We start from the raw sequence: 57,671 nt of genomic DNA on the forward strand, positions 1-57,671 counted from the left end.
GTCTGGTCGAGAACCGGAAGCGCGGACTGGACGCCGGACTGCGGGATCTGTCGAACGTCGTGGCCGAGGCACCGCCCGAAGTCGTAGCAAGTCCCCACATGTTGCTGGATTTCCTGGTAGATCGGATGCTGGCCGGGTATGAGCAGGATGACGACGTGACCGTGCTCGCGGTCCACGTACCTCCAGCCACGAAGAGTGACTGAATGAAACAGTCATAACGGTTGCTTTCGGGTATCGGTCCCCCTCATCCGTACGCACTACTGTCTCGGTCGGCCTAGGGTGGGAAGGCAACCGGCCGGAGGTGGCCGTATGGACCGCCGTGGCGTGTCACAATGGCATGTCGCGGTCCGCGCGGCCTCACCATCGGAAAAGAAGCAACCATCTGGGTCCATTCTCGCCATGCGTTCGTTCGAGAGGTGTTCGTGTCGCCTGCAAGTTCGACTCGCTCGAAGCCGTCGGAGCTGAACGAGCCAGTGATTCAGCAGCTCCTCGAGCGTGGGCGCTCGCAGGGTTTCCTCGAGTCCGAGGATGTCCGCAGGGCCTTCGAGGAAGCGGACATCCCGCTGTCGCACGCCGCTGGATTCCTGCGCAGCCTCAGCAAGGAGGGTGTGACCGTCGTGGTCACCGCGGCCGATGCCGCCGCGGCGCCCAAGCGGTCTCGTGGCCAAGCAAAGCGCCGCACCTCCGCCCCGGTCAAGAAGACCACCAAGTCCGCCGCAGCCAAGGAGGCGCAGCCGGAGACCGTCACCGCCGTGGTGACCGACTCGGCTGACCCGGCCCCCGCGCCCGCGCCGAAGCGGCCCGCCGCGAAGAAGGCCGCTCCGGCCAAGAAGACCGCGGCGCCCGCGACCAAGCCGAAGCCCGCGGCTCCCGCCGCCGGGCCCGACTCCAAGCCCGTCAAAGCGGAGCCGAAGCCCAAGTCGTCCGACATCGACGACGAGGAGGACATCGACCTCGAGGGCGACGTCGAGATCGAGGACTTCGACCTCGAGGTGGAGGACGTCGAGATCGAGGCCGACTCCGAAACGGACACCGACGCCGACACCGAGGGTGACGGCGCGGAGAAGGCGGCGACCGCCGCCCAGTCCGAGGACGAGGTCCTCATCCTCACCGACGATGACGACGACGCTCCGGTGGCCCAGGTCGCGGCCGCCGGCGCCACCGCCGACCCGGTCAAGGACTATCTCAAGCAGATCGGCAAGGTCCCCCTGCTCAACGCCGAGCAGGAGGTGGAACTCGCCAAGCGCATCGAGGCGGGCCTGTTCGCCGAGGAGCAGCTCGCCACCGACGGCGAGCAGCTTCCGGTCGACGTCCGCGCCGAGCTGGAGTGGATCGCCGAGGACGGCCGCCGTGCGAAGAACCACCTGCTGGAGGCCAACCTCCGTCTCGTGGTCTCGCTGGCCAAGCGCTACACCGGGCGCGGCATGCTCTTCCTGGACCTGATCCAGGAGGGCAACCTCGGCCTCATCCGCGCGGTCGAGAAGTTCGACTACACCAAGGGCTACAAGTTCTCCACGTACGCCACCTGGTGGATCCGGCAGGCGATCACGCGCGCCATGGCGGACCAGGCGCGGACCATCCGCATCCCGGTCCACATGGTCGAAGTGATCAACAAGCTGGCCCGGGTCCAGCGGCAGATGCTGCAGGACCTCGGTCGCGAGCCCACGCCCGAGGAGCTGGCCCGCGAGCTTGACATGACCCCTGAGAAGGTCATCGAGGTGCAGAAGTACGGGCGCGAGCCGATCTCCCTGCACACCCCCCTGGGTGAGGAGGGTGACAGCGAGTTCGGCGACCTCATCGAGGACTCCGAGGCCATCGTGCCGGCCGACGCCGTCAGCTTCACGCTGCTCCAGGAGCAGCTCCACTCCGTTCTGGACACGCTGTCCGAGCGGGAGGCGGGTGTGGTGTCGATGCGCTTCGGCCTCACGGACGGCCAGCCGAAGACCCTCGACGAGATCGGCAAGGTCTACGGCGTGACCCGCGAGCGGATCCGCCAGATCGAGTCGAAGACCATGTCCAAGCTGCGTCACCCGTCGCGGTCCCAGGTGCTCCGCGACTACCTGGACTAGGACGCCGCCCGCAGCGCGGGCACCGGCGGAACTGGACCCCGGTCGCGTTCCGGCGCGGCCACGTGAGCGGCCCCGCTCTCCTCACCGGAGGGCGGGGCCGTTCCGCGTCCGTCGTTCTCCCCGATGGCACGATGTCTCCGGCTCCGCACGCCAACCCCGCGTTTCGACCCCTGCGTTTGAGCCCCGCAGTCCGGCTCCGCGACGAGCCTCGGACTCCTGGGCGTTTTCGGCACCGACCGCTGTCGCGCGACGCCCTGATCCCGCCGGTGGCCGGGCCGCCACTTCGGTGTCGATCTACCGGCCCTCCGGTGCGTACGGGAAGGGCGGGCGCGAATCGGCTGTCCGGATGAGGCCTCGGCGGCTTCTCCGGGCATGCGAACGGCTGAATGTGATCACGAATCGATCACGATGTCCACGGTCCACGGCTTGCCCGGACGGGGAGCCGGATGCAGTTCCGCGCGGTGGCCGAGCCCGGTGAGGACCTCGGCCAGCTCCCTCGGATCGCCCGGCTCGCCGGGGTCCTCGACCAGCGATCGGGCCACCGCGCCCCTGGTGGCCTTGGCCATGTGGCTCACCACCGTGCGTTTGCCGGCGCTCTCCTTCAGCACCCGTACGGCCACCGCGCGCTCGCCGGCCGGCCAGGCCTGCGCGTACGGCGCGGAGCGCATGTCCACGATCAGGCCGGGCAGCGGGCCGAGGGCCGCGGCGAGGAACGGGCGCCAGAACGCGGCGAGGCCGCCCATCGGCGGGAGCGCCCGGGCCATCGAGAGCCGGTACGGCGGGACCAGGTCGGTCAGCCGGAGCGCGCCCCACAGTCCGGAGAAGACGACGACGCGCCGCTCCGCCCGCTCTCTCGCCTCAGGGGCCAGCGTGGCGAGGCCGAGGTTGTCGTAGAGCACACCGGTGTACAGCTCGGCGGCGGTGAGGGTGGGCGCGTCGTGCAGGTCGCGGTTCCTGCCGATCTCGTCGAGCTGCCCTTCGGACAGGCCGAGCACGGCCCGGGCGTCAGGGGTGTGACAGAGCGTGACGAGCGCGTCGAGCACCTTCTCCCGGGGGGAGGTCAGCTCGGGGAAGCCGAGGGTGTCGAGGTCGAGCACGGGTCCGTCGCCCCGGGACGCCTTTCCTTCGGAGGGCGGCAGCAGGATCAGCACGTCCTCAGCCTAGCGACGGCGGAGGCCGGTCCCGTGGGCGCCTGTGGACAACCGGCGACGGCCGGGTCCAGGCGGCGGGATGGACGGTCGGCGGCGGTCGGATGGCCTCGCGGTGAGGGCCGATGGGACCCCTGGGCAGCGGCGGGGGGATGGAAGCCCGGTGAGGACGGGGCGGCGGCGGGGCCTGCGATAAGGTCTCGCCCATGTCCGAATTCGACCTTCTCGTGGACCAGGCGTGGCCGGCCCCGCACCGGGTGGCCGCCGGCGACTGGGTCTATCGGCACGCGGGCGGGGTGACCAAGCGGGCCAACTCGGTCCTGGCGCTGGGCGACCGTACCGACCTGGGGAAGGCGATCGACGAGGCGGAGGCGTTCTACGCGGATCTCGGCCGGTCGTGCGTGTTCTCCATCGGCGCGGGGGCCACGCCCGGGCTCGACGCGGAGTTGGAGTCCCGTGGCTACCGGCTGGTCGATCCCACTCTGGTGATGTCCCGGCCGTCGGTATCGGTGGAAGGGGCGGCGGACCCGGCGATCGCGTCCGAGCCCTCTCCAGAGTGGCTGGACACCTGGTGGCGGGTGGACGGGGGCAGGCATCCGGAGGGCCAGGACATCCCCGCCAAGGAGTGGGCGGCGCGGATCTTGACCGGCGTGCCCGCGGTGTACGCGTCGCTGGGCGCGGAGGCGGTGGGCCGGGCCGTGCTCCAGGGGGAATGGCTCGGGATCTACTGCATGGCCGTGGTGCCCGAGGCCCGGCGGCGCGGGCTGGGCGCGTCGGTGCTGCGCGGCCTGCTCGGCTGGGGCGCCGAGGTGGGCGCGAGCCGTGCCTATCTCGTCGTCACGGAGGCGAACCGAGGGGCCCGCGCGCTGTATGAGCGGGAGGGCTTCACGGTGGCCGCGCGGTACCACTACCGCGTCCGCTGATGGGAAAGGGAACGGCCGATCGGTGAGGGCGGGGCCGCGCGGCTTTGCTTCCCGGCACGAGTACGACTGGCACGGGCCGACCGCCGTACGGCGAGAACGTCAGGAAGACGTCACAGAACGGCGGAAAGCCGGAGCGCCGGGTGTTCGGACGGGCCCGAGCAGCTCGGCGGGCTGATGATCGGAGACGGGGAAGAGGGGAAGAAACGGTGGCGACGCGCGGGGAGCGGTCCGCGTGGACCGCTCCCGGCATCGCCGTCTATCGGGTCAGCGCTCGCTCGTGGCGGACGCGGGGGATTCACTCAGTCGGGCCGACTCGTCCTGGATCTCGGCACCCTTGTCACGCAGCACGCTGGCGTGCTGGCGTCCGTGGTGAGCGCAGAAGAGCAACTCCCCTCCCACGGGCAGGGTCGCGCGGATGTAGGCCTGGGCGCCGCATCGGTCGCAGCGGTCCAGGGCGGTCAGCGGCTTGGCGGGGGCGAGAGCTCCAGTCACGTATCGCCTTTCGGGTCACCCCACGAGGTGTGGGGACGTTGGCGTCAGTCACTTGGGACAACATCTAACCGGATGCGGACGTTCCCAATCGCCTCGCCACTACGCCCAGAGCGGAATGATCTGAAAAGTGGCGCGGATCACATCGGAAGTGCGGGAGATCGTCCAGGGCCTGGCAAGCTTAGTACCCGTAAAAACCTGATGGACGGTAGGCTGCGTACGCCTGTTCGATTGATAAATGGGAGTTGGTGTGACGGCGGTTAGCGCGGAGACGGGTTATACGGCTCGTCATCTCTCGGTGCTGGAGGGTCTCGAGGCCGTCCGCAAGCGTCCGGGGATGTACATCGGGTCCACCGACACCCGCGGCCTGATGCACTGCCTCTGGGAGATCGTGGACAACGGCGTCGACGAGGCGCTGGCCGGCTTCTGCACCCGCATCGAGGTGGAGTTGCACGCCGACGGCTCGATCGAGGTCCGCGACAACGGCCGTGGCATCCCCGTCGACATCGAGCCCAAGAGTGGTCTCGCCGGGGTCGAGCTCGTCTACACCAAGCTCCACGCGGGCGGCAAGTTCGGCGGCGGCAGCTACGGCGCGTCCGGCGGTCTGCACGGCGTGGGCGCGTCGGTCGTCAACGCGCTCTCCTCGCGGCTCGACGTCGAGGTCGACCGCGGCGGCCGCACTCACATGATCAGCTTCAAGCGCGGCAACCCCGGTGTGTTCTCCGGAGCCGGTCCCGACGCCGCGTTCGAACCCCGATCGGGGCTGCGCAAGACCCGCCGGCGCTCGCAGGAGGGCGAGAGCGTCACCGGCACCCGCGTCCGCTGGTGGTCCGACAAGCAGATCTTCCTGCCCGACGCCGAGCTGTCCATCGACGAGATCCACGTACGGCTCCGCCAGACGGCCTTCCTGGTCCCCGGGCTCACCCTGGTGCTCCGGGACGGCCGGGGTGAGGAGCCGGTCGAGGAGACATACCTCTTCGAGGGCGGCATCGGCGAGTTCGCCGACTTCCTGTCCCGCGACGAGGCCGTGTGCGACGTGCTGCGGCTGCAGGGCGTGGGTCACTTCCGCGAAACCGTCCCCGTGCTCGACGAGCTCGGCCACATGACCCCCACCGACGTCGAGCGCGAGCTGTCCGTGGACGTCGCGCTCCGTTGGGGCAAGGGCTACGAGACGACGGTGCGCTCCTTCGTCAACGTGATCGCCACTCCCAAGGGCGGCACCCACGTCGCCGGGTTCGAGCGGGCCCTGGTCCGCACGATCAACGAGCAGCTCCGCGAGACGCGGCTGCTCAAGAACGGCGACGACCCGGTCACCAAGGAGGACATCCTCGAGGGCCTGACGGCCGTGGTCACCGTACGGGTGCCCGAGCCGCAGTTCGAGGGGCAGACGAAGGAGATCCTCGGCACCTCCGCCGCCACCCGGATCGTGTCCCATGTCGTCTCGCGCGACCTCAAGGAGCTGTTCGCCACGCCCAAGCGGGCGCAGAAGCAGCAGCTCCGCGCGGTGCTGGAGAAGATCGTCGCAGCCGCCAAGGCGCGCATCGCCGCCCGCGAGCACCGGGACAACCAGCGCCGCAAGTCCGCGCTGGAGAACTCGGCGCTCCCGGCGAAGCTGGTCGACTGCCGCAGCGACGACGTCGACCGCAGCGAGCTGTTCATCGTCGAGGGAGACTCCGCGCTCGGCACGGCCAAGCTGGCCCGCGACTCGGAGTTCCAGGCGCTGCTGCCCATCCGAGGAAAGATCCTCAACGTGCAGAAGGCGTCCGTCGCCGACATGTTGAAGAACGCCGAGTGTGCGGCGATCATCCAGGTGGTCGGCGCGGGGTCGGGCCGTTCGTTCGACATCGACGCCGCCCGCTACGGCAAGGTCATCCTGATGGCGGACGCCGACGTCGACGGCGCGCACATCCGGTGCCTGCTCCTGACGCTGTTCCACCGCTACATGAAGCCCATGGTGGAGGCCGGGCGGGTGTTCGCCGCCGTGCCGCCGCTGCACCGGATCGAGGTCACCAACCCGGGCCGGGGGCAGGACAAGTACGTCTACACCTACTCCGACGCCGAGCTGCACAAGGTCCTGCGTGACCTGGAGCGGCGGGGCAAGCGGTGGAAGGACCCGGTGCAGCGCTACAAGGGCCTCGGTGAGATGGACGCCGACCAGCTCGCCGAGACGACCATGGACCCCCGCCACCGGGTGCTGCGCCGGGTGCGGATCGAGGACGTCGAGGCGGGGGAGCGGATCTTCGACCTGCTCATGGGCAGCGACGTCGCGCCGCGCCGTGAGTTCATCGTGGGCAGCGCGGCCGAGGTCGACCGCAACCACATCGACGCCTAGGTCTGTCCGACAAATCACGCCCGGCTGCGGGTGGCATTTGTCGGACACTCCCTGGCAGGGCGTTTCAGACCCGACCCGGCCCCCGGGCTCGCGGCCGGGGGTGTGCGCGACCTGCCCATGATCGCGAGCGGGGCCGTCATCGTGTGCGGGCCGTTGCGAAGGCTACGTTGAACGGAATAATGGCCGTATGCCCAGGGGAACCTCGGAAGTCAGCGAGCCGATGTACTTCGTGCTCGCCGCGCTGCGCGGCGGTCCGCTGCACGGTCACGCGATCAGCAAGTCGATCCAGGAGCTGTCCGGGGGCCGGGTCCGGCCTTCGGTCGGCACCCTCTACGGGATCCTGGAACGGCTCAACGAGCGAGGCATGATCGCCGTGGACCGCGAGGAGACGGTCAACGGCCGCAACCGGCGCTATTTCCGGCTCACCGACGACGGGCAGGAGCTGGTCGAGGCCGAGGCCAGGCGCATGTACGAGGCCGCCTCCCTCGTGCTGAGGCCGACCACCGCATGACGGTGCTGGAGCGGCGCTATCGCATGCTGCTCATCGCCTATCCGAGGGCATACCGTGCCGCACACGGCGACGAGATCATCGATGTGCTGCTGGCGTCCGCGGAGCCCGGGCGGGCGGTCCCGGCGGGCAGGGAGGCGCTGGGACTGCTCGTCGGCGGCGTCCGTTCGCGCATCGCCCATCTGGCGACGGGAAGCCCGTGGGCGGACGGGGTGCACCTCGGCGTCACGGCCGTGTCCGCGGCGAACCTGGCCGCGCTGCTGCCGTACGTGGGCGTGCTGCCGTGGTGGACGCTGCTGTCGGCGCTCGCGATGCTGGCCGTCCTGCGTGGCCGGCTGTGGACGGCGTTCGCACTGACCGCCCTCACCGGGGCCAAGGCGGTGGCCGTCGCCGGCGGTTGGGTGTTGTTCGACCTGACCCTGGTTCCGGTCGCGCCGACGTTCCTGACCAGGGACTCCCTGTTCGAGCGTGGCGGTCCGTTCACGGTGGCCCTCGGGTACGCGGTCGTGCTGTTCGGCCTGCTGGTGCTCGTCTGGCGGGGTGGGCCGACGCGGGCCAGGTCCTGGTGGTGGTGGCCGGTGGTGCCGGCGATCGCGTGGGCGGGACCGGCGTGGATGCCCGACGGGGCGTCGTACGCGCTCAGCCTGAGCAGAGTGGCCGTCGAGGTGGCCGTGTTCGCGTTGGCCGTGGTCGGCGCCTATCTGGCCCGGGATCCGCGATGGTCGCTCGCCTCGGGCATCTACCTGCTGGTCGCGTCGGGTGAGCTGGGCTCGCATGCCGACACTTTGACCAGGCAGCATGTGGCCTACTGGGGCGTTCTGGTGCTGCTGACGCTGGGGGCGGCCATCGTGCCGTACCGGCCGCGTCGTCATTGTCTGGATTGACCACACTTCGTTTAACAGAGTATGGTCGCCGCCATGCCTGAAAGATCAACCATGGCCTCGGCCCTGCTGTGCCTCGGCGTGCTGGTCGTTCTCGGCGGCTGCGGGGGCGCGGCCGAGAGCTCCCAGCCGACGCCGAACGCGGCGGCCAAGGACAAGAGGCACCGGCTCGAAGCGGTGAAGGCCGACTGCATGAAGCAGAAGGGCTTCAAGTACGTCGCCTACGTGCCGCCCGAGAGGCCGGAGAGTGACGAGGAGCTCAAGCGCGCTTCCGGCGACTACCAGGCGATGCGGAAATATAGCGCCAAGTACGGGTTCGGGGTGTTCGCGGAGTTCGCCTACCCCGAGGAGAGGAAACGTCAGGCGGGCGAAGGCAAGGAGGCGGAGAAGGACCCCAACTTCGCGATTCAGGGCAAGCTCTCCGAAGCGCAGGCCGGTGCCTACCGGAAGGCGTCCGACGCCTGCGTGAAGGTGGCGGCCAAGCAGGTCCTCGGCAAGGACGTGAAGTCGGACACGGACTTCTACGACGCGATCAACAAGGCGCTGGAGCGCGCCAGGACCGCCACGCTCGACAGCGACCCCAAGCTGGTCGAGCTGGCCGCGGGCATGGCCGCCTGCCTGAGGGGCAAGGGCTACCCGATCGGCACGACCACACCGTCCGCCATGTCCGGGCGTGGCTTCAAGGTGTTCCTCGACCAGTCGGACAGCCTGAGTAGGAAGCAGCGGGACGATGTGCCGGACGTGGCGCCCCCGGTCAAGGACGGCGAGGCAAGGATGGTCTACCCGCCGCAGCTGAGCGTCGCGGAGGCCAGGCCGTACCTGGACAAGGAGATCAAGGCCGCCCTGGACGACCTCGAGTGCGGCAAGGACTTCTACCCGGTGTACTCGCCGAAGGAGAAGGCCGTCGCCCAGCAGGTCAACGACGAATTCGGTATGTGACCCCCCATGAAGTCGCCGCGAAAGCCGCTCATCGGCGCCGTCGCGGCCGTTGTGATCATCGCCGCCGTCGGCTGGGTGCTCGGCACCCGCCTGCGCTCCCCGGCCGACGAGGCGGCCCGCCGGGCCGCGCCCGAAGCCTCACTGATCACGGCGGCCGTCGAGCGCCGCAAACTCGTCAGCACCGTCGTCGTCAGCGGCACCCTCCAGTACGGCTCGCCGCTTCCCGTCTCCCTCGCCGGCGTCGTCGGCGGCACCTCCGACCTGCAACGCGTCACCCGCGCCCCACGCCGGGGCAAGGTCGTCGAAGGCACGGTGCTGATGGAGGTCAACGGCCGCCCCGTCTTCGCGTTGCGCGGCACCGTGCCGATGCACCGCACGATCGCCCCGGGCAGCCGGGGCGACGACGTCAAGCAGTTGCAGCGAGCGCTCCGCAGGCTCGGGTTCGGCGGGCCCGTCTCGGGAGCGTTCGACCAGGCGACCATCGCCGCGGTCACCCGGATGTACCGGAAACGCGGGTACGAGGCACAGCAGCCCACGCTGGCCGATCGGCAGTCGTACGACACGTTGCGCAGGGCCGTGCAGGCCGCCGAGGAAACCCTGGCGACCGAGAAGCAGGCGCTCGACCAGGGACGGGACGTGCTGCCGCTGAAGGTCAGACTCGCCAACGCCAGGGCCGATCTGAAGTCGGCCGAAAGCGCGCTGGAGGAGGCGAAGGCGCAGGAGACGGCCCCCGAGGACGAGACGCGGCTGGCGGCGGCGGACGCCGCGGTACGGGCGGCCGAGGAGCGGCTGCTGGCGGCCGAGCAGGAGCTGGCCGCCGCCCGGAACCAGGCGACCGCCGATCCCGGGGCCGGTCCCTCGCCGCGGCCGGCGACCGACACCCGCCTGCTGGAGATGAAGGTCGCGAACGCCAGGGCGGATCTGGAGGATGCGCGCCTGGAGCGCGGCCGGGTCCTGGAAGAGGCCGGGCGGGCCCGCGACAAGAGGCTGCAGGAGCTGCGCAGGGGCGTACGGACCGCGCGGGAGGCCGTGCTCACGGCGGAGCAGACGTTGCGCCAGGCCCGCCGGCTCTCCCCGGCCAAGCTCAAGATCGCCAATGCCGGGAAGGACCTTGCCGCGGCCAGGTCGATGCTCGCCGAGTTCGCGCGGACCTACGGCCCGTCCATCCCGCCGGGCGAGATTGTTTTCCTGCCGAAGTTGCCGGCCCGCGTGCAGAAGGTCGCGGCCAGGGCCGGGCAGACGGTCGAGAACGATGTCGCCACGGTGACCGGCTCGACGTTCATGGTCACCGGCTCGGTCGACGCCGCGGAGTCCGATCTGCTGCGCGAGGGGATGACCGCCACGATCGAGCTCGACACGGGCAAGAAGTACCCCGCGACGGTCACCGCGGTCGGCGAGAAGGCCAAGGTCCCCGGCGAGGTGGAAGGGGCGCAGGGCACGCGGCCGGTCCTGCTCACCCCGACCTCCATGAAGGGGCTCAAGGGACTGTCCGGCGCCCCGGTCACGGTCAGGGTGACGGTCGGCGCGACCGAGGAGCCGGTGCTCGTGGTGCCGGTGGCCGCGGTCGTCACCGCGGCCGACGGGAAGGTCCGCGTCCAGGTGGAGTACGCCACCGACAAGACCAGGGAGGTCGAGGTCCGTACGGGGCTGACCGCCGACGGCGCCGTGGAGGTCACCGGCGCGCTCAACGAGGGAGACCGGGTGGTGGTCGGCGGTGCCTGAGCCGGTCATCGAGCTGGACCGGGTCCGCAAGGACTTCCCCTCGCGACCGCCGGTCCGCGCGCTCGCCGACGTGTCGCTGCGCGTGGACCGGGGCGACTACCTGGCCGTCGTCGGGCCGTCGGGCTCCGGAAAGTCCACCCTGCTCAACGTGCTCGGCCTGCTGGACCGGCCCACCTCGGGCAGCTACCGGCTCGACGGAACCGAGACGACCGAGCTCGCGGACGGGGCCAGGACCAGGCTGCGCGGCGGCCGGATCGGCTTCGTCTTCCAGTCCTTCCACCTGCTCGCCCACCGCAGCGTGGTGGAGAACGTCATGCTCGCCGAGATCTATGGCGAGCAGGCGCGCAAGGGCAGGCGGGAGCGGGCCCTGGCGGCGCTGGAGAGAGTCGGCCTCGGCCACCGGGTGGGCTTCCTGCCCGACCGGCTGTCCGGGGGAGAACGCCAGCGCGCGGCCATCGCCAGGGCCCTCATGGGGGAGCCGTCGCTGCTGCTGTGCGACGAGCCGACCGGCAACCTCGACAGCCGCAACACCGAGGCGGTGCTCGACCTGTTCGACGAGCTACGCGGGCACGGCCTCACGATCCTGGTCATCACACACGAGCAGGAGGTCAGCGAGCGGGCCGCGCGCCGGGTGCGGATCACCGACGGCGTGCTGGTGGAGGAGGCGTAGATGGACGTACGCGACCTGGTCGGCGAGGCGTTCGCCGGGATGCTCGCCAGGCCGGTCCGCTCCGCGCTCACCACGCTCGGCACCGTGCTGGGCATCACCACGCTGGTGATCACGCTGGGCGTGGCCGCCACTGCCGGCAACCAGATCGTCGGCCGGTTCGACGAGCTGGTGGCCACGGCCATCACCGTGGAGGTGCCGGAGTCCGAGAACACGCCGCTGGTGGCGTGGGACGCGATCGACCGGCTGACCCGGCTGCGCGGCGTGGTCTCCGCCGCCGCCGTGGCCGAGAGCAAGGACAGCGTGAACCTGTCCGTACGCTCCAACGACCTCGTGGACCCCACCAGGGTCACCGCGCAGACGCTGACCGTGCTGGCCGCCACGCCCGGCCTGCCCGAGGCGGCCCGCGGCCGGATCACGCGGGGCAGGTTCTTCGACGTGGGCCACATCGAGCGCGCGGACCGGGTGGCGGTGCTCGGGGACCAGGCGGCCAAGATGCTCGGCGTCACCCGGTTGGACCGGGCACCCGCGATCTTCATCGGGAGGCACGCGTACACGGTGATCGGCATACTGGGCGACCTGCGCCGCGAACGCGACCTGAGCAGCGCGGTGATCGTGCCGCCCAGCGTGGGCAGGCGGTTCGGGCTGCGCGACGTGACCAGGGTCCTCGTCAACACCAGCCTGGGCGCGGCCGACCTCGTCGCCGGGCAGGCGCCCACCGCGCTCAGCCCCGGCAACGGCGACGCGCTGCAGGTGATCGCCCCGCCCAGCCCGACCAGAGCCCGCGACCAGGCGCAGGACGACGTCGACGCGCTCTTCCTGATCCTCGGCCTGGTCTCGCTCGTGGTCGGCGCGGTCGGCATCGCGAACGTCACACTGGTCACCGTGATGGAGCGGGTGGCCGAGATCGGCCTGCGCCGCTCGCTCGGCGCGGCACGCCGGCACATCGCCGCCCAGTTCCTGCTGGAGTCCACGCTGACCGGGCTGGCCGGCGGCGTGATCGGCGCCAGCGTGGGGGTGGTCGGCATCGTGGCCATCTCGGCCGCGAAGCAGTGGACCCCGCTCCTCGACGTGCGGCTGGCCGTCGCGGCGCCGGTGGCCGGAGCCGTGGTGGGCCTGCTCGCGGGCCTCTACCCGGCGCTGCGCGCGGCCAGGATGGAACCGGTCGACGCCCTGCGATAGAGCACGTTCGGACTCTCCTCGGACGGCGCCGCCCGACCGCGCGTCGCGGGCTACTTCGACTCGAGTTCGAGTGTGGCGATCCGGGAGCGCGCCTCCTGCATGGCCTCCCGGTAGCGCTCGTCCCAGTGCGGGTCGTCGTCGGGGATGGCCCGCACGGTCTGCCTGGCCAGCTCCACCGGCCCGTCCCGGCCCTGGGTCACCTTCCTGATGGCCACGAGGGTCCAGCCGTTCTCCATCTCCGTGTGGGGCTCCCAGCGCGACTCCTGGGCCGCCGCGCCGCCGGGCCGGGCCCGTACGGCGCCGCGGATCAGGATGACGAGCAGGAAGACCAGAGCGGCGATGACGATCAGGACCGCCGGCAACGCCAGGACCCGCATCGGGATGTGCCTCCCCTCCGCCCGCTCATCGTCGGCGAGCGCTCGGCATGGAGATGATCAGCGGGTGGGCAGGGCCACCCCTCCGGAGTTTCCGGGGGCGTACACCGTGATGCCCTGCGGCAGGGCCTTCAGCTTCTCGATATCGGCGCAGGTCGGGCACTTGTTGTAGCCGTCCTGCCGCGCCTTGTTGGCGTCGGCCTCGGCCCGGGCCTGGGCGACCTTGGCCTGCGCCTCGGTGACCTTGGCGAAGGCGGCCTGCGCCTGGTCGACCGCGTCCTGGACCTGCTTCGGGAGCGTGACCCGCGAGAGGTTGAAGTGGATGTTGGTGAGGTACTCGGCTCCCAGGGTGCTCTTGAGGTCCTCGGAGAGGCTGGTGTTCACCGCGTTCTGGATCTTGGCGATGTTGGCGTTGTTGCCGAGCTGCTGCAGGCCGGTCTGCTGGCCGCTCGTGTTCTGCACGAGCGAGCACGACGAGACCAGCTCCGCGCAGCGGAAGCTGTTGACCTGGGAGCGCAGGTCGTTGTCGATCACGGGACGGATGATCTGGTCGAGGAAGGCGGACCAGCCCTCGTCGCTCTCCCAGGGGTAGTACATCCCGCCGCCCGCGCTGCGGAACTTGCGGGTGCCGAACTTGTCGTCGAACGACTTGAGCGTCTCGTGGTCGAGGTTCAGGTTGAAGTAGAGCGTGCCCTCGATGCCCATGTTGACGCCGTCGCTACTGGGCACGGTCACGACGTCGACGCCGGACCGCTCGCCGCCGCCGCTGGAGGTGATCGTGTAGTAGCGCTGCTGGGCGGGATAGCGGTGGATCTGGGACCACCATCCGATCCAGGTCACGCTCGAGCCCGGCTCGATGATCTGGCGTACCCGGTTGTCGTCGAGCAGGCCGCCGTTGCGGACGACCGCCACCTCGCCGCCTCCGGTGCGCTCGAAGCCGCCGAACGCGCCGATCACTGTTGGTACAGCGGCGATGATGGCCACGATGACCGCCAGGATCGCCCACTTACGGAAGCGCATGGGGGGACTCCTCACGAAACGACTGATCGCTCCGCGATGAACGTAGCAGAGCGATGACAGTTCCGGCCCCTCACGTACACACATGGACCGATCGCCGCGCATCCGGACGGGACGGTTGGGGCCCCGCGACGGGCGGCGGCGTCGCGGGGGCGGCTCAGGCCGGCAGGGGGATGTGCAGCGGCGGGAGATCGGGAGCGACCGGGTCGGCGAAGGCGTCGGTCAGCATCACCGAGACCGTGTACACGTGCCAGAAGGCGTCCATCCGCGACTCCGGCAGCCGGGCCACGCCGGCCTCGTCGACGACGCGCGCGAGCCCGTCGGCCGCCAACGCGCCACGCGGGCCCACGATGCCCCCGGACATCCGGTCGGTCAGTTCCGGTGAGGGCGTCGTCCGCCAGTTCCAGGGCTTGCTCGCCGGGTCGAACGCCCTCGGCGCGGCGGCTTTCGGCGCGCCGGTCTCGGATGGGCGGGCGCGCCTCGGCCACCGGAGCCGGAGCCGGTCCACCAGCGTGCGGTCGGAGGACTCGGCGGTGAACCGCCACGGGGTGCCCTCCACCGGGATGTCACGCAGCCGAGGCGCGAAAGCGCAGATCACGTCGTGGATGACCGCCTCGGAACGCCGCCACAGCGGATCGATGCTCAGGGCGGTCCGGACGACCAGGTTGTCGAGGAACGGCGGGATGGGGTTCTGGGCGCGCAGCAACGACGCGCGGGACGCCGCGTGCCAGCGGCCCACGCGATACGTCAGGTACAGATGGTCGAGCACACTCGCCCCGTCATCGCGGCAGCGCTCCTGCCACGGGGACGCCAGGGCGCGGGCGTGTTCCCTGGCCTCCTCGGTCAGCAGGTCGGCGTTCTTGCCGAACAGGCCGTTCACCCGGCGCCTGATCGCCTTCGGGTCCGGGTCGGCCTGGTTCTGCAGGAAGCCTCCCCGCAGGATCTCCCCGCCGTGGCCCGACATCCGGGGCGTGGGGTCGTACGACCCGCCGCCGGGGATGTTCTCGTACGCCGAGAGCATGCCCTCGCAGGCGAACAGCACGTTGTGGCCGCGGACGCGAGGATGCGGGACGACCAGCTCCGTCCCGCTCTCGGACCGTTTCGGCCGGGCGACGCGGTGCTCGACGCCGAGCGCCTCGGCGACGCGCGCGGCGAGTACCACGTCGGGGCTGTCGTCGTGTCCCGAGGTCGCCGTCACGAACGGGATTCCGGCCTTGTGCAGCAGCGCGGCGAGGAGGCGGCTGTCGCGGCCCCCGGTCAGCGACAGCCGTACCGGCTCAGGGGTGTTCCGCAGGGGGCGTACGGCGGCGAGCAGCGCGTCGGCGAGCTCGTCGATCTGGGCGCGCATCCCGCGCCTGGACGTCGGCGTCTCGCGTGGGTCGGGAAGCGGGGTCACGGTGATGGCGCGGCGGCCGCCGGTGACGCTGATCTCGGCGGCGGGCGGCAACGCGGTGACCCCGAGAAACGGCGTTTCGTCGGAGAGGAAGTACCCGGCCCGCACCATGGACTCCATCGCGGGCAGATCCCAGACGATCTCGGGTCGGCGCGATCCCGTCTCGGCCGCCCTGGCGGCGAGGTGGACGAGCAGCGCGCGGCTGCCGGCGACGTGGACGTCCGGGGTCTCGGCGTAGAAGACGGGGCAGGCCCGGGTGAGCCCGGTGGCCGCGCCCATCTCCCCTTCGCCGGCCCGGAAGACCGAGAACACGCCGCCGGTGCGGGTGGCGGCCTCCGCCAGCCGCGGAGCGGCCAGCAGCCGGTCCACCTCGCCCGGATCCGCCAGTTGCCCGGTGAGGCCCGCCACCCGGCCACCGGTGGAGCGCACGATCGGCAGCCCGTGCCCCTCCGGCTCGTTCGACCAGGACAGCAGCGCGGTGTCACCGGCGGCCGACCGCCATTCGTGTGCGGTCACGGCCTCGGCCGGGACCGGGAAGGCGCGGATGATCGCCTCGCGCGCCGCGTCGAGCACCACGGGAGGCAGCGGGGCACCCGCGCGCTTGGCCGTGACCACTAGATGAACGCGCAACACGACCTCCCCGTCAGGTCGATCCGCCCCGTGACCCGCCTGTCGCGGCCGAGGGCTGTCGCTCCGCGTGTCGTTCCGGCGGGAGGGTGGGCAGCGTTCGGTGGCACAGTCATGCGGTGGGTGTCCCTTCGATGGCTTACCCACTACTTCGCCGATGCCCCGATTCGTATTCACAGGCGTGACGCGGGACGGCGTGAAGAGCGATCGGCTCTACGCCGAAGTACAGGGTGTGATCGCACCGAAGGGACTCGACCGACGGCAGTTGGGGCCGTCGGCTACGGGATGTCCGCCTCGTTGTACGGGGTGACGACGACGCGCCATGGCGCTCCCGGAGGAAGAGGGCCGTGGCGCGTCGGATCCCGCTCAGAACGCGGGCGCGGCTGGAGAGCCTGTCGAGGACGGGGGTGTGGCGGGCCTGGTCAGGAGGCGGGCGCCTGGCCGTCCTCCCCGTCCTGATCGGCGGGGGCCGAGCCGTCGCCCGGGGTCGGCGTCAGGTCCGTGCTGCCCAGCGCGCCGCCGATCGCGGCGACCGTGTGCGTGAGCCGGACGCCGGATCCGTCGCGGCGGCCCAGTTCCTCGGGCAGCGGGACCGGCTTGCCCACCGAGGACACCGCCTTCACCGGAGCCGGACCGGCCCAGGCGAGCAGGAGCACGTCCTCGCCCTTGAGGAAGCGCTGCGCCCGTACGCCGCCGGTGGCCCGGCCCTTGGGCGGGAACTCGGCGTAGTCGGAGACCTTGCCGCCTCCAATCTGGGTGCCGGGCAGGGCGGTCGAGGAGCCCGCGATCGTGACGACGCGGGCCTCCTGGGTGGGATCGACCACGCCGAACCAGATCACGCGCGCGCCCTCGTCCAGGCGGATGCCCGCCATGCCGCCCGCCGGACGGCCCTGCGGGCGCACGGAGGAGGCGGGGTAGCGCAGCATCTGCGCGTCGGAGGTGATGAAGACCAGATCGTGCTCGGGGGAGGTCAGCTCGACCGCGCCGACGACCATGTCGCCGTCGCGGAGGCCGATGACCTCGAACTCGTCCCGGTTGGCGGGGTATTCGGGGACGACCCGCTTGACCACGCCCTGGGCGGTGCCGAGCGCGAGACCGGGGCCGTCGGGGTCGAGCGAGCCCAGCCCGACGACGGTTTCGCCCGGGTTCAGCGTCACGAAGTCGGAGACCGGATGCCCACCCGCCAGCGTCGGCGGGTTGGCCGAGGGCGGCAGCGTCGGCAGGTCCACCACGGGGACCCGGATCAGCCGTCCCAGCGAGGTGACCAGGCCCACCTCGGTCCTGACCGTGCTGCGGACCACGGAGACCAGCACATCGTGCGCGGCGCGCTCGCCCTCCGCGGCGAGCGGCGTGGCGTCGGACGTGCGGGCCAGGAGCCCGGTCGAGGACATCAGGATCAGGCACGGGTCGTCGGCCACCTCCAACGGCACCGCCGCGGTGAGCGCCGCTCCCGACGACTCCAGCAGCACGGTGCGGCGCGGTGTGCCGTACGTCTTGGCGACCTCGGCGAGCTCCTTGGAGACGACCTGGCGGAGCCGGTCCTCCGAGGAGAGGATCTCGGTGAGCGAGGCGATCTCCGCGGACAGCGTCTCCTTCTCGCGGTCGAGCTCCAGCTTGTCGTACCGGGTGAGGCGGCGCAGCGGGGTGTCCAGGATGTAGTTCGCCTGGATCTCGCTCAGCTCGAAGGTCTCCATCAGCCCGGCGCGCGCCTGGGCGGTGTCGTCCGAGGAACGGACGATGCGGATGACCTCGTCGATGTTGAGCAGCGCGACGAGGAGGCCGTCCACCAGGTGGAGCCGCTCCTCGCGCTTGCGGCGGCGGTGGGCCGAGCGGCGGCGCACCACGTCGAGGCGGTGGTCGACGTACACCTGCAGCAGCTCGCGCAGGCCGAGGGTGCGAGGCTGACCGTCCACCAGCGCCACGTTGTTGATGCCGAAGGTCTCCTCCATCGGCGTCAGCCGGTAGAGCTCCTCCAGCACGGCCTCGGGGTGGAAGCCGTTCTTGACCTCGATGACCAGCCGCAGGCCCTTGTGGCGGTCGGTGAGGTCCTTCAGGTCGGCGATGCCGTTGAGCTTCTTGGCGGTCACCAGCTCCTTGACCTTGGTGACCACGCGCTCGGGGCCGACGTTGAACGGCAGCTCGGTGATCACGATGCCCTTGCGGCGCGGTGTGACCTGCTCGATCGTCGCCTTGGCCCGCATCTTGAAGGTGCCGCGGCCCTTCTCGTACGCGTCCCTGACGCCGGAGAGGCCGATGATGGTGCCGCCGGTCGGCAGGTCGGGCCCGGGGACGAAGCGCATCAGCTCTTCGAGCGTGGCGTTCGGCCGCTTGATCAGGTGCCGGGCCGCCGCGATGACCTCGCTGAGGTTGTGCGGCGCCATGTTGGTCGCCATGCCGACCGCGATGCCGGAGGCGCCGTTGACCAGCAGGTTGGGGAACGCCGCGGGCAGGACGGTCGGCTCGGTCTCCTGGCCGTCGTAGTTGGGCTTGAAGTCGACGGTGTCCTCGTCGATCGACTGCACCATGAGCAGTGCCGAGGCGGCGAGCCGGGCCTCGGTGTACCGCATGGCGGCGGGCATGTCGTCGGGGGAGCCGAAGTTGCCGTGCCCGTCCACCAGGGGCAGCCGCATCGAGAACGGCTGCGCCAGGCGCACCAGCGCGTCGTAGATGGCGGTGTCGCCGTGCGGGTGGAGCTTGCCCATCACGTCACCGACGACGCGCGAGGACTTGACGTGGCCGCGATCGGGACGCAGTCCCATCTCGCTCATCGAGTAGAGGATGCGGCGCTGCACCGGCTTCAACCCGTCACGGGCGTCCGGGAGCGCGCGCTGGTAGATCACCGAGTACGCGTACTCCAGGTAGCTGGCGCGCATCTCCTCGGACACGTCGATATCGACGATCCGCTCTTCGAAGTCCTCGTCCGGCGGGGGTGTGGTCGTGCGTCGGGCCATATCGAACATTGTGCCGATGACAGGGAGTGGTCGCGACTCAGCGGTGATTCCCGCCCCGTCTGGTCCGACTTTAGTGACTTTCGACGCATTTGCCAGATATGTCTGGTGTTCCTGCTGGTACGACGCGGCAGGGTGCGATGCCCGGTGCACCGCCCCTCTGCCGCGATGGGGCCGGTCGGGCATCCCTGTCACCGTCAGTGGTCACCGCCGCGGCGGCGGACCGTTTCAGTGTGGCCGGGCCGCCACCGCGAGGGACGCCACGTCGTTTTCCGGCGGGTGCGAGCCGTCTCAGCGGACGCCGGGCAGCGGGCGCATCGCGCCCGGCCAAGCGCCGGGTGTGCAGCCGTCGTCCTCGTCGCCCGGCACGTTCAACCGGGTGTCGTAGATCCGGAAGCCGCGGGCCTGGTAGTTCGCCAGCGCCGCCGGGCCGTCGAGGGAGCAGGTGTGCAGCCAGACGCGCCGGGTGGGAGGGAGGCCGGGCCAGCGGTCGGCCATGTCCCAGGCCCGTGCCGTACCGGTCGTGAGGAGGTGACCGCCCAGCCCGTGCCCGATCGCGAACGGCAGCAGCCCGAAGCTGGAGATCTCCACCACGCCGCCGTCGTGGGAGACCAGCTCCACGTAGCCGGCCGGCGTTCCGTCGCGCCAGGCGACCCAGGTCTCGGTGCCCGGCCGGTCCAGCAGGGACATCCACTGCTGCCAGGTCCACGGCAGGCGCTCGGTCCACTGCCAGTCGCCGCCGACCGCGGTGTACAGGAACCGGTTGAACTCGGGGGAGGGGATCGCCGCGCGCACGATGTCCACGGGCAGTCGCGGCTCCCGCGCCGGCCGCAGATCTCCGGGGTCGGTCTGCTCCAGGTACCAGGTGGTCACGTCCATATCGGGATTCATCCAACCATGCCCGCTGAACTGGGGCGGCGGGGGATACCCAGTCGATGTGCGGGCGGAGTTGTCCGCTTGCCTGCACCTGGCCGGCCATGTCGCGTCGGCTCGGATACATGGCTGATGACAGCCACCTTGTCTAGTTGTATCTCACAAGCTGCTGAACGTCTCGTATTGCACCGACTGATGCAAAACGGGTAGCGTGCTCGTATGGCGAGGCCGAGATCATTCGACGAGGACCAGGTTCTCGACACCGCGATGTGCACGTTCTGGGCGAACGGCTACGAGTCGACCTCGACCAGAGACCTGTGCCAGGCGCTCGGCCTGGACCGCAGCAGCGTGTACAACGCCTTCACCAACAAGCGCGAGCTGTTCAAGCGCGCGCTGACCCGCTACATGGACACCACCACCGCCGACCAGGTGCGCATCCTTGACAATCACGAACTGCCGGCGATCGAGCGGATCCGCGCACTGTTCGCCAAGATCCTCCAGACGGAGGCGGCGAACAGGCGCGACGGCCACGGCCTCGGCTGCCTGACCGTCAACACCACGATGGAGCTCGCCGGCCGCGACCCGGAGATCGGCCTGATGCTCGCCCGCGACACCGAGCGCCGAATCATCAGTCTGAGTGCGGCCATCAGGTGCGGGCAGCGCGATGGCGACATCGGCTCCACCCGCGATCCCGCCGAGCTCGCCAGGTTCGTCAACGCCGTGATCGCCGGGATGCGGGTGGCCGCTCAGGGGGGCGCCGACGACGCCACCATCGCGGCCATCGCGGCCACGGCCATGGACGCCCTGGCTTGACCTCTGCTTTTTCGTGCCCGTGCTTTTTCGTGCCCGAATTCTGCACCGATTGATGTAAAAAGGAGCCCTCTTGCCCAGAGCCGTCTACGTCCTGGCCATCGGCATCTTCGCCATGGTCACCAGCGAGTTCGCCGTCGGTGGCCTGATGCCCGAGATGGCAGGGGGGCTTGGCGTGACCATCTCCCAAATCGGCTATCTGATCACCGCCTTCGCGGTGGCCATGTCGGCGGGCGGGCCGCTGATGACGGTCGCCCTGGTACGGATACGCCCGAAACCCGCACTCATGCTGTTGTTCGCGATCTTCCTGGTGGGCAATGTGCTCGCGGCGGTCGCGCCCTCTTACCCGATCATGATGCTCGCGCGCGTCATCACCGGAGTCGCCTCCCAGGCGTTCTTCGGAGTCGCCATCTCGGTGGCGGTCCATCTGAGCCGCCCGGAGGTACGCGGCCGCGCTCTCGCCATCGTCCTGAACGGATTGATGCTCGGCACCCTGCTCGGGCTGCCGCTGTCCACGTTGATCGGCGGGCAGCTCGGCTGGCGTGCCGCCTTCTGGGCCGTCGGCGCCCTGACCGTCATCGCCGCGCTCGCCACGATGATGGGGGTTCCCAGGCTCGGGCGTGCTGACGGCGGCAACGGCGATTTCCGGCAGGAGATGGCGGTCTTCCGGAACGGCAGGCTGTGGCTGGCGTTGTCGACCAGCACCCTCATCATCGGCGCCACTTTTTCCGCTTTCAGCTATCTCAGCCCGATCCTCACCCAGGTCACCGGGTTCCCCTCGAGGGCCGTTCCCCTGCTGCTCGTCGCGTACGGCGCAGCCACCGTGATCGGGAACTACGTCGTCGGACGCCTGGCCGACAAGCACACCATCAGCGTCCTGCTGTCCGGGCTGATCCTCAACATGATCTTCTTGGCCGGTTTCGCGCTGTTCGCCCACCTCAGCGTCCTCGCGGTGATCGCCATGCTGGGCGTCGGGCTGGTTGGAGTGACCATGAACCCGGCGATGGCCGTACGCGTCCAGCGCGTCGGTAACCCGGGGGCGCTGGTCAACACTGTCCACGCCTCCTTCATCACTTTCGGGGTGATCATCGGCTCCTCGGTCGGTGGGCTGGCCATTGACGGCTTCGGTCTGCGGGCTCCCCTTTGGCTGGGTGCCGGGCTGGCCGTACTTGGGATCGCGTCCCTCCTGCCCGAGCTCAGCCGTACCAGAGCGCAGTCGCCGGCGGCGAGGCTCGCTCAGGAGCGCGTCGAAGCCGCCACCCCCTGCTGACGCGCCGCACGCGCGAAGGAAGGTGAGGGCCGGATCGGTGCCTTCGATCTCACCGATCCAGCCCTCCGCCGAACCGGGGCGGCGGGGCATACCCAGCCGATGCGCGGCGGAGTTGTCCACAGGTGCCGGGGACGGGGCGCGAACAGTCGGAGGGAACTGGTAGCAAGGACCCGTGACAGCAGAAGTGGCAGGGGAAGAGCGGGCGCTGCGCGACGAGGCCGAGGCGCGCTTGCGGGCGCTGGCCGGAGAGGGCGCGCGGCTGCGCGACGACCAGTGGGCGGCGATCAAGGCGCTGGTGATGGACCGGCGGCGTGCCCTGGTCGTGCAGCGCACCGGCTGGGGCAAGTCGGCGGTCTATTTCGTGGCGACCGCGCTGCTGCGCGAGCTGGGCGAGGGGCCGACGGTGATCGTCTCCCCGCTGCTGGCCCTCATGCGCAACCAGATCGCGGCCGCCGAGCGCGCCGGCATCCACGCCGCCACGATCAACTCGGCCAACCCCGAGGAGTGGGAGAAGATCTACGCCCAGGTCGCCGAGGGCATGATCGACGTGCTTCTCGTCAGCCCCGAGCGGCTGAACAACCCCGACTTCCGCGACCAGGTGCTGCCCGAGCTGGCCGAGAGCGCCGGGCTGCTGGTGATCGACGAGGCCCACTGCATCTCCGACTGGGGGCACGACTTCCGGCCCGACTACCGTCGCCTGCGCACGATGCTGACCGAGCTGCCGCCCGGCATCCCCGTCCTCGCCACCACCGCGACCGCCAACGCGCGGGTGACCAGGGACGTCGCCGAGCAGCTCGCGGCGAGCCCCGAGTGGGATGATCCCGCCGCCCCGCTCGTCCTGCGCGGCCCCCTTGAGCGCGAGAGCCTGCACCTGTCCGTCGTGCGGCTCCGCGGGTCCGGGGAGCGCCTGGCGTGGCTGGCCAGGACGCTGCACGAGCTTCCGGGGTCGGGCATCGTCTATACGCTGACCGTGGCCGCCGCCCAGGAGATCGCCGCCTACCTGCGCGAGCAGGGGCACCCGGTGGCCGCGTACTCGGGGCAGACCGAGCCGGCCGAGCGCCTGGCCGCCGAGGAGGACCTGCTCGCCAACCGCATCAAGGCGCTGGTCGCCACCTCCGCCCTGGGCATGGGCTTCGACAAGCCGGACCTCGGCTTCGTCGTCCACGTCGGCGCTCCGGCCTCGCCCGTGGCGTACTACCAGCAGGTCGGCCGCGCGGGCCGCGGCGTTGAGCGGGCGGAGGTGATCCTGCTCCCGGGCGCGGAGGACCGGGAGATCTGGTCCTATTTCGCCTCGCTCGCGTTCCCGCCCGAGCCGGTGGTCCGCACGACGCTAGCGGCGCTCTCGGAGGAGGGCACGCTCTCGACGGCCGCCCTCGAGACGCGCGTCGACCTCAGCCGGAGCCGGCTGGAGATGATGCTCAAGGTCCTCGACGTGGACGGCGCGGTCCGCCGGGTGAAGGGCGGTTGGGAGGCGACCGGGGAGCCCTGGACGTACGACGCCGAGCGTTATCGCCGGGTCGCCGCCGAGCGCGCGGCCGAGCAGGAGGCCATGCTCGGGTACATCGCGACCACCGAGTGCCGGGAGCGGTTCCTGCGCGGGCACCTCGACGACGACGAGGCACGCCCGTGCGGCCGGTGTGACAACTGCACCGGTGTCCACCGCTCGGCGGAGGTCGCGGCCGAGGATGTCCAGGTCGCGCACGACCGCCTGGCCCGCCCCGGGGTGGACCTGGAGGCGCGCCGCCAGTGGCCGACCGGCCTCGCCGACCTGAAGGGCCGGATCAAGCCCGAACTGTCGGCCGAGACGGGCCGCGTGCTCGGCCGGCTCACCGACATCGGCTGGGGCACCCGGCTGCGCGAGCTGTTCGCCGGGCCGGACGGGCCGGTGCCCGACGACGTGTTCGGCGCGGTGGTGGGCGTGCTCAAGTCGTGGGACTGGCAGGCGCGGCCGGTGGCGGTGGTCAGCCTCCCGTCCGCGTCCCGCCCCCAGCTCGTGCGGAACCTGGCCGAGCGGATCGCCGGCATCGGCCGTCTGGACTACCTGGGAGAGCTGGGCTACCGCGGCGGACCGCCGGGACGGCAGTTCAACAGCGCCCAGCGCGTCTCCGCGGTCCGCGGCACTCTCGCGATGCCGCGCGATCTCGCCGAGCGGATCGCCGCCGCGGGCGGCCCGGTCCTGCTGGTGGACGACCGGGTGGACACCGGCTGGACCATGACGCTCGCCGCGGCCCAGATCCGGCACGCGGGCGCGCCCGGCGTCCTTCCGCTCGCCCTCGCCGTGACGTCCTAGCGTCCGGCTGGGAGCGCCTTCAGATGCTCCCTCGCCTCGTGGAGCGGTACTGGGAGGGCCCCAAGCCGGGCGCCGGGAGCGCGGCCCACGCCCTGCCCAGTCGCTCCGCCGCGAGCCACAGCTCGGCCGGCTCGGCGACGCACGAGATCCGCAGGTGATCGGCGTACGAGCCGTCGATGCTCGTCCTGCTTCCGGGCAGGACGAGCACGCCGTGCGCGAGGGCGAGCCGGGCGATGAGCTGCTCGGGTGCCCGCACCCAGCCCACCTGCAGGCCGGACCAGAACAGCTTGCCGAGCGATGTGAGGTCGGCAGGCCCAGGTGACGGCTCATCCGGCGTGCGGGCTTTCCGCGTGACTGCCCGCTGCTCACCAGCAAGATCTCGATCTACGGCTGGAGCGACAGGAGCGCCATTCACGGATCTATTACTGGCGCTAATGGCGCGTTTAGGGAATCGATCTTGTTCCGCCCTTGAGGGGGTGGTGGACTGACTTTGTGAAAAATGCCGGAACTCACCCACTCCAAACAGCAAGCAGCATCAAATATCCCTGGCTGCCGGTCATCGCGGTGGCGCTGAGCACGTTCACGGTTGTGTCTTCTGAAATGATGCCGGTCGGCTTGCTGACCCCGATCGCGGATACGCTTTCCGTCTCCGACGGAGTCACCGGCCTTTCCCTCACGATCACGGGGATCATCGCCGCGGCCGTATCTCCCTTCGTTCCGGCGCTCATCGGACTTCGTGATCGCAAGAAGGTGCTCGTGGCCTTCATGATTCTGCTTTCACTGGCCAACGCGCTGACCGCGATCGCGCCCAGTTTCCTGATGCTGGCTTCCGCTCGGATACTCCTCGGCATTTCGATGGGCATGGTATGGGCGCTTGCCGCGGGATTGGGCCCAAGAATTGTCGATGGGTCACGAATCGCGCTCGCCACCGCGCTCATATTCTCGGGAGTATCGATCGCTTCGGTCATCGGCGTGCCGTTGGGGACATACATCGCGGCGTTCCTGGGCTGGCGTGCCGCGTTCTGGGCACTCGCGCTCCTGGGCGTGGTCGCCACGGCGGTCCTCATCGGCACGCTTCCGGCGCTCCCGGTTCATGAGCGGAGCAGGCTCGACGGAATCCTCGACGTGCTCAGAAACCGCGGTGTCGCCGCGGGGCTGGCGATCACGGCACTCGTCGTGTTCGGTCACTTCACCGGCTACACGTATGTCCGCCCGATTCTCGAAATCGATGCGGGCATGAGCGCGGGCCTGATCGCGGCCTGCCTGCTGGTCTACGGTCTGGCCGGCGTCGCCGGCAACTTCACCCTCGGTCCCTTGGCGGGCGGATACACGAAGGGGATCGTGGCGAGTGTGCTGGCGGGCGTGGCGCTCGCCGCGGTACTGCTGCCGTTCGCGACCGCACGCACAGTCACGACGCTGATCGTGCTGATCGTCTGGGGCGTCTCGTATGGCGCGGTCTCGGTGTCGACGCAGACCTGGGTCCGCAAAGCCGACCCTGTGCGCATCGAGGCATCGGCCGCGCTGTGGGCCGGCGTGTTCAACGCGAGCATCGCTCTGGGTGCGTTCGCAGGCGGGATCGTCATCGACAACGCGGGAAATCACGCCGTTATGTTCTCGGCGTCGCTGATCACGCTGGCCGGGTTGATCGTCGCGATCACATCACGACCGCACCGACCGGCTCCAGGCCGTCGGCGCGAGGAACTGGTCACTACTGAGTGCTCGGGACGAGCTCGCGATGTCGGTGGTCAGGGCGCGTGATGATCAGCGACAACGGATTCTCACCTCAGGTTCTTCACCAGAAGTTCGGCGAACCTGTCGGCCAGGCCGTGCTGCTTCCGCTCGCTTCGCAGGACGAGCAGCGTCGTCGGCTCCAGGTCCGGAGCAGGTAGGTAGCGGATATCCGGCCGTGGGACGTACCTCGTGCTCGCTTCGCACAACAGCAGGCCGAGACGTGAGCTGGCCACGGTCGAGAGCGCCTCCTGGATCGTTCCGGCACCGGCTGAATAGGTCAGCTCATGCCCGCCGCGTGTCTTCTTCGGCGCGTTCACCTGACGCCAGTAGTCGGGTGCGGGGCCGAGCGGCTCGATCAACTCCAGATCGGACAACTCGCTGCCGGAGACATGCGACCCACGAGCCAAGCGGTGCGTGCCGGAGACGGCAAGAAACATCGGTTGCCGCGAAAATTCCAGCATAGGATGGAGGCCTTTTTCGCGACAGGGTGCGAGAACGATGGCAACGTCGATCTCTCCCCGAATCAGGTGAGTGAACGGGTCCCCCCAGGAGAGTTCGACAAGTTGTGTGGCACCCTCCGGAAGTCCTGCGATCGCTCTGGCGACCGGTTCGTACACGGCGCATTGGAAACCCACTCGCATGGGTCGATCCGTCGCCAGCGCGCTGGCGCGGGCGGCGTCGAAACCTTCGTGAAGCCGGCGGAACGCCGGCACGACCTCATCCGCCAACGCCCGTCCCACGGCAGTCAGCTCGACACGGCGGCTCGTACGTTCGAATACCGGAGCGCCCACCCGGATTTCCAGGCGCTTTATCAATTGGGAGACGCGCCCTTGAGAAATTCCGAGAGTTTCAGCCGTGCGGCCGAAATGAAGTTGGTGAGCCAGCACGGAAAAGCACTCAAGTGCCTGGAGGGGAAGCTCCGGGATTGTCGGTCCTGGACCGGTGTGACTCACTTCGGCAGTCTATGTCAACGCTGTGCCCACATCCGGAGCGATCACGTCGGCGCTCTGCCGGACAACGGTCGCACCGCCTCCGTCCACGCCGCCGCAGCGGCCGGCCTCGGCCCCCCGCCGCGCCGGGAGGCTCGCGCTACGCCGTGCGGAGGCTCGCGCTACGCCCGGCGGCTCGTGCCACGCCGCCCGCGGACGCGCTGATCAAGGACGGCGCCCGAAGGGCGGCGATCTAGAGGCGGGGGCGGGCGCCGAGGTAGGAGATGCACTTGGCGGCCAGCGCGTTGCCCGCCGCCAGGGCCTCGGCGGGCGGCTTGCCGGCCAGCCACGGGGGCAGGAAGCCGGCGGCGAACGCGTCGCCGGCGCCGGTGCCCTCCACGATCCGGTCGATCGTCTCGGCGGGCGCCCGCACCGGCTCGGACCGGTTGTTGGTGTACCAGAGGGCGCCGTCCTTGTTGAGCTTTATCACGACCTGGGGGAACCAGGCGGTGAGCACCTTCGCCGCGGCCGCGGCGTCGTCCCGGCCGGTCAGCACCTTGGCCTGGTCGGCGTTGGCGAGCAGCAGCTTGGCGCCGTGGGTCCACTCCAGGAACGGCTCGGCGCCGGTGCGCTCCACGGGCGCGGCCGAGGCGCAGTCCACGGAGATGGACATGCCGGCCCGGCGGGCCAGGTCGAGCGCGGCCATCCCGGCATCGCGCGAGCCCTCGTTGATGAGCGTGTAGCCGGACACGTGCAGGTGGGCACCCGCGCTGAACAGGTCGCGCGGCAGATCCTCGGGCGCGAGGGCGGCGTTGGCCCCGGGATCGGACAGCATGGTCCGCTCACCCTTGTGCGTGACGAGCACCACGCAGGTGCCGGTCGGGCGCTCGGGGTCCATCACGAGCCGGGCGTCCACGCCGTAGCCCATCAGCTCCATGTCGCGATTACGGCCGGTGATGTCGGCGCCGCGGCGGCCGATGAAGGCCACCTCGTTGCCTTCGACCGCGAGCCAGGACGCGATGTTCGCCCCGGAACCGCCGCCGTGCATCGTCACGACCGCCGGGGTGTCACTCGCCCTCGCGAGGGGGAAGCGGGCGCGCGCGAGCGCGTCGGTCATGAGATCGCCCACCACGACGACCCGCGTCATGATGTCACCACCTTGCCAGCTGCTCGTTGAGGTGAGTCCGCCGGAGGGGGTCGGCGTCCTCGCCGGGCTTTAGGGCTATGCCGAGAAACTTAACAGCTTCTGGCCACGTCGTGGGGGTCGGGCCCTTCTTCAGGGGGAGTCGATGCACAAGCGTTGCCCTGCAGGGTGGTGGAGCGCCGGGACTACCCTCGAATCTGTGGAATCCCGCTACCCCGCCCATTGGGAGGCGGACGTCGTGCTCTCGGACGGCGGAACGGCGCATCTGCGCCCGATCCGGCCGGACGACGCGGATCTGATGCGCGCGTTCTATTCGCGTCTCTCCGAGGAGTCGATCTACTTCCGCTACTTCGGCCCCCGGCCCACCCTGAGCGACCGCGAGATCGCCTGGTTCACCAACGTCGACTACGACAACCGGGTCGCGCTCATCGCCACGATCGGCACCGAGATGGTCGCGGTCGTGCGCTACGACCGGGTGCAGCCGGCCGACCATGCCGAGGTGGCGTTCCTCGTGGAGGACGCGCACCAGGGCAGGGGCATGGCGTCCGTGCTGCTCGAACATCTGCGCGCGGCCGCCAGGGAGCGTGGGATCCGCACGTTCATCGCCGACGTGCTGCCGGCCAACCACCGGATGATGGCGATGTTCCGCCAGGCCGGCTACACCGCGCAGAGCCACTTCGAGGACGGCGTCGTACGCATGACGCTGGACCTGGCCACCACCGACAGCGCCGTGCAGGTGACGGCGGCCCGCGAGCACCGGGCCGAGGCGCGCTCCATCGAGCGGCTGCTGAAGCCGGAGTCCGTCGCGGTGATCGGCGCCAGCCGCGAGCCGGGCGGCATCGGCCAGACCGTGCTGCGCAACCTGCTCGCCGCCGACTTCACCGGCCCCGTCTACCCCGTGCACCGCGAGGTGAGGGCGGTCGCCGGGGTACGCGCGTACCGGAGCGTGTCGGCGATCGACGGCGAGGTGGACCTCGCGGTGCTCGCGATCCCCGCCGAGGGCGTGCTCGACGTGGTGAAGGAGTGCGCGGAGAAAGGGGTGAAGGGCCTGGTCGTGGTCTCCTCCGGCTTCGGGGAGACCGGGCCGGAGGGGCGCGCCCGCCAGGACGAGCTGGTCCGCATCGCCCGCGCGTACGGCTTGCGCGTGGTGGGCCCCAACTGCCTCGGCATCGCGAACACCGACCCCGCGATCCGCCTCAACGCCACCCTCGCCGCGACGCTGCCGGGACGGGGCAGGGTCGGGTTCTTCAGCCAGTCGGGCGCGCTCGGCACGGCCCTGCTGCAGCGGGTGGCCCAGCGCGGCATGGGCATCTCGACGTTCGTCTCGGCGGGCAACCGCGCCGACGTGTCGGGCAACGACCTCCTGCAGTACTGGGAGGAGGACCCGGCGACCGACGTGATCCTGCTCTACCTGGAATCCCTGGGCAACCCGCGCAAGTTCTTCCGGCTGACCCGGCGGATCTCCCGCACCAAGCCGCTCGTCGTCGTCAAGAGCCAGGGGGTGCCCACCGGGCACGCGGCCCGGGTGCTCCGACTGCCCGACACCGCGCTGAGCGCGCTGTTCCAGCAGGCCGGGGTGATCCGGGTGGACGACCTGGCCCAGCTCTTCGACGTCGCGCAACTGCTGGCCCACCAGCCGCTGCCCGCCGGCCCCCGGGTGGGCGTGGTGAGCAATTCCGACGCGCTCGCGCTGCTGGCCGTCGACGCCTGCCGCGCCCGGGGCCTGGAACCGGTCCCGGCGGTCAACCTCGGGGCGCGCGCCGGGGGCGCCGAGTTCGCCGCCGCCCTCTCCGGCGTGCTCCCCGACGTGGACGCGGCGGTCGTGATCTACATGCCGCCGATCCCCGGTGGCCACGCCGAGGTCGCCGCCGAACTGGTCCGGGTCGCCGGGGAGTCCGGCAAGCCGGTGCTGGCCACCTTCCAGGGCGAGCTGGGCATGCCCGTCGAGCTGCGCGTTCCCGGGGAGGGCCCGTCCAGGGGCTCCATCCCGTCCTATCCCGCGCCCGAGGAGGCCGTACGCGCGCTGGCGCACGCCGTCCGCTACGCACACTGGCGCGAGCAGCCGGTCGGCACGCCGCCGGTGGTCGCCGGCGTGGACACCGCGCGGGCCAGGCGGCTGATCGCCGACGCGCTGGCCTCCGGCGCCGAACAGGTCGAGATCGACGCGACGGAGCTGCTCGCCTGCTACGGCATCGAGGTGTGGCCCGCCGAGCCGGTCGCCTCGGCCGACGAGGCGGTGGCCGCGGCCGACCGGATCGGCTGGCCCGTGGCGTTGAAGCCGGTGGCGCGGCCCGTGACGGCGGCCGCCGACCCCGACGCGCCCCGCCGGTCCGGCATCGTACGGCTCGGCCTGGGCGAGCCGGGCAGCCTCCGCCAGGCGTACGCCGACCTCGCCGCGACGCTCGGTCCGGGCGCGACGATCGCGGTGCAGCACATGGCGCCGCAGCCGTCGGCCGCCACGGTCGTCGGCGTGCTGCAGGACCGGGACGCCGGGGCGGTGGTGTCCTTCGGGCTGGGCGACATGGCGGCCCGGCTGCTCGGCGACCGTGCCTACCGGCTGGCCCCGCTCACCGCGGAGGACGCCGCCGCGCTCGTGCGCTCGGTGCGGGCCGCGCCGCTGCTCCTCGGCGAGTACGGCTACCCGCCGGTGGCCGTGGACGCGCTGGAGGACCTGCTGGTCAGGGTGGGTCTCCTCGCCGACGCGCTGCCCGAGGTCCGCCGGATGGACCTGGACGAGGTGCTGGTGGGGGAGTCGGCGGTCGTCGTCCTGGGGGCCAGAGCCGTGCTGCGGCCCGAGGTCGGCCCCCGGCTCGACGTCGGACCGCGCCGTCTGCGGTGAGGAGGCCGGTTTCGCGTGAGTGTGAAACCGGTGTCCCTTACAGGGCAGGATGGACCCCATGAGGGAAACCCGAGTCTCCGCCGCCGGAATGCGTGAGGCGATCGAGCGCAGCGGCTACTACCCCGATCTGGTCGCCGACGCGGTCGACTCCGCCCTTGGCAAGGAACAGGTCACGGCATACGTCGTGCATCACGAGGCCACCTTCGACCCGGCGATGGAGGTGCGCAGGCACGTCACCGTCCTGGTGCTCTCGCCGACCCGGCTGCTCGTCTGCCACACGGACGAGCACCCGCCCGCCGAGGGCATGCCCGCCTCGCACGCCTCCACCACCACCGAGGCCGTACGGCTCAGCCGCATCCAGTCGGTCGCGGTCACCCGGGTGGTGCCCGACCCGGCCTCGTACGTGCCCGGCGTTCCCCCCACCGAGGCCACGCTGACGATCGGCTGGGGGGCGATCTCGCACGTGGATCTCGAGCCGGCGACCTGCGGCGACGAGAACTGCGAGGCCGACCACGGCTACACGGGCGCCATCACCGCCGACGACCTGTCGCTGCGGGTGAGCGAGGCGGCCGACGGCCCGGAGGCGGTCGCGCACGTGCTCGAATTCGCCAAGGCCCTCTCTGAGGCCACCGCCCACGCCGCCGGCTGATCCCGTCCCTGGAGGTGACGTGACCGAGTCCCGCTCCGGGCGCTCCGCCGTGCCGTACGTCCCGGAGTACGGCGGCGCCTCGCTGTCCGACCTTCCGGGGTCCGTGCTGGCCGCGCTGGGGGCCGGTGCGGAGAACACGCTGCGGCTCGACCCCGCCGAGCGGGTGTGCCTGTTCCTCGTGGACGGCCTGGGCGCCGACCTGTTGCGCGTCCATCCGGACGCCGCGCCGTTCCTGTCCGGGCAGCTGGGGCGGACGCTCACCGCCGGATTCCCCTCCTCGACGCCGACGAGCCTCGCCACCCTCGGCACGGGGTCGCCCCCCGGCGAGCACGGGATGGTCGGCATCCTCATGGCGGTCCCGGGGGAGGGGCGGTTGTTCAACTGCCTGCGCTGGACCGCCCCCGGCCACGCCGTCGACCCCGACTGGTGGCAGCCGGCCGAGACGGTCTACCAGCGGCTGGCCGCGGCGGGCGTGGACCCCGTCTACGTCGCGCCCGGGGCGTTCCGGGGGACCGGCCTCACCCGCGCCGTCTACCGGGGCGTACGGCACGTCGCGGCGGAGAGCGTGGACGACCGCGTCGAGGGCGTGCGGGAGGCGCTGCGCGGCCGGTCGTTCGTCACCGTCTACTACGGCGGCGTGGACGCGGCCGGCCACGAGACCGGCTGGGGCAGCACCCAGTGGCTGGAGGAGCTGGCCCTCGTCGACCGGATGGCCCAGCGGATCGCCGAGTCGCTGCCGCGCGGCTCGGTCATGTACGTCACCGCCGACCACGGCATGATCAACGCCGTCGAGAAGGTGGACGTGGACCTGCGACCCGAGCTGCGCGAGGGGGTGGCGCTCCTCGGCGGCGAGGCGCGGGTCCGCCACCTCTACACGGCGGAGGGGGCGGCCCCGGCGGTCCTGGAGACGTGGGCCGAGGCGCTGCGCGGCCGGGCCTGGGTGGTCTCCAGGGAAGAGGCCGTGGACTCCGGGTGGTTCGGCCCGGCCGTACGCAGGGAGTGGCTGGGCCGGATCGGCGACGTCGTGGCGGTGCCGTACGACGACTCCGCGATCGTCGCCTCCCAGGCCGAGCCCGTCGAAGCCGCCATGATCGGTTATCACGGCTCCCTGACGGCGGCCGAACAGAACGTCCCATTGTTGGAGGTAAGTGCCAGATGAGCACGCTTGTCACGCCCGAAGAGCTCGCGGGTCTCGATGGAGCCGCGATCCTCGATGTCCGCTGGCGGCTCGGTGGTGGACCGTCCGACCACGAGTCCTATGTGGAGGGCCACATCCCGGGCGCGGTCTTCTGCGCTCTCGACCTCGACCTCGCCGCCGCGCCCGGCGCCGGCGGGCGGCACCCGCTGCCCGAGGCCGCCGACTTCCAGGCGGCGATGCGCCGCCTCGGCGTGGACGGCTCCCGCCCGGTGGTCGTGTACGACGAGGCCGACGCCACGGCGGCGGCTCGGGCGTGGTGGACGCTGCGCTACTACGGCCACCAGGACGTGCGCGTTCTCGACGGCGGCATCCGGGCCTGGCGGCACGCCGGGCTCCCGATCGAGGAGGGGGCCGGGGCGGACCCGGCGCCCGGCGACTTCACCGCCGTCCCCGGAGGCATGCCGACGCTGGACGCCGGTCAGGCCGCCGACCTCGCCGTGAACGGCGTCCTGCTCGACGCCCGCGCCGGCGAGCGCTACCGCGGCGAGGTGGAGCCGATCGACCCGGTGGCCGGGCACGTCCCCGGCGCGGTCAGCGCGCCCACCTTCGAGAACGTCGAGCCCGGCGGCCGGTTCCACAACCGCGAGTTCCTGCGCGAACGGTTCAACACGCTCGGCGTGGTGGACGGCGTGCCGGTCGGGGCCTACTGCGGGTCGGGCGTCACCGCCGCGCACGAGGTGCTCGCGCTGGAGCTGGCCGGCATCCACGCCGCGCTCTACGTCGGCTCCTGGTCCCACTGGGTGACCGACCCCTCCCGCCCGGTGGCCACCGGCTGATCGGAGGAGGACGGCCCGCGGCGGTCGGCGTCAGCGGGCCGCCAGCCGGAGATCTCCCGCGCCGAAGCACACGAAACCCGGCACATCGGTCGCGGCGGCCGCCAACGCGAGCGCCTCGGCCGGCGTGCGCCCCTCCCTGAGGAGGGGGTGGAACACCCCCATCAGCGCCGGGGCCTCCTCGTCGCGTACCGGCACCACGCCGGCGATCACGCACCGGACGCCCCGGTCGAGGAAAGCGCCGGCCAGCCCGAGGACGGCTCCGTCCGCCGGGGCGTGCGCCATGCCCGCCTCGCACGCCGAGAGGATCACCAGCCTCGGCATCCGGTCCAGCCGGGCCAGGTCGTAGGCCATCAGCGGCCCGTCGTCGAGCGTGATCCGCGACAGCAGCGGGCCGCGCGGCGAGAAGGTCCCGTGCGCGGCGACATGCAGCACGTCGGCGCGGCCGAGGGCGGCGAGCACCGCGGCCCTCGTCGCGTCCACCCGGATCGCGCCCGGATGCGCCCGGACGACGGCGTCCGCCTCGACCGTCGCGTGCTCCAGCCCCGGCCCGGCCACCGCCACGACCACGGGATCCCGCACCGGAGGCGCCTGCGGCCCGGCGAGCCAGGAGGACGGGCTCGCGGCCACGGACACGGGACGGCCCCGCAGGGACGGGAGCAGCGGCCAGGGCAGGGTGTGCAGGGCGCCGGTCGGCACGATCGTCACCGGCCCGGCGGGCACGCCGAGCGGCTTGAGCAGGGCGTCGTCGAGCGCCGCGAGATCGCGGTCGAGGCCGCTCTCGGCGGGGACGTCGCGCAGGTTGCGCCGGCGCAGCGCGTAGCGCACCCGGACCGTGGCCTCGGCCGCCGCCGGATAGGAGCCGAGCCGTCGCAGGACGCTCCGGCCGGACGTCACCAGCACGCCCGTGAGGTCCGCGCCGCTGCGCACCAACTCGATCAACGCCCCCTCGGACGCCGGTCCCGGTTCGACGGGGAGACACGGCTCCGGAGCCACCCGTACGAGCGCCCGCCGGCGTTCGGAGCAGACGAGCACGGTCCACGGGTCGCCGCTTTCCAGCGCGAGCCGCACGCAGAAGCGGGCGAGATCCTCGGCGGACCGGACGGCGTACGCGCGCGCCTCGACGGGAGCGGCGGCCTCGCCGTCCGCCGTGGCGGCCGGGTGCGGCGCGAGCGCCGCCGCCACGCCCGCGCGGGCCGCGTTCAGCGCTCCGGCGAGGTCCCCGTCCAGGTGCCGCAGCACGGCCAGCGCGTGCTGCCGGACCACGACCGGGGCGGCGGAGCCGGCCAGGAGCGTCAGCCGGTCGCGCGCCGTGGACAGGTCACCCATCGCCATGGCCGCCTCGGCCGCGGTCAGGCGGAGCGCGGCCGCGTCGGACGCCGCGCCGCCGCCGTCGAGGTCGCCCGCGCAGGCCAGCATCTCGGCGAGCAGCTCGGGGCTCGGCCCGTCCAGCGCGAGCCGGGCGCGCAGCGCCACCTCGGTCGCGAGCGGCACCCGGGCGGTCCGCCCCTGCCGTACCAGTTCGGACCGCGCCGCCTCGGCCGAGGCGCGGGCGTCCGCGGCCGCCCCTGTGAGCAGCTCGACCTGGGACAGCAGCAGCCGGGCGTCCGCGAGCCCGGCCTGCGCTCCGGACCCGGCGAGATCCGGGACGGCCCGCTCCAGCAGCGTGCGGGCCTCCCCGAGCAGCCGCGCCCCGACCAGCGCGTGCGCGAAGTCGGTGCGCATCGCGGCCAGCCGCTCGGGATAGCCGAACAGCGTGGCCTCCGCGGCCCGATAACTCTCGAACGCCCCCGAGATGTCGCCGCGCCGCGCGGCCACGAACGGCAGGTTGCCCTCGGCGAGCATGGCGAGGTGGTCGAGCCCCGCGTCCCTGGCGATCCGCGCGCACGCCGACAGGTCCGCCTCGGCCCGCGCGTACTCCTCCAGATAGGTACGCGCGACGCCCCGGTTCAGCAGCCCGCCCGCGTGGAACCGCGGGTCGGCGGCCAGCCCGCCGAGCGCGTCGTCGCAGTGCCGTACGGCGTCGCCGAAGCGGCCGAGCAGGATGAGCGCGGCGGAGCGCTGGACGCCGAGCCGGGCCAGATCGACGCCGGCGAGGTCGCGCTCGGCGAGGTCGGCCAGCCGCAGCCCGCGCTCGGGGTCGCCGAGCTCGGCCGTGATGGTCACCAGCGACATCCGCGCCTGCGCCACCCGGTTCGGGAAGTCCGCGCCGACGGTCACGGCTCGTTCGAGCCGCTCGACGGCGAGGTCGATGTCGCCCAGCTCGCGGGCCGCGAGGGCCGCCGCGCGCAGGGCCACCGGGACCGCCTCGGCGTACCGCCGGGCGCCGGACGCCTGCGCTTCGGCCTCGGCCAGGACGGCGCGGGCCTCCGCCTCGGCGAGCTCGGGATCGGTGGCCGACAGCCAGACCGCGCGCTCGGCCCGGGCCAGCGGGGTCGCCTCATCGCCGTCCAGGCTGACACCGACCGGCGCGCCGGAGCTCACGGCGGTCAATCGCGGACGTGGAGCCAGCGCGTGGCCACCGGAGCACGATCTGGCCGATGGCAGACCACGCTGACCCAGCCGGGAGGCAGACCGGCCACCGCGAAGTGGCCCGTCTCGGACGGGACGCGGCTGCTGCCCGCGCCCGGGGTGCGGACCTCGATCCTGGCGTCGGGGCCGGGAGCGGGGGAGACCTGCCCGGCCACGTCGAGGCGGTCATCGGCGACGGTCACCTCGACGTCGAGGATGAGGCCGTCCGCGGCGAACCGGTGCATCACGGGCCGTCCCTCCGAGCGGGCACCCACGCCCGGCCCGACCTCGGCCGGGCTCGCCACCACGGCGCCGGGCAGCCGCAGCGCGAAGGCGGCCCGCGCGGCGGCGGACACACGGCCCGGCACCGGATCGGCCCCGGCGGCCATCCGCAGCGCCGCCAGCAGATACGTGGGCAGGTGGTCGTCGTCGGTCACCGTTCCTCCTCGATCAGCGCCCTCAGCCGGGACACGCACCGGGAGCGGGTCGGCCCGATGCTCCCCATCGGGAGACCGAGGCGCATGGAGATCTGGGCGTACTTCGCGTCGGGGTTCAGCGCGTACAGGCGGAGCAGCGAGCGGCACGGCTCGGCCAGCCCGTCCAGTCGCAGCCAGAGCCGACGGCCGAACTCGGCGTCCACCACGGACGCGGCGGGGTCGGGGACGGGCACGTCGGGGAGCGCGTCCGCCGCCGGGCGCTCTCCCCGGGACCGCCGGGCGAGCCGGACCGCCTCGTGCCGGGTCGTCGTGATCAGCCAGGCACCGATCCGCTCGGGGTCGCGGATGCCGTCCAGGCTCTCGACCATCCGCAGCCACGCGCCCTGGACGGCGTCGGCCGCGTCGGCCGGGCCGAGCCCGCACGCGCGGGCCACCGCCCACATCCGGCCGTCGAAGCGGGTGACGAGCTCCTCCCAGGCCGCCTGGTCCAGGCCCGGGAACGTCTTCTCAGAGTGCATGTCCGTCACCCCACGCGTCGGAGAGGATGCGAAGCGCGATCACCCTACCGGGCTCGGCCGCGCCCGGCGGGGCCTTTCACCCGACCGGTCCGGCCGCCCTCTCCTCGTCGCGGCCCCGCGGCACCGTCACGCCGAGGCCGGGCACGCGCCGGCTGTCCAGGAGCGCGTGCCGTACGGCGCGGGCGGGCGGCATCTCCCGGCACAGCCGCGCCACCGCTCCCGTGACGACCGCGGCCGCGAACGACGTGCCGCTCCACGTCGCGTAGCCGTGGAAGGCCCCGTGCTCCAGGAAGCTGCTCGTCAGCTCCACACCCTGGGCACAGGCGCCGACCCAGGGCCCGTGCGCCGAGAAGGAGGCCCGTGCCGCGCCGTCGAGCGCGCCGACGGCGACCACGTCCGGCAGCGCCGCGGGCCAGAACGGGCGGGAGGAGGCGGTGTTCCCCGCGCACGCGACCACCGCCGGGAAGGGGCGCAACGCCTCGGTCAGCCCGAGCGGCGGCTCGTCGTCCACGGTGTAACCGCCCATGGAGAGGTTGAGGACGTCGATCCGCTCGCCGCCGAGTCGCTCCAGCGCGCGCAGCAGCGTCGCCTGATCGCTCACCCCGTGGCTGTCGAGGACCCGTACGGCACGCAACCGGACGCCCGGGGACTCCCGCAGGATCAGCCCGGCCACGAACGTGCCGTGCCCGGCCTGCTCGTCGAGCACACCGTCGCGGTCGGCGTCGGGGATCTCCGCGACCTCGTCGGAGTACCACTCGGCGAGCCACGGGTGCGGGGCCAGCCCGGTGTCCAGCACGCCGACCGTGACGCCCCACGGCTCCTCCCGCGCGTACGGCACCGGCCGTGCGGGGACCGGCCGGCCGCCGGGGCCGCCGAACAGCAGCGGCTGGCCGAGGAGGACGTGGTTGGGCGAGGCGTGGTGTCCCCGGTCGCGCAGCTCGGCCGCGAGGTCGAGGACGTCGGCGTCGGGCGACAGCCGCAGGTGGTGGACCGGCCCGGCCGGGACGGCGGCGACCGTCCATCGGGAGACCGCGCTCAGCGACGAGGTGATCAGCTCTCCGGGGCGGATGAGGGCGGGGCGGCCGGGCTCGGGTTCGACGATCCGGACCCCGGGGAGGCCGCCGGCGGGTGGGCGCATGGGGGGTGGCCCTTCGCGTCGGAAATCTTACTGAGTGCAGTCTTCCCTATACGGATCGTTGTCAAGCCCTAATCCGTATGACCCCCCTCTGGTGCCTGGCTGCGACGGACGGTAGTCTCTCCTTCAGTCACTTGTGATCATCCCAGTGTGAGGCCGTTGGGGAAGGCGCACCTCATGCGATTTGGGAGGTCCGGTGGCAGCTGCTCGTGGCGTGCTGTACGTCCACTCGGCTCAGCCTGCGTTGTGCCCGCATATCGAGTGGGCCGTCGCAGGCGTTCTTGGCGTGCCCGTCGATCTGACGTGGACCGCCCAGCCTGCCGCGCCCGGGGCCGTTCGTGCCCAGGCGGAGTGGGAGGGGCGTCCGGGGACGGCGGCGGCGATCTCGTCGTCGCTCATGGCCTGGCAGCGCATCCGATTCGAGATCACCGAGGACGCCTCGCCCGGCGTGGACGGCTCCCGCTACGCGTACACGCCGACGCTCGGCGCCTTCACGGCCGTCGTCGGCGCGAACGGCGACATCCTGATCCCCGAGGACCGGTTGCGCACCGCCATGCTCATGGCGTCGCTGGGCCGGGTCGTCCTGGAGGACGAGCTGGACCGCCTCCTCGGCAAGCAGTGGGGCGAGGAGCTGGAGTCCTTCCGGTACGCCGGTGAGGGCGCCCCCGTCCGCTGGCTGCACGCGGCCGTCTGACGGCGCCGCGCCTGCCCCGTTCGGTGTGCCGTACACCGGGCGGTCGCGGCTGACCGCGGGCCGAGCGCCACCGGCCCATGCCGCACGAGGGGTCTTCCGACATGAGAACAGGCGCCGGTCCAGTTGCTGGACCGGCGCCTGTGTCGTCGCCGTCGACCCGGCCGCCGTACCGCGGAGGCCGGGTCAGGGTCAGAGCGGGATGTTGCCGTGCGCGCCGCGCGCCGGGGTGGCCTGGGCCAGGACCTTGGCGATCGTGCCCCGGGTCTTCGCCGGCTCGATCACCTCGTCGACGACCCCGAGGTCGATGGCGCGGGCGACGCCGCCCGACATCTTCTCGTGCTCCTCGGCGAGCTTGGCCTCCAGCGCCGGGCGCTCCTCCTCCGGCACGGCGGCGAGCTCGCGTCGCTTGAGGATCCGGACCGCGGCCACCGCGCCCGTCACGCCCACGTCCATGGTGGGCCACGCGAAGACACGGGTCGCGCCGAGCGCGCGCGAGTTCATCGCGATGTACGCGCCGCCGTACGACTTGCGGGTGACCAGCGTCACCCGGGGCACCGACGCCTCCGCGAAGGCGTGCAGCAGCTTGGCGCCGCGGCGCACGACGCCGTCGTGCTCCTGGCCCACGCCCGGGAGGTAGCCGGGCGTGTCGACCAGGACCACCAGCGGGACCCCGAGGGCGTCGCACATCCGGACGAACCGGGCGGCCTTCTCGGCCGAGGTGGAGTCGAGGCAGCCGCCGAGCCGCATCGGGTTGTTGGCGACGACGCCGACCGTGCGCCCGCCGAGACGGCCGAGCATGGTCACCATGTTGGGCGCCCACTTGGGGTGCAGCTCGACGCCCGGCTCGTCCAGGAGACCGTTCACGAGCGGGTGCACGTCGTAGGCGCGGCGCGGGCTGTCCGGCAGCAGGTCGCTGAAGTCGACCTCGTCGACGTCGCGCACCCGGCCCTGGTGGCCGAGCAGCGACGCGATCTGGCGGGCCTTGAGCAGCGCCTCGGCCTCGGTCTTGGTCACCACATGGGCGACGCCGCTGCGCTTGCTGTGCGGCTCGGGGCCGCCCAGCGAGGCCATGTCGATCTCTTCGCCGGTGACGCTGCGCACGACGTCCGGCCCGGTCACGAAGATCCGGCCGCTGTCGGAGAGGATCACGATGTCGGTGAGGGCCGGGCCGTAGGCCGCGCCGCCCGCCGCCGCCCCGACGACGACCGAGATCTGCGGGACGACGCCCGACGCCTTGGTCATGGCGGCGAACACGCGGCCCACCGCGTGCAGCGACTCGACGCCCTCGGCCAGGCGGGCCCCGCCGGAGTGCCAGACACCGATCACCGGGACGCGCTCGCGGACGGCCACGTCGTACGCGTGGACGATGTGCTCGCAGCCGTCACTGCCCATCGCGCCGCCCTGGACCCGGGCGTCGCTGCAGAACGCGACGACGGGGACGCCCTCGACGCGGCCGGTGACGGCCAGGACGCCGCTCTTGTCCTCGGGGCTGATCAGCCGGATCGAGCCCTCGTCCAGCAGGTGGCCGAGCCGTACCCGGGGATCGCGGGGATCGGCGGCCTCCTCGTCCGAGGCCGGGGTCACCACCCTGTTGTCAAGCACAGTCATCTGGGGCTCCTAGTCACACAGTGGTGAAGGCCACGGCGACGTTGTGTCCGCCGAACCCGAACGAGTTGTTGATGGCGGCGAGCTGGCCACCGTCGAGCTTCCGGGGCTCGCCGCGCACGAGGTCCACCTCGATGCCGTCGGCGGGGTCGTCGAGGTTGGCGATGGCCGGCACGATGCGCTCGTGCAGGGCAAGGATCGTGAAGATCGACTCGATGCCGCCCGCGCCGCCGAGGAGGTGACCGGTCATCGACTTGGTGGCGGTGACGATCGCGTGGCTCCCGAGGGCCTCCTTGATCGCCCGGGCCTCGATCTCGTCGCCGACCGGGGTCGACGTGGCGTGCGCGTTCACGTGGGCGACGTCTGCCGGGGTGAGACCCGCGTCCTTGAGCGCGCGGAGCATGGCCTCCCGGCCGCCCCGGCCCTCCGGCTCGGGCCCGGTGATGTGGTAGGCGTCGCTGGAGTAGCCGACGCCGGCCGCCTCGGCGTAGATGCGGGCGCCGCGCGCCCGGGCGTGCTCCTCGGACTCCAGCACCACGATGCCGGCGCCCTCGCCGAGCACGAAGCCGTCGCGGCCCTTGTCGAAGGGGCGGGAGGCGCGCTCGGGCTCGTCGTTGCGGGTGGACATGGTGCGGGCCGCGGCGAACGACGCCACGTTCAGGCCGTGGATCGCGGCCTCGGTGCCGCCCGCGACCACGATGTCGGCGCGGCCGGAGCGGATCATGTCGATGCCGTAGCCGATGGACTCGGCGCCGGTCGCGCAGGCGCTGACCGTGGAGTGCGCCCCAGCCTTGGCGCCCAGTTCGATGCTGATCCAGCCGGCGGAGCCGTTCGGCATGAGCATGGGGACCGTGAACGGCGAGAGCCGGTTCCAGCCCTTCTCCCGGTACAGGTCGTACGCGGAGAGGATCGTGCCGATGCCGCCGATGCCGCTGCCCACCACCACGCCGAGACGCTCGCCGTCGACCTCGGGCGCGCCCGCGTCCTGCCAGGCCTGCCTGGCGGCGATCAGGGCGAACTGCTCCGCGCGGTCCAGCCGCCGGGCCTCCGGCCGGGGCAGCACATCGCCCGGGTCGACCGCGGCCACGCCGGCGAACTTCACCGGAACGGTGTCGACCCAGTCCTCGGTGATGGGGCGGATTCCCGACTTCCCGTCGAGGAGCGCCGACCAGGTCGAGGCGACGTCTCCACCGAGGGGCGTCGTCGCGCCGAGCCCGGTGACAACGACACGTACCCGGTTCGTACTCACTTCTGTGCACTCCTCTTGTTGGTCGTGGACGTGAATGTGCCGCGGCACGGCACATTCACGAGGCCGTCTGGCGGGGCTGGGACCGCCGGGCTCTCGCTCGGCGGTCTCCCGACTCAGGCCTGGATGAAGTTGATGACGTCCTTGACGGTCTTCAGGTGCTTGAGCTGGTCGTCGGGGATCTCGACGCCGAACTCGTCCTGGGCGGCGACGGCGATCTCGACCATGGAGAGCGAGTCGATGTCGAGGTCGTCCACGAAGTTCTTCTCCGGGGTGACCTCGGTCGCCGGGATGCCGGTGATCTCGTTGATGATCTTGCCAAGGCCGGCGAGGATCTCCTGCTCGGTCACTGCCATGTCGCGATTTCTCCTTGAATTTCGGATTTTTCAGGGTTTGTACGGCAGGCCGTACAAAGCGTTACGGGATCTCGATGACCTGCCCGGCGTAGGTGAGGCCGGCACCGAAGCCGAGCAGCAGGGCCAGGCCGCCCGGCTGCACCTCGCCGCGCTCGATCATCCGGGAGAGCGCGAGCGGGATCGAGGCCGCCGACGTGTTGCCGGCGAGCACGATGTCCCTCGCGATCACCGCGTTGTCGGCGCCCAGCTTACGGGCGATCGCCTCGACGATCCGCAGGTTGGCCTGGTGCGGGACGAAGGCGCTGAGTTCGGCGGGGTCCACACCCGCACGCTCGCACGCCAGCTTCGCCACCGGGTGAAGCGCGGTCGTGGCCCAGCGGAACACCGTCTGGCCTTCCTGGTGCAGGAAGGAGTTGCGGTCCTTCACCGCGATCGCGTCGAACTTGTCGCCGGCGCTGCCCCACACGACCGGGCCGATCCTCGGCTGGTCGGACGGGCCGACGACCGCGGCGCCCGCGCCGTCGGCGAAGATCACCACGGTGGCGCGGTCGTCATGGTCGACCCACTGGCTGAGCTTCTCGGTGCCGACGACCAGCACGTGCCGCGCCGATCCCGCGCGGACCGCGTCCGCGGCGGCGGAGAGGGCGTAGCAGAAGCCGGCGCACGCGGCGTTCACGTCGAACGCGCCCGGCGCCTCGATGCCGAGCCGGTGGGCGACCCGGGCCGAGGCGTTCGGGATCTGCGCCTCCAGGGTGCAGGTGGCCACGATCACCAGGTCGATGTCGGAGCTGGACAGGCCGCTCGCGGCGAGGGCCTTGCCGCCCGCCTGGACCGCGAGGTCGATCTCCGACTCGCCCGGCCCGGCGACGCGCCGCTCCTTGATGCCGACCCTGGTCTGGATCCACTCGTCGTTGGTGTCGATCCGCTTGGCCAGGTCGTCGTTGGTCACGATGTCGGCGGGCTGGTAACCGCCGAACGCCAGAATCTTGGCCCCCGGAGCCCCCTGGGACAGTCTCACTGCTCGTTCAACCCCTCTCGGACGGCTTCGAGGTCCTCCGGCGTCTTGAGGGCGAAGGTGCGTACGCCCTTCAGCCCGCGCTTGGCCAGGCCGGTCAGCGTACCGCCCGGCAGGAGCTCGATCATGGTGGTGACCCCGCGCTCCGCCATGGTGCCCATGCAGGCGTCCCAGCGGACCGGGTTGCTGACCTGGTCGATCAGGCGGTGCAGGTACTCCGCGCCGGTGGCGACGGCCGCGCCGTCCGCGTTGGACAGCAGCGTGACGCGGGGATCCGCCGGGGTGAGGTCCGCGGCGGCCGCGCGAAGGTCGTCGACGGCCGGGGACATGTGCTCCGTGTGGAACGCGCCCGCCACGGAGAGCGGGATCAGCCGCGCCCGCTGGGGCGGCTCCTCCTTGAACGCGGCCAGCTGCTCCAGCGTGCCGCCCGCGACGATCTGGCCCGCGCCGTTGATGTTGGCCGGGGTGAGGCCGTGCTTCTCGATGATGGCGAGCACGTCCTCCTCGACGCCGCCGAGCACCGCGGTCATGCCGGTCTCGGTGACGGCGGCGGCCTTGGCCATCGCCTGCCCGCGCACCCGGACGAGGCCGAGCGCCTGCTCGGGAGTCAGCACCCCGGCGATGGCGGCGGCGGCGAGCTCACCCACGCTGTGCCCGGCGACCATGTCCGGCGCGACCCCGAGAGCCTCGTACGACGCGAGCGCGGCCGCCACGAGCAGGGGCTGCGCGACGGCGGTGTCACGGATCTCGTCCGCGTCCGCCGTGGTGCCGTACGCGATCAGATCGAGGCCCACGATCTCGGACCAGGCGGAGAGCCGGTCGCGGAAACCGGGGATCTCAAGCCACGGGCTCAGGAATCCTGGGGTCTGGGCGCCTTGGCCCGGAGAGACGATGACGAGCACATCACAACCCTGCCCTGTAGGGGTTCACCACAGAGATGGAGATCCGGACGAAGTTTGCGGTGATCGCGTTGTAGGGAACCTACAGTCCCGGCGTTCGCACGAACCGGTGGATGTCCACGAATCTCGGCCCGGGCCGGTCACTTCGCCGGAAGGAACCCGCGGTCCTCGCGGAGCCGGCTTCGCTCCCTCTATCTTGGTGAACTCGCTCGGAGAGCGCACTAGGCGACGCCGAGCCGGCCGAGAATCAGCCCGACTTGCAGAGTGAAGGCCGAGCGGCCCTCGGTGGGCTGGTAGCCGGTGAGCTCGGTGATCTTCCGCAGGCGGTACCGCACCGTGTTCGGGTGGACGAACAGCAGCCGCGCGGTCGCCTCGAGCGAGGTCCCCTGCTCCAGGTACGTCGCGAGGGTGTCAAGCAGCGGCGTCCCCGCCAGCGGCGTGTAGACGTTCTCCACGAGCTGGACCCGGGCCGCCGGGTCGCCGTCGATGGCGCGTTCCGCGAGCAGATCTTCGGCCAGCACGGGGCGCGGCGCGTCGGGCCAGCCCGCGGCGGCGCGGAGCCCGGCGATGGCCGCGCGGGCCGAGCCGGCTGCCGCGTGCAGGTCGGGCACCTCCGGCCCGATCACGATCGGTCCCGGGCCGAAGCGGGGGACCACGCTGCGCGCGGCGTCCTTGATGCTGTTCGCGCCGCCGACGATGACGATCAGCCGGTCGCCCTGCACGCCCGCGAGCAGGTCGTAGCCGACCCGGCGCCCCCGGTCGCGCAGGCCGTCGATGACACTCTGCGGGTCGTCGCCCGGGGCATAGCCGGCGAAGACGACCACGGGGGAGGACGTCCAGCCGAGCGCCGCGGCCCACGAGTGCAGCCCGTCATCCACCTTGCCGCGGACCAGCGCGTCCACGATGAGCGCCTCCAGCCGGGCGTCCCAGGAGCCGCGCGCCTCCGCCTCCCGGGCGTACACCTGGGCGGCGGCGAAGGCGACGTCCCGGGTGTAGCGCAGCATGGCCTGGCGCAGCAGGTCCGCGCCGCCGGGGGCGGCCAGCTCCTCGACCTGCGCCTCCACGACCTCGACGGCGATGCGCACCATGTCGACCGTCTGCTGGAGCGAGACGCTGCGCTTGAGCTCACGGGGCGCGGTGCCGAAGAACTCTATGTTGGGCGTCGGGCGCCCCTCGCCCGCGTGGCCGAACCACTCGACGAACGCGGCGATCCCGGCCTGGGCCACCAGGCCGACCCACGACCGGTCCTCGGCCGACAGCGCGCGGTACCAGGGGAGCTGCTCCTCCATCCGCGCCATCGCCGCCGTGCCCAGGCTGCCCATCGCCCGGTCGAGCCGTCGCGCGGTGTCTCTGCGCACTCTGTCCTCCGGCCGGCCGCTCTCGTCGGCGTCCCTGCCGGCAGGTGCGCCGTTCTTGCTCGCTGGCTCGCTCCGCTCCGTCACGGTTCTAGCGTGCCAGGTCACGGCGGATGCTGCGGCCAGGGACGCCCTGGCCGCAGCCGCCCGGCCGAGCGGTCGGCACGGGATGGAATGCTGGGGACCATGTACCGCGAGAGGCCCTCACGGGTGCCCGGGGCGGTGGTGTGGGGGCGGCCGGGGGCGAGCCCCGGGGCGACCCTGCGGATCCTCCCCGACGGCTGCATGGACCTGCTGTGGGTGGGAGGCGAGCTGCTGGTGGCCGGGCCCGACCCGGTCGCCTACCTGGGCACGGGCACGGGGGACGCGGCCGGCTACACGGGCATCCGGTTCGCGCCCGGCACCGCCCCCGCCGTCCTCGGCGTGCCCGCGGACGAGCTGCGCGGGCTACGGGTGCCGCTGGCCGACCTGTGGCCCGAGGCCGAGGTCGGACGGCTCGCCGAGCGCGTCCACACGGCGCCCCGTCCGGGCGTCGCGCTGGAGGAGCTGGCCGTCGGGCGGCTCGCGTCCGCCCCGCCCCCGGACCCGGCCGTCCCCGGCGTCGTCGCGATGCTGCGCGAGGGCGCGGCGGTCGCCGAGGTGGCGGACGCGGCGGGCCTGAGCGAGCGGCAGCTCCGCCGCCGCTGCCTCCCCGCCTTCGGGTACGGCCCGAAGGCCCTCATGCGGATCCTGCGGATGGACCGCGCCCTCACCCTGGCCAGGACCGGCGTGCCGTACGCCGACGTCGCGGCCCGCACCGGCTACGCCGACCAGGCGCACCTCTCGCGTGAGGTGAAGGCGCTGGCCGGCGTCCCGCTCGGCGTCCTGATCGCCTGACGGCGGCCCCGGTCAGGAGGGGAGCGGGGCGAAGAGGTCCACGCCGTTGCCGTCCGGGTCGCGGACCAGGGCGTAGCGCTGGCCCCAGAAGGCGTCCCAGGGTTCTTTGTGGCCCTCGTACCCGGCCGCGACGAGGTCCTCGTAGACGCGGTCCACCTCCTTGGGGTCGGCGCAGGCGAACGCGAGCGAGACGCGGGAGCCGCCTGCCGGCGCCGTCCAGCCGGGGTCGAAGGAGCGGATCGTGTCGACGGTGTCCCAGGCGAGCCGCAGCCCGCCGGGGAGCGTCGTCTCGACGTGCGGGGCGGAGTCCGCCTCGGCCGGGATGTCGAGGCCGAGCCGCCGGTAGAAGGCCAGCGACGCGCCCATGTCCGCGACGACGAGGCCGATGAGGTTGAAGGTCGGTGCCATGTCCCCTGACCCTAGGGGCGGGAACGGGCGGCTGTCTTGAAGGAATCGGACACGCGGGCGGTTGCTCCGACCCGCGCGTCGGCGGCGGCGGGGACGGCTGTCAGATGACGGCTACGGCGGTGATCAGGCCGATGACGACGTGGGTGGCCGACAGCAGGACCGTGGCCGGCTGGAGCGTCGCCTCGTCGAGCAGCGTCCGCACCGGGATGCCGATGACGCGGTCGAAGACGAGCATGGCGATCGTCTGGACGGCGATGCCGACCACGCCGAAGACCAGGGTGGCGATCAGCCCTTCGCGCACCGCGCCGCCCGACGACCAGATCGACGCGGCGACGATCAGCCCGACCGCCACCAGACCGGATAGGGCCAGGGCGGCGGCGTTGGGGTTGCGCTCCTCGCGGATGAGCCGGCTGAGCCGTCCGGGCGTGGCGAGGTCGATCGCGTAGAAGCCGGCGACGAGCAGCAGCACGCCGAGCACGGCGTACGCGCCGATCGCCAGCGCTCCGTTGCCGAGCACCTCGGTGAAGGGGGTGGACTGGGTGGTCACCATGGCTCCTTGATGGGCGGCCCTGAGCGGGCGGTTCGGGGGATCGGATCGCTGAAGGACTGCTCGGCGACGCCGCGTCGGCGCGTCGGCGCGTCCGGGAGGCCACGCGGTGTCGCGGGGCGGTCAGGACGGCGCGATGCGGTGCGGCACGAACGAGGAGGTGTCGTCGGTGATCAGGCCGGAGGTCTCCCGGATGCCGAGGCCGACGGACTCGTCCTCGACCACCCAGGCGCCCAGCACCGGTCGGCGGCCGTCGAACTCCGGCAGCGGCAGGAACTCCTGGTGGACGAACCCCTCGGCGCCGTAGTCGCCGGGCGTGTCGAGGGTGAGGCCGGGCGACACGACCCGCATCGAGGCGCCCTCACGCCCGAGCAGCGGCTTCCGGATGTACGACGACATGTCGCGTGGGCCGTCCAGGTAGGCCGGGAGCAGGTTGGGATGGCCCGGATACAGCTCCCAGAGGATCGCCAGCAGCGCCTTGTTGGACAGCAGCATCTTCCACAGGGGCTCGATCCAGGCCACGGTCCGCTGCTGGGCGAGGGCGTGCGCGCCGAAGGGCTCGGCCACCATCCACTCCCAGGGATAGAGCTTGAACATCGACCGGATCACGCGGTACTCGGTGTCGACGAAACGCCGGTTCACCGGGTCCCAGCCGATGTCCTCCATCGCGATGGCGGCCGTCTTCAGCCCGGCCTGGTCGGCGGTCTCCTGCAGGTAGCCGAGCGTCATCGCCTCCTCGCCGGTCTCGTCCGCGCCGGTCCACGCGAAGTGCGTCGGGCCGGTCGGGAAGCCCGGGGCGAGCGCGCGCCAGCGGTCGACGAGCCGCTCGTGGATCGAGTTCCACTGGTCGTCGTCCGGATGGACGTCCTTCAGCCAGAACCACTGGATCACCGAGCTCTCGACCAGGCTCGTCGGGGTGTCGGCGTTGTACTCCAGCAGCTTGGCCGGTCCCGAGCCGTCGTAGCGCAGGTCGAACCGGCCGTACAGATGCGGGTCCCGGCGCCGCCACGACTCCGCGACCGCGGCCCGGCAGTGGGCGGGGACGGCGAAGTCGGCCATGCGGTCGTGCGTGACGACGTGCTCCACCGCGGCAAGGCACATCCGGTGCAGTTCCTCGACCTGCTCCTCCAGGGCGAGGACCTCCTCCATGGTGAGGACGTAGTGGACGCTCTCGTCCCAGTACGGCCGGTCGAGGTTCTCCGGGTGGGACGAGCGGTGGAAGGCGAGGCCCTGGGACTCGATCAGCTCGGCCCAGCCGTCGCGCGGGGTCGATCGTTCACGTCTCATCGGCGCGCGGTCAGCTCCCGCCGCCGCCGGAGTGGAACCCGAAGCCGCCGCGCTGGATCACGCGGCCGGTCCTTGTGGTGACCTGCGCGTCCGTGGGCTTGAGCGTCGTGCCCTGCCATACGCGGCCGCCCATCCGGTTGCCGCCGTAGTACCAGCCGTACGCGCCGTGCGAGCCGCGGTAGTGGTAATGGCTCTCGTCGCAGTAGCTGTCGTCGACGATGGTGTAGGAGCCGTCGGGGTTGCGGCTGTTGAGGTCCACGCAGTCGGCGCCGACCTCCTCGTAGCGCTTCTGCGCCGCGCAGAATCCGACGACGAGCGTGGACAGCACGCCGACGGCGCCGAGCTTGACGGCGGTCGACGACATGCCGCGCCGCTTCGGCGGGGTGTCGCCGGCCCCCATCGCCATCGGATGACGCGACGGGCCGGGGCTCTCCCCTGAGGCGGTCATCGGGCTCCTGTCGGTCGGGGTCGGCACAGCGTACCGCTCGGGGGGATCAACGGGGATACATCCCGTGAGGGTTCCCTTTCATCGTTTACCGTAACGATCAGGTATTTCTGGGTACCAGACCCTATTGTGAACCCGGTCGAGGCGCTGAAGCGGATCGCCTTCCTGCTGGAACGTGCGGGCGCGCCGACCTATCGCGTCCGCGCCTTCCGCGGCGCAGCCGCCACCGTCGCCGGGCTGCCCCACGACGAGCTGGTACGGCTGGCGCGTAGCGGCGGCCTGACCGACCTGAAGGGCATCGGCGAGGTCACCGCGCTCGCCGTCACCGAGGCGCTCAACGGCGAGGTCCCCACATATCTGCGCCGCCTGGAGGACACGCAGGACGTCGATCTCGACGACGCCACCGCCGCGATGCGCGTCGCGCTCAAGGGCGACCTGCACAGCCACACGGACTGGTCGGACGGGGGATCGCCGATCGAGGAGATGGCGGCGGCGGCCGTCGCCCTCGGTCACGAGTACCTCGCGGTCACCGACCACTCGCCCCGGCTGACCGTCGCGCGCGGCCTGTCCGCCGACCGGCTGCGGAGCCAGCTCGACGTGATCGCCCGGATCAACGCCGGCCTGCGCCCCTTCCGGCTGCTCACCGGCATCGAGGTGGACATCAAGGCCGACGGCTCCCTCGACCAGGAGCCTGAGCTGCTCGAACGGCTGGACGTCGTCGTCGCCAGCGTCCACTCCCAGCTCCGGATGGAACCGGAGGAGATGACCCGGCGCATGGTCACGGCCGTGGCCAACCCGCACGTGGACGTGCTCGGCCACTGCACCGGCAGGGTCGTCAAGGGCAAGGGGCGGCCGGAGTCCAGGTTCGACGCCGAGATCGTCTTCGAGGCGTGCCGCAGGTTCGGCGTGGCCGTCGAGATCAACTCGCGGCCGGACCGGCTCGACCCGCCGAAGCGGCTGATGCGCCTCGCGTACGAGACGGGGTGCGACTTCTCCATCGACTCCGACGCGCACGCGCCCGGCCAGCTCGACTGGCAGCGGTACGGCTGCGCGCGGGCCGTGCAGTGCGGCATCCCTCCGGACCGGATCGTCAACACCCGGTCGCGGGGGTGACAGGGCTGTGGCCCTTGCGACAGGCGCGTAATACCGGGATATGTCGGGCGGCGGTCGTAGCGTCGAGGCATGGATCACCAGGACGCGCGCGACGAGAGGCGGGAGGCGGTCCGCCGCGCGATCGACCGGGCGCTGCTGGAACGGCAGGTGCTGCGCATCGAGTACGCGGGCGGCAGGGGCGAGACCACCACGAGAGAGGTCGAGCCGAGCGTCTTCCTGGGCGGCCGGGGAGGCGTGTGGTACCTGGTGGCCTGGTGCCGGCTCCGTTATGACGTTCGGGTGTTCCGGCTGAACCGGATCCTCTCCGCCGAGCCGACCGGCGAGCGCTACCCCGAGCCGGACACCGAGCGACTCTCCCGCACCCGCGACGCGTTCGGGCCCTGAACATCCGCCGGGAATGTGCCGGCTGCGGAACGACGCGCGTGTCTTCCGCCTCGACCGGATCGCGTCCGCGGTCCTGACGGACGAGTCGGCCCCGCGGCGGCCGGTCGACCAGGCACAGGCGGCGGACGGTACGGACTACCGGATCGTCAGCTACGCCGGCGACGATCGGCCCCGCGGCGGAGTGCGGGGCATCGACGACGGCTCCTCCGATTACGCCATCTTCACCGTCGCCGTCCGGGATGTGGAGGAGGCCTGCGCCACGATCGAGGACCTCGGCGGCAAGGTGGAGGACAAGGTGGTCGGAAGCGACGCCTCGCCCGACTGCGCCTACGCCCGTGACAGTGCGGGCAACCTCTTCGGCATCTTCACCCCCAAGGCCAGATGACCCGTGGTTCCCGGCACGAGCGGGAAGAACGCTGAGCCCCGGTCAGGCCGCGGGCGGGGTGACCGGGGCGGCCCGCTGAAGCGGCGGCGCGCCCGCACGCCTCCTGGGACGTGAGCGGGACGGGCCGCCGACCTGATGGGTGCAGCGCGGTAGGCCGGGCGGCGGGACGGGCCTGCGGCTCCAGGCGCGTGAGAGGCACGGCCGCTACGACCCCGGCGAATGGGCGAGATCGCCAGCCCGGCGAAGAAACGACTGAAAGGCCCGCCGGCGGATCCCCGGCGGGCCTTCCCTGCTCAGGCATCGGGCGCCTGCCGCTGGCCGAGGCGGCGGCGTAGCTCGGCGACCTCGCGCTCCAGCTCCGCGACGTCGCGCTCCGCGCCCTGCTGGTACGCCGGGGGAGCGGGGCGCACGTACCGGGTGGCCCCGTCCGGCGCCTGGATCGGCTGCCCGTACTGGTCGTAGCGCGGGTGGCCGTCGTGCCGGTCGTCGTGGCCGGTCTGGTCGTAGCCCGGTCCGCCGTACTGCGGCTGCGGCGGGTACTGGCCCTGGGCCGGTCCTCCCCGCGAGTACGCGCCGGGCGACGGGGCGCCGGAGGACTCGCCCTGCGGCAACGCGTACCGCTGCGGCGCCGCCGGCTGCCGCCACTCCTGGCGCTCCTCCTGCCCGCCGATCGCCGTCGCCTGGACGCCGCCGTACGCCTGGCCGTACGAGGGAGGGGTGGCGGTGGCCCGCTTGCGGCGGCGCCGCAGCACCATGAGCAGCGCGAGCCCGCCGCCGACGACGATCAGGACGCCGAGGCCGATGGCGATCCAGAGCCAGACGGGCTGGGGCGTCTCGTCCTTGCCGGCCGAGATCGCCTGCTGGGAGTCGGTGATGTACTTCGCGACGTACGGGTGGTTCGGGTGGAGGGCCTGGACCTCACGGAACAGGGGCAGCGCGTCCTTGTAGTGCTTGGCGAAGAAGGCGTCGAGTGCCTCGTTGTACTTCGTCGTGGTCAGCGACGCCGACGGCTTGACGTTCTTCTCGTTGAGCTTCTCCTTGATGATGGAGACCGGCAGCACGAAGCTCTCGTTCTCCGACGCCTCGCCGCCCTCGCTGACGGTTCCGGCGATCAGCATGCCGACGACCTTGCCGTCGCGGCTGAAGACGGGGCCGCCGGAGTTCCCGTGGTAGGACGGCGCCTGGGTCTGGATGTACGGGACGCCCTCGGTCGTGGTGCGCCGGGCGTTGTACGGTCCTTCCGTCATCGCGGGGTCGAGCTTGGACTCGATGCTGAAGAACGGGGTGTTGGTGACCAGGCCGGGGAAGCCGCTGATGTACAGCGTGTCGCCGGTCTGCACGTCGGAGTCGTCGCCCAGCGGGACCGTCGGCAGGTTCTGCTGGTTGTTGACCTTCAGCAGCGCGAAGTCCTTGCCGGGGTAGCTCTCGCCCACGGAGACGAGCTCGGCCGGGACCTCCTTGGCGGTCTTGTCCACGCCGCCGCCGGGGAGCGACTGCAGCACGGCGAGGCTCTTCTGCAACTTCTGCAGCTTCATGTGCGCCGAGTTGAAGTTGATGTAGACCATCTGCGCGGCCTCGATCAGCGCGTCGTCGGCGACGACGTTCTCCAGCCCCTTGATGACCTCCTGCGCGTCCTCCTCGTTGAACTTCTGCAGCGCCTGCTGGGCGAAGGTCTGCGACAGCTCGTCGTCGCTCATGTCGACGCAGTGCGCGCCGGTGACCATGTAGCCGTCCGGGGTGACCCACCAGCCGGTGCACATGCCGCCGACCCGTGCCTCGACCTTACGGTTCGGCGCGGCCGGGATCAGGTACTTGTCCACGTCGGCGGCCATCCGCTTGAACATGTACTTGTACATGCTGGGTTCGTCCGACGGGATCTTGCCCGCCGCCACCAGGACCTGGATCTGCGTGGCGAGTTCCTCCAGCGCACCCTGCCGGACCTCCGCCGTCGGCACGACGACCTCGGCGCTGAAGGTGAGGCTGGTGAGCTGGACGGCCGGGTGGGCGCGGGCGGCCAGCAGCGTGCCCACGGAGACGTTCTCGCCGCCGTCGGCCCAGGCCGGGGACGAGGTCGGGGCCGCCACAGTAGCTGTCACGGCAAGCAGGGCGGTCGCCGCCGTCGCGGCCAATCCCCTGATCAATGTCGCTAAATATCCATTCACGCGGGCAATCGTCGGTTACCCATCTTGTCCATGGCTTGTGACTGACTTGGCGGGACGACAAGCGAGCCGGGACGACCCCGGCGAGCGGCCGAAACGAGCACCCCGGCCCTGAAACGCCCGGCTCCGAAACGCCCAGGTCCGGAACGCCCGGCTCCGAAACGCCCAGGTCCGGAACGTCCGGCTGCGGAACACCCAGGTCCGGAACGCCCGGCCGCGGAACGCGGGCTCTGAAATGCTCCCCGGCGAGCGGGACACATGGAGGGTGTCAGACCGAGACGCGACGCTACCGGCGTCCCCGGAAAGGAGAGGGTCGTTGGGACCTCCCGACACGCGAAGGCACCGCTTCGAGGAGATCTACCGGAGACATCACGACGCTGTGCTCGCCTATATCGTCCGCCGTACGGACAACGGCCATGACGCGGCGGACGTCCTCGCCGAGACGTTCCTCGTCGCCTGGAGGCGGCTCGACGAGGTGCCCGACGGCGAACGGGCCCGGCCGTGGCTGTTCGGCGTCGCCCGGCGCACCCTCGCGAACCTGCGTCGCGGCGCGCGGCGGCGCACCGCGCTGAGCGAGAGGCTGCGCGGCGAACTCGCCCACGCGCACCGCCACGCGGCCCCCGCGACCGAGCCGTCCGCCGTCGCCGTGGCCTTCCGGCGCCTGCCCGAGCAGGACAGAGAACTGCTGGCGCTCGCCGGTTGGGAGGGCCTGGACTTCGGGGAGATCGCCGTCGTCCTCGGCTGCTCCCGCAACGCCGTACGGATCCGGATGTTCCGGGCGCGGCGGCGCTTCGCCCGAGAGCTGAACACCCACGAAGACCTGATCGGGGAGCGAGTGGTACCCGCGTCAGAAGGAGGCGTCGCGTGAACGTCGAACGGCTCAACCCGATCAGCGAGGAGGAGGCCGCCGCGATGGTGAGCCGCCAGACCAGGGACGACCTGGCCGAGCGCATCATGACGGCGCCGCCCGACGAGGCCCCGGCGCCCGTACGGCATGGCCGGTGGGGGCGGCGGCTGCTCGTCGGCGTCCCCCTGGCCGCCGTGGTCGCCGCCGCGGGGGTGGTCGTGTTCTCGGTCGCCGGTCCCGACCAGAAGGTCGGCCCGGTGTCCCTCGGTCCGAACCGGGCCGACGCCGCCGCGCTGTCCTTCCGCAAGGAGGGCGGCTCCCTCGTCGTCACGGTCAAGGACCCGGTCGCGGACCCGGCGCGCTACCGGAAGGAGTTCGCGGCCCACGGGCTGAACATCGAGCTCGACCTCAAGCCCGTCTCGCCGAGGAACGCCGGGACCGTCGTCTTCCTGGAGGACCAGGAGGGCAGCAGGATCGAGGTGATCCAGGCCGAGGGGGAGTGCGGGGTCGAGATCTGCAACGTCGGCGTCAAGGTTCCCGTGGACTACAAGGGATACGCCCACATCATCTTCGGCCGCGAGGCCCGCCCCGGCGAGATGTACGACACCGGCCCAGGCGACCGGCCCGGCGAAGGCGTCGGCCTGCCGGAGATCCCCGGACGTACGATGGCCGAGGCGTGGGACGTCCTGGCCGAACGGAAGATCACCGACGTCGAGTACCGCTACGAGTTCCGCGGCTCCGACCGGCCCTATCCGAACGGGCTCACCCGCGACCAGGTGAAGCCGGAGTGGTACGTCCGCGACGCGCTGGCCGGAAGTGAGGGGCAGGTCATCCTGTTCGTCAGCCCTGAGAAGGAATGAACGCGTCGGGCCCCGGACACGGGGTCCGGGGCCCGAAGGCCCGGGTCCGCCGTGGCGGACCCGGAACAGCAGGGAGCTACACGCCCATCGACTGGGTGTCGTTGGTCTCCGCCGGAGCGCCGACCTCGGTCACGCCGTTCTTCAGGTGGTAGCGGGCGACCGCCTCGCGCAGCACCTCGGGCTTGACCTCGCCGCGCCGGGCGAGCTGGGTCAGCACCGCCAGCGTGATCGAGGCGGCGTCCACGTGGAAGTGGCGGCGCAGCGCCGAGCGGGTGTCCGACAGGCCGAAGCCGTCGGTGCCGAGCGAGCTCCAGTCACCGGGCACCCACTGGGCGATCTGGTCCTGGACGGCCCGCATGTAGTCGCTGACGCCCACGAACGGGCCCTGCGCCTCGGACAGCTTCCGCGTGACGTACGGCACGCGCTGCTCGGCGTCGGGGTTGAGCAGGTTGTGCTCCTCGACCGCGAGGGCCTCCCGGCGGAGCTCCGACCACGAGGTGGCCGACCAGACGGAGGCTTCCACGCCCCAGTCCTCGGCGAGGAGGCGCTGCGCCTCCAGTGCCCACGGGCCGGCGACGCCGGAAACCAGGATGTTGGCCTTCGGCCCCCCGGTCGCGGGGGCGGGGGCGAACAGGTACAGGCCCTTGAGGATGCCCTCGACGTCCACGTCCGCCGGCTGCGCGGGCTGCGGGTACGGCTCGTTGTAGACGGTCAGGTAGTAGAAGACGTTCTCCGGCGACTCGCCGTACATCCTGCGCAGGCCGTCCTTGACGATGTGCGCGATCTCGAACGCCCAGGCCGGGTCGTAGGCGACGGCGGCCGGGTTCGTCGAGGCGATGAGCGGCGTGTGGCCGTCCTCGTGCTGGAGGCCCTCGCCGTTCAGGGTGGTGCGGCCGGCGGTCGCGCCGAGCAGGAAGCCGCGGCCCATCTGGTCGGCGAGCTGCCACATCTGGTCGGCGGTGCGCTGGAACCCGAACATCGAGTAGAAGATGTAGATCGGGATCATGTGCTCGCCGTGCGTGGCGTAGGAGGTGCCGGTGGCGATCACCGAGCCCATCGAGCCGGCCTCGCTGATGCCCTCGTGCAGGATCTGCCCCTCTGTGGACTCCTTGTAGGAGAGCAGCAGCTCCCGGTCGACCGCCTCGTACGTCTGCCCGTGCGGCGAGTAGATCTTGGCGGTCGGGAACATCGCGTCGACGCCGAAGGTGCGCGCCTCGTCGGGAATGATCGGCACGAACCGGTGACCGATCTCCTTGTCCCGCATGAGGTCCTTCAGCAGCCGGACGAACGCCATGGTGGTGGCGACGTTCTGCTTGCCCGAGCCCTTGGCGAGCTGCTTGTAGACGTCGTCGCCGGGCAGCTTGAGGGCCTTGGCCCGGGTGAGCCGTTTGGGCAGGAAACCACCGAGCGCGGCCCGGCGCTCCTTCATGTAGGCGATCTCCTCGTTGTCCTCGCCGGGGTGGAAGTACGGCGGGAGGTCGCCTTCGAGGTCCTTGTCCGGGATCGGCAGGTAGAGCCGGTCGCGGAACTCCTTGAGCTCGGCCTTCGACATCTTCTTCATCTGGTGAGTCGCGTTGCGCGCCTCGAAGTCCTTGCCGAGGGTCCAGCCCTTGATGGTCTGGGCGAGGATGACGGTCGGCTGGCCGACGTGCTCGCTGGCCGCCTTGAACGCCGCGTAGACCTTGCGGTAGTCGTGGCCGCCGCGCGACAGCTTGCGGATGTCGTCGTCGGTCAGGTGCTCGACCATCTTGCGCAGCCGCGGGTCGCTGCCGAAGAAGTGATCACGGATGTACGCCCCGGACTCGACCGAGTAGGTCTGGAACTGGCCGTCGGGCGTGGTGTTCATCTGGTTGACCAGGACGCCGTCCACGTCGGCGGCGAGCAGCGGGTCCCAGTCGCGGCCCCAGACGACCTTGATGACGTTCCAGCCGGCGCCCCGGAAGTAGGACTCCAGCTCCTGGATGATCTTGCCGTTGCCGCGTACCGGACCGTCGAGTCGCTGCAGGTTGCAGTTGATGACGAAGGTGAGGTTGTCCAGCTCCTCGCGCGCGGCCAGACCGATCGCGCCCAGCGACTCGGGCTCGTCCATCTCGCCGTCGCCCAGGAAGCACCACACGTGGCTGCGGCTGGTGTCCTTGATCTGGCGGTTCAGCAGGTAGCGGTTGAACCGCGCCTGGTAGATCGCCGCGATCGGCCCCAGACCCATGGAGACCGTGGGGAACTCCCAGAAGTCGGGCATGAGCCGCGGGTGCGGGTAGGACGGCAGACCCTTGATCCCGTGGGACAGCTCCTGCCGGAACGCGTCCAGCTCCGGAGCCGACAGGCGGCCCTCGAGGAACGCGCGGGCGTAGATGCCGGGCGCCGCGTGACCCTGGATGAACACCTGGTCACCGGACTCGCCGTGGTCCTTGCCCCGGAAGAAGTGGTTGAAGCCCACCTCGTACAGCGAGGCCGCGGAGGCGTACGTCGCGATGTGGCCGCCGACGTTGGTGCGGGCGTTGGCCCGGGTGACCATCACGGCCGCGTTCCAGCGGATGTAGGCCCGGATGCGGCGCTCGACGTACTCGTCGCCGGGGAACCAGGGCTCTCGCTCCGGTGGAATGGTGTTGATGTAGTCGGTGCTCCGCAGGCCGGGCACGCCGACCTGGTGCTCTCGAGCCCGCTCCAGGAGTCGGAGCATCAGATAGCGGGCGCGGGTGCGGCCCTCCGTCTTGATGACGTTGTCGAGCGATTCGAGCCATTCCCTGGTCTCGCTCGGGTCGACATCAGGCAACTGGCTGGGTAGGCCGTCACTGATGATCGAGAAGCGCTGGCGTCCGGAAGCCACTGGGTCTCGCCTTCCGAGGATGGACTATGTCTTGTCT

At 71.6% G+C, this 57,671-nt stretch carries 51 protein-coding genes (1 of these 51 cut by a window edge); 25 read left to right on the forward strand and 26 right to left on the reverse strand.

Annotation, left to right across the window (positions count from 1 at the left end; translation table 11 throughout):
* A protein-coding gene (locus AWQ68_RS22165) for a SpoIIE family protein phosphatase (RefSeq protein ID WP_066943322.1) crosses the window boundary here: on the forward strand, positions 1-203 show its end. It extends 1,888 nt beyond the left edge of the window; the window shows 203 of its 2,091 coding nt (coding positions 1,889-2,091); the start codon falls outside the window, past its left edge; its stop codon occupies positions 201-203.
* Positions 204-422: 219 nt separating this feature from the next.
* Positions 423-2,069 (forward strand): RNA polymerase sigma factor, encoded by a 1,647-nt coding sequence (locus AWQ68_RS22170; RefSeq protein ID WP_066943324.1) that lies wholly within the window; start codon positions 423-425, stop codon positions 2,067-2,069.
* Positions 2,070-2,461: 392 nt separating this feature from the next.
* On the opposite strand, the gene AWQ68_RS22175 is transcribed toward AWQ68_RS22170, so the two are convergent.
* Complete coding sequence (locus AWQ68_RS22175; RefSeq protein ID WP_066943174.1) at positions 2,462-3,220, reverse strand: YaaA family protein; 759 nt, start codon at positions 3,218-3,220, stop codon at positions 2,462-2,464.
* A gap of 203 nt (positions 3,221-3,423) precedes the next feature.
* Between AWQ68_RS22175 and AWQ68_RS22180 the strand changes: the two genes are divergently transcribed.
* Positions 3,424-4,140, forward strand: coding sequence for a GNAT family N-acetyltransferase (locus AWQ68_RS22180; protein ID WP_066943175.1), 717 nt, complete (start codon positions 3,424-3,426; stop codon positions 4,138-4,140).
* A gap of 264 nt (positions 4,141-4,404) precedes the next feature.
* Here AWQ68_RS22180 and AWQ68_RS22185 read toward each other — a convergent pair whose 3' ends face one another.
* Positions 4,405-4,632, reverse strand: coding sequence for a DUF7455 domain-containing protein (locus AWQ68_RS22185; protein WP_066943177.1), 228 nt, complete (start codon positions 4,630-4,632; stop codon positions 4,405-4,407).
* A 235-nt stretch (positions 4,633-4,867) separates the two neighbouring features.
* Between AWQ68_RS22185 and AWQ68_RS22190 the strand changes: the two genes are divergently transcribed.
* From AWQ68_RS22190 to AWQ68_RS22220, 7 genes are all read left to right on the forward strand, one after another.
* On the forward strand, positions 4,868-6,961 hold the full coding sequence (locus AWQ68_RS22190; RefSeq protein WP_066943179.1) for a DNA gyrase/topoisomerase IV subunit B: 2,094 nt from the start codon (positions 4,868-4,870) through the stop codon (positions 6,959-6,961).
* Between the two features lie 187 nt (positions 6,962-7,148).
* On the forward strand, positions 7,149-7,472 hold the full coding sequence (locus AWQ68_RS22195) for a PadR family transcriptional regulator (RefSeq protein ID WP_066943181.1): 324 nt from the start codon (positions 7,149-7,151) through the stop codon (positions 7,470-7,472).
* Positions 7,469-8,353: a hypothetical protein gene (locus AWQ68_RS22200; RefSeq protein ID WP_066943183.1), complete on the forward strand. Its 885-nt coding sequence runs from the start codon at positions 7,469-7,471 to the stop codon at positions 8,351-8,353. Before AWQ68_RS22195 ends, AWQ68_RS22200 begins: the two co-directional genes overlap by 4 nt.
* Positions 8,354-8,386: 33 nt before the next feature.
* Positions 8,387-9,289, forward strand: coding sequence for a hypothetical protein (locus tag AWQ68_RS22205; RefSeq protein WP_157545571.1), 903 nt, complete (start codon positions 8,387-8,389; stop codon positions 9,287-9,289).
* A 6-nt stretch (positions 9,290-9,295) separates the two neighbouring features.
* Entirely contained in the window at positions 9,296-11,011 is a 1,716-nt protein-coding gene (locus AWQ68_RS22210) for a peptidoglycan-binding protein (RefSeq protein ID WP_066943187.1), read from the forward strand.
* Positions 11,004-11,681 (forward strand): ABC transporter ATP-binding protein, encoded by a 678-nt coding sequence (locus AWQ68_RS22215; protein ID WP_066943189.1) that lies wholly within the window; start codon positions 11,004-11,006, stop codon positions 11,679-11,681. Before AWQ68_RS22210 ends, AWQ68_RS22215 begins: the two co-directional genes overlap by 8 nt.
* Entirely contained in the window at positions 11,682-12,860 is a 1,179-nt protein-coding gene (locus AWQ68_RS22220; RefSeq protein WP_066943191.1) for an ABC transporter permease, read from the forward strand. It abuts the gene before it with no gap.
* Positions 12,861-12,910: 50 nt separating this feature from the next.
* Here AWQ68_RS22220 and AWQ68_RS22225 read toward each other — a convergent pair whose 3' ends face one another.
* The 5 genes from AWQ68_RS22225 to AWQ68_RS22245 form a co-directional block, all read right to left on the reverse strand.
* Entirely contained in the window at positions 12,911-13,237 is a 327-nt protein-coding gene (locus AWQ68_RS22225; protein WP_066943193.1) for a hypothetical protein, read from the reverse strand.
* Between the two features lie 57 nt (positions 13,238-13,294).
* On the reverse strand, positions 13,295-14,254 hold the full coding sequence (locus AWQ68_RS22230) for an SPFH domain-containing protein (protein ID WP_066943194.1): 960 nt from the start codon (positions 14,252-14,254) through the stop codon (positions 13,295-13,297).
* 154 nt (positions 14,255-14,408) lie between these two features.
* Positions 14,409-16,274 carry an asparagine synthase-related protein gene (locus tag AWQ68_RS22235; protein WP_066943196.1) on the reverse strand — a complete coding sequence of 622 codons (1,866 nt, stop codon included), beginning with the start codon at positions 16,272-16,274 and terminating at the stop codon, positions 14,409-14,411.
* A 419-nt stretch (positions 16,275-16,693) separates the two neighbouring features.
* Positions 16,694-19,222 carry a DNA gyrase/topoisomerase IV subunit A gene (locus AWQ68_RS22240; protein WP_066943198.1) on the reverse strand — a complete coding sequence of 843 codons (2,529 nt, stop codon included), beginning with the start codon at positions 19,220-19,222 and terminating at the stop codon, positions 16,694-16,696.
* A 288-nt stretch (positions 19,223-19,510) separates the two neighbouring features.
* A complete protein-coding gene (locus AWQ68_RS22245; RefSeq protein WP_066943200.1) occupies positions 19,511-20,110 on the reverse strand; it encodes a GNAT family N-acetyltransferase in 600 nt (199 codons plus the stop codon).
* A 201-nt stretch (positions 20,111-20,311) separates the two neighbouring features.
* Between AWQ68_RS22245 and AWQ68_RS22250 the strand changes: the two genes are divergently transcribed.
* From AWQ68_RS22250 to AWQ68_RS22260, 3 genes are all read left to right on the forward strand, one after another.
* Positions 20,312-20,905: a TetR/AcrR family transcriptional regulator gene (locus tag AWQ68_RS22250; protein ID WP_066943202.1), complete on the forward strand. Its 594-nt coding sequence runs from the start codon at positions 20,312-20,314 to the stop codon at positions 20,903-20,905.
* Between the two features lie 70 nt (positions 20,906-20,975).
* Positions 20,976-22,172 (forward strand): MFS transporter, encoded by a 1,197-nt coding sequence (locus AWQ68_RS22255; protein ID WP_066943204.1) that lies wholly within the window; start codon positions 20,976-20,978, stop codon positions 22,170-22,172.
* A 172-nt stretch (positions 22,173-22,344) separates the two neighbouring features.
* Entirely contained in the window at positions 22,345-24,462 is a 2,118-nt protein-coding gene (locus AWQ68_RS22260; protein WP_218006971.1) for a RecQ family ATP-dependent DNA helicase, read from the forward strand.
* Positions 24,463-24,481: 19 nt separating this feature from the next.
* On the opposite strand, the gene AWQ68_RS22265 is transcribed toward AWQ68_RS22260, so the two are convergent.
* On the reverse strand, positions 24,482-24,718 hold the full coding sequence (locus tag AWQ68_RS22265; protein ID WP_066943208.1) for a hypothetical protein: 237 nt from the start codon (positions 24,716-24,718) through the stop codon (positions 24,482-24,484).
* Positions 24,719-24,954: 236 nt separating this feature from the next.
* On the opposite strand from AWQ68_RS22265, the gene AWQ68_RS22270 reads away from it, so the two are divergent.
* Positions 24,955-26,220: an MFS transporter gene (locus tag AWQ68_RS22270; RefSeq protein WP_245656034.1), complete on the forward strand. Its 1,266-nt coding sequence runs from the start codon at positions 24,955-24,957 to the stop codon at positions 26,218-26,220.
* A gap of 20 nt (positions 26,221-26,240) precedes the next feature.
* On the opposite strand, the gene AWQ68_RS22275 is transcribed toward AWQ68_RS22270, so the two are convergent.
* Together AWQ68_RS22275 and AWQ68_RS22280 are read right to left on the reverse strand one after the other, a co-directional pair.
* Positions 26,241-27,146 carry a LysR family transcriptional regulator gene (locus tag AWQ68_RS22275; protein WP_084464287.1) on the reverse strand — a complete coding sequence of 302 codons (906 nt, stop codon included), beginning with the start codon at positions 27,144-27,146 and terminating at the stop codon, positions 26,241-26,243.
* Positions 27,147-27,375: 229 nt separating this feature from the next.
* Entirely contained in the window at positions 27,376-28,269 is an 894-nt protein-coding gene (locus AWQ68_RS22280; RefSeq protein ID WP_066943212.1) for a carbohydrate kinase family protein, read from the reverse strand.
* A gap of 142 nt (positions 28,270-28,411) precedes the next feature.
* Between AWQ68_RS22280 and AWQ68_RS22285 the strand changes: the two genes are divergently transcribed.
* The 4 genes from AWQ68_RS22285 to AWQ68_RS22300 are packed head-to-tail and all read left to right on the forward strand — an operon-like array spanning position 28,412 to position 33,728.
* A complete protein-coding gene (locus AWQ68_RS22285; RefSeq protein ID WP_084464288.1) occupies positions 28,412-31,105 on the forward strand; it encodes a bifunctional acetate--CoA ligase family protein/GNAT family N-acetyltransferase in 2,694 nt (897 codons plus the stop codon).
* Positions 31,106-31,163: 58 nt separating this feature from the next.
* A complete protein-coding gene (locus AWQ68_RS22290; protein ID WP_084464289.1) occupies positions 31,164-31,754 on the forward strand; it encodes a DUF5998 family protein in 591 nt (196 codons plus the stop codon).
* Positions 31,755-31,773: 19 nt separating this feature from the next.
* A complete protein-coding gene (locus AWQ68_RS22295) occupies positions 31,774-32,913 on the forward strand; it encodes an alkaline phosphatase family protein (protein WP_066943219.1) in 1,140 nt (379 codons plus the stop codon).
* Complete coding sequence (locus AWQ68_RS22300; RefSeq protein WP_066943221.1) at positions 32,910-33,728, forward strand: sulfurtransferase; 819 nt, start codon at positions 32,910-32,912, stop codon at positions 33,726-33,728. The genes AWQ68_RS22295 and AWQ68_RS22300 overlap by 4 nt, the downstream gene beginning before the upstream one ends.
* A gap of 30 nt (positions 33,729-33,758) precedes the next feature.
* Here AWQ68_RS22300 and AWQ68_RS22305 read toward each other — a convergent pair whose 3' ends face one another.
* The 4 genes from AWQ68_RS22305 to AWQ68_RS22320 form a co-directional block, all read right to left on the reverse strand.
* On the reverse strand, positions 33,759-36,209 hold the full coding sequence (locus tag AWQ68_RS22305) for a CHAT domain-containing protein (protein ID WP_066943223.1): 2,451 nt from the start codon (positions 36,207-36,209) through the stop codon (positions 33,759-33,761).
* A 5-nt stretch (positions 36,210-36,214) separates the two neighbouring features.
* A complete protein-coding gene (locus AWQ68_RS22310) occupies positions 36,215-36,673 on the reverse strand; it encodes a hypothetical protein (protein WP_066943225.1) in 459 nt (152 codons plus the stop codon).
* Positions 36,670-37,191: an RNA polymerase sigma factor gene (locus AWQ68_RS22315; RefSeq protein ID WP_066943328.1), complete on the reverse strand. Its 522-nt coding sequence runs from the start codon at positions 37,189-37,191 to the stop codon at positions 36,670-36,672. Before AWQ68_RS22315 ends, AWQ68_RS22310 begins: the two co-directional genes overlap by 4 nt.
* A gap of 76 nt (positions 37,192-37,267) precedes the next feature.
* On the reverse strand, positions 37,268-38,329 hold the full coding sequence (locus AWQ68_RS22320; protein WP_066943227.1) for a S8 family peptidase: 1,062 nt from the start codon (positions 38,327-38,329) through the stop codon (positions 37,268-37,270).
* Between the two features lie 193 nt (positions 38,330-38,522).
* Here AWQ68_RS22320 and AWQ68_RS22325 point away from each other — a divergent pair, with 193 nt between their 5' ends.
* Positions 38,523-39,020 (forward strand): DUF3145 domain-containing protein, encoded by a 498-nt coding sequence (locus AWQ68_RS22325; RefSeq protein ID WP_066943229.1) that lies wholly within the window; start codon positions 38,523-38,525, stop codon positions 39,018-39,020.
* Between the two features lie 189 nt (positions 39,021-39,209).
* Here the strand turns inward: AWQ68_RS22325 and AWQ68_RS22330 are convergent, their stop codons facing one another.
* The 6 genes from AWQ68_RS22330 to AWQ68_RS22355 all read right to left on the reverse strand — a co-directional run bounded on the left by AWQ68_RS22330 (position 39,210) and on the right by AWQ68_RS22355 (position 45,583).
* The gene (locus AWQ68_RS22330; protein WP_066943231.1) at positions 39,210-40,628 is read right to left on the reverse strand and encodes an acyl-CoA carboxylase subunit beta; all 1,419 of its coding nucleotides are present in this window, start codon (positions 40,626-40,628) and stop codon (positions 39,210-39,212) included.
* A 13-nt stretch (positions 40,629-40,641) separates the two neighbouring features.
* Complete coding sequence (gene fabF / locus AWQ68_RS22335) at positions 40,642-41,874, reverse strand: beta-ketoacyl-ACP synthase II (protein ID WP_066943233.1); 1,233 nt, start codon at positions 41,872-41,874, stop codon at positions 40,642-40,644.
* A 113-nt stretch (positions 41,875-41,987) separates the two neighbouring features.
* Complete coding sequence (locus AWQ68_RS22340; protein ID WP_066943235.1) at positions 41,988-42,227, reverse strand: acyl carrier protein; 240 nt, start codon at positions 42,225-42,227, stop codon at positions 41,988-41,990.
* A gap of 61 nt (positions 42,228-42,288) precedes the next feature.
* Positions 42,289-43,245 carry a beta-ketoacyl-ACP synthase III gene (locus tag AWQ68_RS22345; protein WP_066943237.1) on the reverse strand — a complete coding sequence of 319 codons (957 nt, stop codon included), beginning with the start codon at positions 43,243-43,245 and terminating at the stop codon, positions 42,289-42,291.
* Positions 43,242-44,144, reverse strand: a complete 903-nt coding sequence (locus tag AWQ68_RS22350; RefSeq protein ID WP_066943239.1) for an ACP S-malonyltransferase — start codon at positions 44,142-44,144, stop codon at positions 43,242-43,244. Before AWQ68_RS22350 ends, AWQ68_RS22345 begins: the two co-directional genes overlap by 4 nt.
* Before the next feature lie 218 nt (positions 44,145-44,362).
* On the reverse strand, positions 44,363-45,583 hold the full coding sequence (locus tag AWQ68_RS22355) for a PucR family transcriptional regulator (RefSeq protein ID WP_373281537.1): 1,221 nt from the start codon (positions 45,581-45,583) through the stop codon (positions 44,363-44,365).
* A gap of 99 nt (positions 45,584-45,682) precedes the next feature.
* On the opposite strand from AWQ68_RS22355, the gene AWQ68_RS22360 reads away from it, so the two are divergent.
* Positions 45,683-46,372, forward strand: coding sequence for a helix-turn-helix domain-containing protein (locus AWQ68_RS22360; protein ID WP_066943332.1), 690 nt, complete (start codon positions 45,683-45,685; stop codon positions 46,370-46,372).
* Positions 46,373-46,384: 12 nt separating this feature from the next.
* On the opposite strand, the gene AWQ68_RS22365 is transcribed toward AWQ68_RS22360, so the two are convergent.
* The 4 genes from AWQ68_RS22365 to AWQ68_RS22380 all read right to left on the reverse strand — a co-directional run bounded on the left by AWQ68_RS22365 (position 46,385) and on the right by AWQ68_RS22380 (position 49,062).
* A complete protein-coding gene (locus AWQ68_RS22365; RefSeq protein ID WP_066943241.1) occupies positions 46,385-46,780 on the reverse strand; it encodes a VOC family protein in 396 nt (131 codons plus the stop codon).
* 100 nt (positions 46,781-46,880) lie between these two features.
* Positions 46,881-47,330 (reverse strand): DUF350 domain-containing protein, encoded by a 450-nt coding sequence (locus tag AWQ68_RS22370; RefSeq protein WP_066943243.1) that lies wholly within the window; start codon positions 47,328-47,330, stop codon positions 46,881-46,883.
* A 120-nt stretch (positions 47,331-47,450) separates the two neighbouring features.
* Positions 47,451-48,614: a glutathionylspermidine synthase family protein gene (locus AWQ68_RS22375; protein WP_066943245.1), complete on the reverse strand. Its 1,164-nt coding sequence runs from the start codon at positions 48,612-48,614 to the stop codon at positions 47,451-47,453.
* 10 nt (positions 48,615-48,624) lie between these two features.
* On the reverse strand, positions 48,625-49,062 hold the full coding sequence (locus AWQ68_RS22380) for a hypothetical protein (protein WP_157545575.1): 438 nt from the start codon (positions 49,060-49,062) through the stop codon (positions 48,625-48,627).
* A 126-nt stretch (positions 49,063-49,188) separates the two neighbouring features.
* Between AWQ68_RS22380 and AWQ68_RS22385 the strand changes: the two genes are divergently transcribed.
* The 3 genes from AWQ68_RS22385 to AWQ68_RS22395 all read left to right on the forward strand — a co-directional run bounded on the left by AWQ68_RS22385 (position 49,189) and on the right by AWQ68_RS22395 (position 50,941).
* Complete coding sequence (locus AWQ68_RS22385; RefSeq protein ID WP_066943249.1) at positions 49,189-50,172, forward strand: PHP domain-containing protein; 984 nt, start codon at positions 49,189-49,191, stop codon at positions 50,170-50,172.
* 69 nt (positions 50,173-50,241) lie between these two features.
* Entirely contained in the window at positions 50,242-50,556 is a 315-nt protein-coding gene (locus tag AWQ68_RS22390) for a helix-turn-helix transcriptional regulator (RefSeq protein ID WP_066943252.1), read from the forward strand.
* A gap of 13 nt (positions 50,557-50,569) precedes the next feature.
* Entirely contained in the window at positions 50,570-50,941 is a 372-nt protein-coding gene (locus AWQ68_RS22395; RefSeq protein ID WP_066943254.1) for a WYL domain-containing protein, read from the forward strand.
* Between the two features lie 293 nt (positions 50,942-51,234).
* On the opposite strand, the gene AWQ68_RS22400 is transcribed toward AWQ68_RS22395, so the two are convergent.
* Positions 51,235-53,103, reverse strand: coding sequence for a S1 family peptidase (locus AWQ68_RS22400; RefSeq protein ID WP_157545577.1), 1,869 nt, complete (start codon positions 53,101-53,103; stop codon positions 51,235-51,237).
* A gap of 313 nt (positions 53,104-53,416) precedes the next feature.
* Here AWQ68_RS22400 and AWQ68_RS22405 point away from each other — a divergent pair, with 313 nt between their 5' ends.
* Together AWQ68_RS22405 and AWQ68_RS22410 are read left to right on the forward strand one after the other, a co-directional pair.
* The gene (locus tag AWQ68_RS22405; protein ID WP_066943258.1) at positions 53,417-53,968 is read left to right on the forward strand and encodes an RNA polymerase sigma factor; all 552 of its coding nucleotides are present in this window, start codon (positions 53,417-53,419) and stop codon (positions 53,966-53,968) included.
* Positions 53,965-54,807 (forward strand): hypothetical protein, encoded by an 843-nt coding sequence (locus AWQ68_RS22410; protein ID WP_066943260.1) that lies wholly within the window; start codon positions 53,965-53,967, stop codon positions 54,805-54,807. Before AWQ68_RS22405 ends, AWQ68_RS22410 begins: the two co-directional genes overlap by 4 nt.
* Positions 54,808-54,883: 76 nt before the next feature.
* On the opposite strand, the gene aceE is transcribed toward AWQ68_RS22410, so the two are convergent.
* Positions 54,884-57,634 (reverse strand): pyruvate dehydrogenase (acetyl-transferring), homodimeric type, encoded by a 2,751-nt coding sequence (gene aceE / locus AWQ68_RS22415; protein WP_066943262.1) that lies wholly within the window; start codon positions 57,632-57,634, stop codon positions 54,884-54,886.
* Between the last annotated feature and the right edge of the window lie 37 nt (positions 57,635-57,671).

The organism is Microtetraspora fusca (genome assembly GCF_001570365.1).
GTDB lineage: Bacteria > Actinomycetota > Actinomycetes > Streptosporangiales > Streptosporangiaceae > Microtetraspora > Microtetraspora fusca.

Bases quoted from the DNA above. Each gene is read 5' to 3' on its own strand.
- AWQ68_RS22180 (WP_066943175.1), top strand. From the start codon at position 3,424: ATGTCCGAATTCGACCTTCTCGTGGACCAGGCGTGGCCGGCCCCGCAC.
- AWQ68_RS22190 (WP_066943179.1), top strand. From the start codon at position 4,868: ATGGGAGTTGGTGTGACGGCGGTTAGCGCGGAGACGGGTTATACGGCT.
- AWQ68_RS22195 (WP_066943181.1), top strand. From the start codon at position 7,149: ATGCCCAGGGGAACCTCGGAAGTCAGCGAGCCGATGTACTTCGTGCTC.
- AWQ68_RS22200 (WP_066943183.1), top strand. From the start codon at position 7,469: ATGACGGTGCTGGAGCGGCGCTATCGCATGCTGCTCATCGCCTATCCG.
- AWQ68_RS22205 (WP_157545571.1), top strand. From the start codon at position 8,387: ATGCCTGAAAGATCAACCATGGCCTCGGCCCTGCTGTGCCTCGGCGTG.
- AWQ68_RS22210 (WP_066943187.1), top strand. From the start codon at position 9,296: ATGAAGTCGCCGCGAAAGCCGCTCATCGGCGCCGTCGCGGCCGTTGTG.
- AWQ68_RS22220 (WP_066943191.1), top strand. From the start codon at position 11,682: ATGGACGTACGCGACCTGGTCGGCGAGGCGTTCGCCGGGATGCTCGCC.
- AWQ68_RS22225 (WP_066943193.1), bottom strand. From the start codon at position 13,237: ATGCGGGTCCTGGCGTTGCCGGCGGTCCTGATCGTCATCGCCGCTCTG.
- AWQ68_RS22230 (WP_066943194.1), bottom strand. From the start codon at position 14,254: ATGCGCTTCCGTAAGTGGGCGATCCTGGCGGTCATCGTGGCCATCATC.
- AWQ68_RS22240 (WP_066943198.1), bottom strand. From the start codon at position 19,222: ATGGCCCGACGCACGACCACACCCCCGCCGGACGAGGACTTCGAAGAG.
- AWQ68_RS22245 (WP_066943200.1), bottom strand. From the start codon at position 20,110: ATGAATCCCGATATGGACGTGACCACCTGGTACCTGGAGCAGACCGAC.
- AWQ68_RS22250 (WP_066943202.1), top strand. From the start codon at position 20,312: ATGGCGAGGCCGAGATCATTCGACGAGGACCAGGTTCTCGACACCGCG.
- AWQ68_RS22280 (WP_066943212.1), bottom strand. From the start codon at position 28,269: ATGACGCGGGTCGTCGTGGTGGGCGATCTCATGACCGACGCGCTCGCG.
- AWQ68_RS22285 (WP_084464288.1), top strand. From the start codon at position 28,412: ATGCACAAGCGTTGCCCTGCAGGGTGGTGGAGCGCCGGGACTACCCTC.
- AWQ68_RS22290 (WP_084464289.1), top strand. From the start codon at position 31,164: ATGAGGGAAACCCGAGTCTCCGCCGCCGGAATGCGTGAGGCGATCGAG.
- AWQ68_RS22300 (WP_066943221.1), top strand. From the start codon at position 32,910: ATGAGCACGCTTGTCACGCCCGAAGAGCTCGCGGGTCTCGATGGAGCC.
- AWQ68_RS22315 (WP_066943328.1), bottom strand. From the start codon at position 37,191: ATGCACTCTGAGAAGACGTTCCCGGGCCTGGACCAGGCGGCCTGGGAG.
- AWQ68_RS22320 (WP_066943227.1), bottom strand. From the start codon at position 38,329: ATGCGCCCACCCGCCGGCGGCCTCCCCGGGGTCCGGATCGTCGAACCC.
- AWQ68_RS22330 (WP_066943231.1), bottom strand. From the start codon at position 40,628: ATGACTGTGCTTGACAACAGGGTGGTGACCCCGGCCTCGGACGAGGAG.
- AWQ68_RS22340 (WP_066943235.1), bottom strand. From the start codon at position 42,227: ATGGCAGTGACCGAGCAGGAGATCCTCGCCGGCCTTGGCAAGATCATC.
- AWQ68_RS22360 (WP_066943332.1), top strand. From the start codon at position 45,683: ATGTACCGCGAGAGGCCCTCACGGGTGCCCGGGGCGGTGGTGTGGGGG.
- AWQ68_RS22365 (WP_066943241.1), bottom strand. From the start codon at position 46,780: ATGGCACCGACCTTCAACCTCATCGGCCTCGTCGTCGCGGACATGGGC.
- AWQ68_RS22370 (WP_066943243.1), bottom strand. From the start codon at position 47,330: ATGGTGACCACCCAGTCCACCCCCTTCACCGAGGTGCTCGGCAACGGA.
- AWQ68_RS22375 (WP_066943245.1), bottom strand. From the start codon at position 48,614: ATGAGACGTGAACGATCGACCCCGCGCGACGGCTGGGCCGAGCTGATC.
- AWQ68_RS22380 (WP_157545575.1), bottom strand. From the start codon at position 49,062: ATGACCGCCTCAGGGGAGAGCCCCGGCCCGTCGCGTCATCCGATGGCG.
- AWQ68_RS22390 (WP_066943252.1), top strand. From the start codon at position 50,242: ATGGATCACCAGGACGCGCGCGACGAGAGGCGGGAGGCGGTCCGCCGC.
- AWQ68_RS22395 (WP_066943254.1), top strand. From the start codon at position 50,570: ATGTGCCGGCTGCGGAACGACGCGCGTGTCTTCCGCCTCGACCGGATC.